The sequence below is a fragment of the Thermoflexus sp. genome (assembly GCF_034432235.1).
Taxonomy (GTDB): Bacteria; Chloroflexota; Anaerolineae; order Thermoflexales; family Thermoflexaceae; genus Thermoflexus.
Genome location: NZ_DAOUCJ010000037.1, coordinates 1 through 55746, shown reverse-complemented (window position 1 = coordinate 55746; position 55746 = coordinate 1). Strand labels below are relative to the sequence as shown.

54 protein-coding genes and 1 other RNA gene (1 of these 55 only partly in view) are annotated in these 55746 nt (G+C 65.6%); 35 read left to right on the top strand and 20 right to left on the bottom strand.

Annotated features, from left to right (window positions below):
• From gntE to VAE54_RS04725, 5 genes are all read left to right on the top strand, one after another.
• A protein-coding gene (gene gntE / locus VAE54_RS04745) for a guanitoxin biosynthesis PLP-dependent transaminase GntE (protein WP_322800788.1) crosses the window boundary here: on the top strand, positions 1 to 1008 show its 3' portion. The gene continues 342 nt to the left of window position 1, outside the view; only the last 1008 of its 1350 coding nucleotides appear in the window; the start codon falls outside the window, past its left edge; it ends in the stop codon at positions 1006 to 1008.
• Between the two features lie 105 nt (positions 1009 to 1113).
• Entirely contained in the window at positions 1114 to 2355 is a 1242-nt protein-coding gene (gene truD / locus VAE54_RS04740; RefSeq protein WP_322800787.1) for a tRNA pseudouridine(13) synthase TruD, read from the top strand.
• Positions 2356 to 2746: 391 nt separating this feature from the next.
• Positions 2747 to 3316 (top strand): ubiquinol-cytochrome c reductase iron-sulfur subunit, encoded by a 570-nt coding sequence (locus tag VAE54_RS04735; RefSeq protein WP_322800786.1) that lies wholly within the window; start codon positions 2747 to 2749, stop codon positions 3314 to 3316.
• 70 nt (positions 3317 to 3386) lie between these two features.
• Positions 3387 to 5078 (top strand): cytochrome b, encoded by a 1692-nt coding sequence (locus tag VAE54_RS04730; RefSeq protein ID WP_322800785.1) that lies wholly within the window; start codon positions 3387 to 3389, stop codon positions 5076 to 5078.
• A gap of 39 nt (positions 5079 to 5117) precedes the next feature.
• Complete coding sequence (locus VAE54_RS04725) at positions 5118 to 6002, top strand: cytochrome c (protein WP_322800784.1); 885 nt, start codon at positions 5118 to 5120, stop codon at positions 6000 to 6002.
• Positions 6003 to 6067: 65 nt separating this feature from the next.
• Here the strand turns inward: VAE54_RS04725 and VAE54_RS04720 are convergent, their stop codons facing one another.
• The 9 genes from VAE54_RS04720 to hisS all read right to left on the bottom strand — a co-directional run bounded on the left by VAE54_RS04720 (position 6068) and on the right by hisS (position 19032).
• On the bottom strand, positions 6068 to 6925 hold the full coding sequence (locus VAE54_RS04720) for a TIM barrel protein (RefSeq protein ID WP_322800783.1): 858 nt from the start codon (positions 6923 to 6925) through the stop codon (positions 6068 to 6070).
• 76 nt (positions 6926 to 7001) lie between these two features.
• Positions 7002 to 8834 carry a glucosyl-3-phosphoglycerate synthase gene (locus VAE54_RS04715; protein ID WP_322800782.1) on the bottom strand — a complete coding sequence of 611 codons (1833 nt, stop codon included), beginning with the start codon at positions 8832 to 8834 and terminating at the stop codon, positions 7002 to 7004.
• 331 nt (positions 8835 to 9165) lie between these two features.
• Entirely contained in the window at positions 9166 to 10329 is a 1164-nt protein-coding gene (locus tag VAE54_RS04710; RefSeq protein ID WP_322800781.1) for a S24 family peptidase, read from the bottom strand.
• A complete protein-coding gene (locus tag VAE54_RS04705) occupies positions 10280 to 11692 on the bottom strand; it encodes a hypothetical protein (protein ID WP_322800780.1) in 1413 nt (470 codons plus the stop codon). The genes VAE54_RS04710 and VAE54_RS04705 overlap by 50 nt, the downstream gene beginning before the upstream one ends.
• On the bottom strand, positions 11689 to 12882 hold the full coding sequence (locus VAE54_RS04700) for a hypothetical protein (RefSeq protein WP_322800779.1): 1194 nt from the start codon (positions 12880 to 12882) through the stop codon (positions 11689 to 11691). Before VAE54_RS04700 ends, VAE54_RS04705 begins: the two co-directional genes overlap by 4 nt.
• A gap of 120 nt (positions 12883 to 13002) precedes the next feature.
• Positions 13003 to 15705: a hypothetical protein gene (locus VAE54_RS04695; RefSeq protein WP_322800778.1), complete on the bottom strand. Its 2703-nt coding sequence runs from the start codon at positions 15703 to 15705 to the stop codon at positions 13003 to 13005.
• A gap of 17 nt (positions 15706 to 15722) precedes the next feature.
• Complete coding sequence (locus VAE54_RS04690) at positions 15723 to 16298, bottom strand: VTT domain-containing protein (RefSeq protein ID WP_322800777.1); 576 nt, start codon at positions 16296 to 16298, stop codon at positions 15723 to 15725.
• An 87-nt stretch (positions 16299 to 16385) separates the two neighbouring features.
• Positions 16386 to 17705 (bottom strand): nucleotide sugar dehydrogenase, encoded by a 1320-nt coding sequence (locus VAE54_RS04685; protein WP_322800776.1) that lies wholly within the window; start codon positions 17703 to 17705, stop codon positions 16386 to 16388.
• On the bottom strand, positions 17695 to 19032 hold the full coding sequence (gene hisS / locus VAE54_RS04680; RefSeq protein WP_322800775.1) for a histidine--tRNA ligase: 1338 nt from the start codon (positions 19030 to 19032) through the stop codon (positions 17695 to 17697). Before hisS ends, VAE54_RS04685 begins: the two co-directional genes overlap by 11 nt.
• Positions 19033 to 19400: 368 nt before the next feature.
• On the opposite strand from hisS, the gene VAE54_RS04675 reads away from it, so the two are divergent.
• The 9 genes from VAE54_RS04675 to VAE54_RS04635 all read left to right on the top strand — a co-directional run bounded on the left by VAE54_RS04675 (position 19401) and on the right by VAE54_RS04635 (position 28205).
• Positions 19401 to 19598 (top strand): MoaD/ThiS family protein, encoded by a 198-nt coding sequence (locus tag VAE54_RS04675; RefSeq protein ID WP_322800774.1) that lies wholly within the window; start codon positions 19401 to 19403, stop codon positions 19596 to 19598.
• A 63-nt stretch (positions 19599 to 19661) separates the two neighbouring features.
• Positions 19662 to 20246, top strand: a complete 585-nt coding sequence (locus VAE54_RS04670; protein WP_322800773.1) for a glycerol-3-phosphate acyltransferase — start codon at positions 19662 to 19664, stop codon at positions 20244 to 20246.
• Positions 20247 to 20260: 14 nt separating this feature from the next.
• A complete protein-coding gene (locus tag VAE54_RS04665) occupies positions 20261 to 20824 on the top strand; it encodes a DUF4126 domain-containing protein (protein ID WP_322800772.1) in 564 nt (187 codons plus the stop codon).
• Positions 20825 to 20853: 29 nt separating this feature from the next.
• Positions 20854 to 23511: a UPF0182 family protein gene (locus tag VAE54_RS04660; protein WP_322800771.1), complete on the top strand. Its 2658-nt coding sequence runs from the start codon at positions 20854 to 20856 to the stop codon at positions 23509 to 23511.
• Between the two features lie 41 nt (positions 23512 to 23552).
• Positions 23553 to 23959, top strand: an RNA gene (gene rnpB / locus VAE54_RS04655) — RNase P RNA component class A.
• 194 nt (positions 23960 to 24153) lie between these two features.
• Complete coding sequence (locus VAE54_RS04650) at positions 24154 to 24384, top strand: DUF433 domain-containing protein (RefSeq protein WP_322800770.1); 231 nt, start codon at positions 24154 to 24156, stop codon at positions 24382 to 24384.
• Entirely contained in the window at positions 24384 to 24761 is a 378-nt protein-coding gene (locus VAE54_RS04645; protein ID WP_322800769.1) for a DUF5615 family PIN-like protein, read from the top strand. Before VAE54_RS04650 ends, VAE54_RS04645 begins: the two co-directional genes overlap by 1 nt.
• 494 nt (positions 24762 to 25255) lie before the next feature.
• On the top strand, positions 25256 to 26281 hold the full coding sequence (gap, locus tag VAE54_RS04640; RefSeq protein WP_322800768.1) for a type I glyceraldehyde-3-phosphate dehydrogenase: 1026 nt from the start codon (positions 25256 to 25258) through the stop codon (positions 26279 to 26281).
• Between the two features lie 286 nt (positions 26282 to 26567).
• Positions 26568 to 28205 carry a long-chain fatty acid--CoA ligase gene (locus tag VAE54_RS04635; protein WP_322800767.1) on the top strand — a complete coding sequence of 546 codons (1638 nt, stop codon included), beginning with the start codon at positions 26568 to 26570 and terminating at the stop codon, positions 28203 to 28205.
• 263 nt (positions 28206 to 28468) lie between these two features.
• On the opposite strand, the gene VAE54_RS04630 is transcribed toward VAE54_RS04635, so the two are convergent.
• The 6 genes from VAE54_RS04630 to VAE54_RS04605 all read right to left on the bottom strand — a co-directional run bounded on the left by VAE54_RS04630 (position 28469) and on the right by VAE54_RS04605 (position 31993).
• Positions 28469 to 29119 carry a nitroreductase family protein gene (locus VAE54_RS04630; RefSeq protein WP_322800766.1) on the bottom strand — a complete coding sequence of 217 codons (651 nt, stop codon included), beginning with the start codon at positions 29117 to 29119 and terminating at the stop codon, positions 28469 to 28471.
• Positions 29107 to 29655 (bottom strand): cob(I)yrinic acid a,c-diamide adenosyltransferase, encoded by a 549-nt coding sequence (locus tag VAE54_RS04625; protein WP_322800765.1) that lies wholly within the window; start codon positions 29653 to 29655, stop codon positions 29107 to 29109. The genes VAE54_RS04630 and VAE54_RS04625 overlap by 13 nt, the downstream gene beginning before the upstream one ends.
• Before the next feature lie 12 nt (positions 29656 to 29667).
• Positions 29668 to 30120, bottom strand: coding sequence for a divergent PAP2 family protein (locus VAE54_RS04620; RefSeq protein ID WP_322800764.1), 453 nt, complete (start codon positions 30118 to 30120; stop codon positions 29668 to 29670).
• A 4-nt stretch (positions 30121 to 30124) separates the two neighbouring features.
• Positions 30125 to 30358, bottom strand: a complete 234-nt coding sequence (gene xseB, locus VAE54_RS04615) for an exodeoxyribonuclease VII small subunit (protein WP_322800763.1) — start codon at positions 30356 to 30358, stop codon at positions 30125 to 30127.
• A gap of 191 nt (positions 30359 to 30549) precedes the next feature.
• Positions 30550 to 31605, bottom strand: coding sequence for a tRNA (guanosine(46)-N7)-methyltransferase TrmB (gene trmB, locus VAE54_RS04610; protein WP_322800762.1), 1056 nt, complete (start codon positions 31603 to 31605; stop codon positions 30550 to 30552).
• A gap of 178 nt (positions 31606 to 31783) precedes the next feature.
• Positions 31784 to 31993, bottom strand: coding sequence for a type II toxin-antitoxin system HicB family antitoxin (locus VAE54_RS04605; protein WP_322800761.1), 210 nt, complete (start codon positions 31991 to 31993; stop codon positions 31784 to 31786).
• Positions 31994 to 32253: 260 nt separating this feature from the next.
• Between VAE54_RS04605 and VAE54_RS04600 the strand changes: the two genes are divergently transcribed.
• Positions 32254 to 32949, top strand: coding sequence for a hypothetical protein (locus tag VAE54_RS04600; protein ID WP_322800760.1), 696 nt, complete (start codon positions 32254 to 32256; stop codon positions 32947 to 32949).
• 52 nt (positions 32950 to 33001) lie between these two features.
• Here VAE54_RS04600 and VAE54_RS04595 read toward each other — a convergent pair whose 3' ends face one another.
• Positions 33002 to 34102 (bottom strand): ABC transporter ATP-binding protein, encoded by a 1101-nt coding sequence (locus tag VAE54_RS04595; RefSeq protein WP_322800759.1) that lies wholly within the window; start codon positions 34100 to 34102, stop codon positions 33002 to 33004.
• Between the two features lie 281 nt (positions 34103 to 34383).
• Here VAE54_RS04595 and pfkA point away from each other — a divergent pair, with 281 nt between their 5' ends.
• Positions 34384 to 35349 carry a 6-phosphofructokinase gene (gene pfkA / locus VAE54_RS04590; protein ID WP_322800758.1) on the top strand — a complete coding sequence of 322 codons (966 nt, stop codon included), beginning with the start codon at positions 34384 to 34386 and terminating at the stop codon, positions 35347 to 35349.
• Positions 35350 to 35478: 129 nt separating this feature from the next.
• Here pfkA and mog read toward each other — a convergent pair whose 3' ends face one another.
• The 4 genes from mog to folE form a co-directional block, all read right to left on the bottom strand.
• Complete coding sequence (gene mog / locus VAE54_RS04585; protein ID WP_322800757.1) at positions 35479 to 35991, bottom strand: molybdopterin adenylyltransferase; 513 nt, start codon at positions 35989 to 35991, stop codon at positions 35479 to 35481.
• Between the two features lie 122 nt (positions 35992 to 36113).
• Positions 36114 to 37064, bottom strand: coding sequence for a DHH family phosphoesterase (locus VAE54_RS04580; protein WP_322800756.1), 951 nt, complete (start codon positions 37062 to 37064; stop codon positions 36114 to 36116).
• On the bottom strand, positions 37054 to 37419 hold the full coding sequence (gene rbfA / locus VAE54_RS04575; protein ID WP_322800755.1) for a 30S ribosome-binding factor RbfA: 366 nt from the start codon (positions 37417 to 37419) through the stop codon (positions 37054 to 37056). Before rbfA ends, VAE54_RS04580 begins: the two co-directional genes overlap by 11 nt.
• 137 nt (positions 37420 to 37556) lie before the next feature.
• On the bottom strand, positions 37557 to 38180 hold the full coding sequence (folE, locus tag VAE54_RS04570) for a GTP cyclohydrolase I FolE (RefSeq protein ID WP_322800792.1): 624 nt from the start codon (positions 38178 to 38180) through the stop codon (positions 37557 to 37559).
• A 428-nt stretch (positions 38181 to 38608) separates the two neighbouring features.
• On the opposite strand from folE, the gene VAE54_RS04565 reads away from it, so the two are divergent.
• The 19 genes from VAE54_RS04565 to lon form a co-directional block, all read left to right on the top strand.
• Positions 38609 to 39028 carry a cytochrome c maturation protein CcmE gene (locus VAE54_RS04565; protein ID WP_322800754.1) on the top strand — a complete coding sequence of 140 codons (420 nt, stop codon included), beginning with the start codon at positions 38609 to 38611 and terminating at the stop codon, positions 39026 to 39028.
• A gap of 12 nt (positions 39029 to 39040) precedes the next feature.
• Positions 39041 to 39403 (top strand): nucleotidyltransferase domain-containing protein, encoded by a 363-nt coding sequence (locus tag VAE54_RS04560; RefSeq protein WP_322800753.1) that lies wholly within the window; start codon positions 39041 to 39043, stop codon positions 39401 to 39403.
• On the top strand, positions 39387 to 39773 hold the full coding sequence (locus VAE54_RS04555; RefSeq protein WP_322800752.1) for a HEPN domain-containing protein: 387 nt from the start codon (positions 39387 to 39389) through the stop codon (positions 39771 to 39773). The genes VAE54_RS04560 and VAE54_RS04555 overlap by 17 nt, the downstream gene beginning before the upstream one ends.
• Positions 39770 to 41776, top strand: a complete 2007-nt coding sequence (locus VAE54_RS04550) for a heme lyase CcmF/NrfE family subunit (RefSeq protein WP_322800751.1) — start codon at positions 39770 to 39772, stop codon at positions 41774 to 41776. The genes VAE54_RS04555 and VAE54_RS04550 overlap by 4 nt, the downstream gene beginning before the upstream one ends.
• Positions 41777 to 41789: 13 nt before the next feature.
• Positions 41790 to 42929, top strand: a complete 1140-nt coding sequence (locus VAE54_RS04545) for an AAA family ATPase (RefSeq protein ID WP_322800750.1) — start codon at positions 41790 to 41792, stop codon at positions 42927 to 42929.
• A 557-nt stretch (positions 42930 to 43486) separates the two neighbouring features.
• Positions 43487 to 43984: a cytochrome c-type biogenesis protein CcmH gene (locus VAE54_RS04540; RefSeq protein ID WP_322800749.1), complete on the top strand. Its 498-nt coding sequence runs from the start codon at positions 43487 to 43489 to the stop codon at positions 43982 to 43984.
• A gap of 11 nt (positions 43985 to 43995) precedes the next feature.
• Positions 43996 to 44553, top strand: a complete 558-nt coding sequence (locus VAE54_RS04535; protein ID WP_322800748.1) for a TlpA disulfide reductase family protein — start codon at positions 43996 to 43998, stop codon at positions 44551 to 44553.
• An 85-nt stretch (positions 44554 to 44638) separates the two neighbouring features.
• Positions 44639 to 44989, top strand: a complete 351-nt coding sequence (locus VAE54_RS04530; RefSeq protein WP_322800747.1) for a hypothetical protein — start codon at positions 44639 to 44641, stop codon at positions 44987 to 44989.
• Positions 44986 to 46716 carry a c-type cytochrome gene (locus tag VAE54_RS04525; RefSeq protein ID WP_322800746.1) on the top strand — a complete coding sequence of 577 codons (1731 nt, stop codon included), beginning with the start codon at positions 44986 to 44988 and terminating at the stop codon, positions 46714 to 46716. The genes VAE54_RS04530 and VAE54_RS04525 overlap by 4 nt, the downstream gene beginning before the upstream one ends.
• A 65-nt stretch (positions 46717 to 46781) precedes the next feature.
• On the top strand, positions 46782 to 48272 hold the full coding sequence (gene ccmA, locus VAE54_RS04520; protein WP_322800745.1) for a heme ABC exporter ATP-binding protein CcmA: 1491 nt from the start codon (positions 46782 to 46784) through the stop codon (positions 48270 to 48272).
• Positions 48273 to 48386: 114 nt separating this feature from the next.
• Positions 48387 to 49082, top strand: coding sequence for a cytochrome c biogenesis protein (locus VAE54_RS04515; protein WP_322800744.1), 696 nt, complete (start codon positions 48387 to 48389; stop codon positions 49080 to 49082).
• A 36-nt stretch (positions 49083 to 49118) separates the two neighbouring features.
• Positions 49119 to 49277, top strand: coding sequence for a CcmD family protein (locus VAE54_RS04510; RefSeq protein WP_322800743.1), 159 nt, complete (start codon positions 49119 to 49121; stop codon positions 49275 to 49277).
• Positions 49264 to 50073, top strand: a complete 810-nt coding sequence (locus tag VAE54_RS04505) for a cytochrome c biogenesis protein CcdA (protein WP_416223772.1) — start codon at positions 49264 to 49266, stop codon at positions 50071 to 50073. Before VAE54_RS04510 ends, VAE54_RS04505 begins: the two co-directional genes overlap by 14 nt.
• A complete protein-coding gene (locus tag VAE54_RS04495) occupies positions 50066 to 50602 on the top strand; it encodes a TlpA disulfide reductase family protein (RefSeq protein ID WP_322800742.1) in 537 nt (178 codons plus the stop codon). The genes VAE54_RS04505 and VAE54_RS04495 overlap by 8 nt, the downstream gene beginning before the upstream one ends.
• A gap of 126 nt (positions 50603 to 50728) precedes the next feature.
• A complete protein-coding gene (locus tag VAE54_RS04490) occupies positions 50729 to 51100 on the top strand; it encodes a hypothetical protein (protein ID WP_322800741.1) in 372 nt (123 codons plus the stop codon).
• A 30-nt stretch (positions 51101 to 51130) separates the two neighbouring features.
• Positions 51131 to 52117 (top strand): response regulator, encoded by a 987-nt coding sequence (locus VAE54_RS04485; protein ID WP_322800740.1) that lies wholly within the window; start codon positions 51131 to 51133, stop codon positions 52115 to 52117.
• Complete coding sequence (locus VAE54_RS04480) at positions 52114 to 53145, top strand: BMP family ABC transporter substrate-binding protein (RefSeq protein ID WP_322800739.1); 1032 nt, start codon at positions 52114 to 52116, stop codon at positions 53143 to 53145. The genes VAE54_RS04485 and VAE54_RS04480 overlap by 4 nt, the downstream gene beginning before the upstream one ends.
• Before the next feature lie 15 nt (positions 53146 to 53160).
• Positions 53161 to 53730, top strand: coding sequence for a Uma2 family endonuclease (locus tag VAE54_RS04475; RefSeq protein ID WP_322800738.1), 570 nt, complete (start codon positions 53161 to 53163; stop codon positions 53728 to 53730).
• A gap of 235 nt (positions 53731 to 53965) precedes the next feature.
• On the top strand, positions 53966 to 55746 hold a 1781-nt coding region (gene lon / locus VAE54_RS04470; RefSeq protein WP_322800737.1), incomplete at its 3' end, for an endopeptidase La.

The following is a 55746-nucleotide window of genomic DNA, read 5'->3' as shown; positions in this document are numbered from 1 at the left end:
GGGACGGAAGCCACCATGCACGCCCTGCGGATCGCCCGGGCTTACACGGGTCGGGAAAAGGTCATCAAGTTCGAGGGTCAGTATCACGGCCACCACGATTACCTGCTCTTCTCCACCGCCATGGCCCTCCGGCAGGCGATGGGCAGCCGTCGTCACCCCATTCCCGTAGTGGCCAGCTCCGGGATCCCGCGGGCGATCGCCGATCTGGTCATCACGCTCCCCTTCAACGATTTCGAGGCCGTCGAGCGGACGGTGAGGGCGAAGTGGGGAGATATCGCCGCGATCATCGTGGAGCCCATGCTGGGCAACAGCGCGGCGATCATGCCCCACCCGGAGTTTCTCCCCTTCCTGCGGCGCCTCTGCGATGAATACGGTATCGTCCTGATCTTCGATGAGGTCAAGACCGGTTTCCGCATCGCCCGGGGCGGGGCGCAGGAGTTCTTTGGCGTGCGGGCGGACCTGGTCACTTACGCCAAGGCGATGGGGAACGGCTTCCCCATCGCCGCCATCGGCGGCCGGCGGGAGATCATGATGACCATCGAGCCGGGTGCGGTCGCCCACGCCGGCACATATAACGGGAATGTCGTGGGCACCGCCGCCGCAGATGCGACCCTGGAGATCTTGGAGACGACGGATGCGCTGGAGCGGGCCGCCCAGGCGGGCAAGCGGCTGATGAAAGGGATCAGCGACATCCTCGCCGAAGCGGGCATCCCCCATGTGGTCTCCGGCCATCCGAACATGTTCAGCTTCCTGTTGAATTTCGAAGGGGCGCCGCGGGATCACCGGGATACCATGCGCAGCGATATCGAGCTGTATTCCGAGATCGGCCTGGCATGCTATGAGCGCGGCGTGATGTTTGAGGTGGATCCCCGGGAGCCGTGGTTCACATGCGCCGCACATACCCCGGAAGTGGTAGACGAGACGCTGAACCGCTTCGCCGACGCCGTGCGTGCGGTTCTCAAAGGCAAGCGCATCGGGCCGGTGGAGGTGACCTCGGTCGGAAAATAAAGCGGGGCTGCTCCATCGGGTCGCGGCCTGATTCCGTTGGGGCATTGCCTCACCCGGTAGCGGGCCGCTGGCTGCTTCCCGAATGCCGAGGGGGGCTCTCCCCCTGTGACCCAAAGGGTGGGGAGGAAGGAGCGGTTTGGGCCTCCCGGTGGCGCAAGCCCTTCGTCTGCGGAAACAGGCGTGCGCTGGAAAGTCCGCCCCGAAGATTTTCAGGTTGAAGAGCTTGTGGATCTCCCCCTTCGGCCTGGGGGTCCATATGTCCTGTATCGGGTGCGCAAGCAGGGGCGCACCACGCTGGAGGTCCAGGCGGAGCTGGCCGCGCGGTTGGGCGTCCCCCAGCGGGCGGTGATCTTTCCGGCTTTGAAGGATCGAGAGGCCGTCGCGGTTCAGATGGCCGCCGTGCGGGGCCGGGGGCCGGACCGGATTCAGGGCCATGGCTTCGAAGCCGTCCGTATTGGTGAGGCGGATCGCCCATTGCGTCCCTGGGATCTGCGGGGGAACCGGTTTGTGGTGCGGCTCCGGGAGCTGGACGATCTCGAGATCGAGCGGCTGCCGGCGGCGGTGGCCGCCCTGGCGATCCGTGGTTTTCCCAATTATTTCGATGATCAACGCTTCGGATCATGGAGCCCAGAGGCGGGCTTTATCGGCCGGCCGCTCCTCCTGGGCCAGGCGGAGGAGGTCCTCTGGATCTATCTGACCGTGCCGATGGCGGGCGATCCGCCAGGGGTGCGGGCTTTCAAAGCCGAAGCCCGGGCCTGGTGGGGGAACTGGGCGGCGATGCAGGAACGAGCGCCCCGCCCATCCAATTATCGAAGCGTGCTCACCTTTCTCAAGGATCATCCGACGGACTGGCGGAGAGCGGTGCGACGCATCCCCGCGCGCCTCCGGGCCTTATGGGTGGACGCCTATCGGGCCTGGATCTGGAACCGGGCCCTCCGATGGGCGTGGATATCGCTTCCCCACTTGGAGGTGGAGATCCGGGGAGAGCGATTCCCGGCGCCCCTGGAACCACCCCAGGATATGGAGATGATCTTGGAATTGCCCCATCGGCGGGCCCGGTATGAATCCCCATGGTCCGAGGCGATGGCCGCGGCCCTGGCGGAGGAAGGGCTAACCCTCTCCCATTTCCGGAAGGGGGCGCTGCTGGAGGACGCGCCCCCGCCGACCCGACGGCCTGCCTGGTGCCGGCCGCGGGTTCTCTATCTTCAGGATCTCCAACCGGACAGACGCGAAGCCACCCTGGTTTTTGAGTTGCCCCCTGGAAGTTACGGAACGCTGCTGTTGAAAGCGCTGGCAGCATGGGCCCAGAGCGCCGAAGACCGCATCCTTCGCCCCTCGGGTTCATAAAGGGAACCCCATGCGGGCCCTCCTCCGCGCCCCGTTGGGCCATGGGGTCCTCTGGATAGGATCCGAGGGAGGCCAGACCACGCCAGCGTGACCCCTCCCCCGTCCTAATTGGAGCTCAATTTCAGATTTTCATCGGGAGTGATTGACGCCCTTGCTGGCCTTATGTTATAGTTAACGCGAGTCGGTTGGAGGAGCATTCTGCGGGGGAATGGGGCGATTGGTGCTAACCTGTTCACCCTCAATTTGCCGATGCGGTCGTCGCTGGCTCCGCATGCGGCAAACAGGAGGGCCCTGCTGAATTTGGCGGTGGTCCGAGGAGGGCGCCATCTCGGATGGTCGAGCTCCGGGGCGATCCCGATCGATGAGCTGGAAAGATCAATGGGAGGGAGAGATGGCGGAGGCACAGGCGATTCCGACAGCGGCGGCGCCGGGCATCACCCGGCGGGAGTTTCTCACCTATGTCTGGGCGGCCTCCATGGCCCTCTTCATGGCGGAGCTGGGCGGTTTAAGCGTGCTCTTCGCCCTTCCCCGCTTCAAAGTGGGGGAGTTCGGCGGGATCTTTCCCTTCGGGCGGGCCGGGGATGTGCTGCCCAAGGTCGGCGAGGGCCCGGAGGAATTCCCGGAGGCCAAGATCTGGCTGGTCCATACGGAGAAAGGGATCCTGGCCATCTATAAAGTGTGCACCCATCTGGGTTGCCTCTACAAGTGGGTCCCCAGCAACTTCCGCTTCGAGTGCCCGTGCCACGGCTCCAAGTTCCAGCTGGACGGGACCTACATTGAGGGGCCGGCCCCACGGAACCTGGATCGCTTTGTGATTTACCTGAAGGATGCCAGCGGGCGCGTTGTGGCCCAAACGGATCCGGAGGGGAACCCGTTGCCGGTTCCCGATCCGAATCTGATCATCGAGGTGGATACTGGGCGGAAGATCCTGGGCAAGCCGGCGGAGAAGAAGCGGGCTTAAGGCCCTTTCTGGCCCCGATGGTTTTCTTTGCCCTTGAGGCGACCTTCCGGAGCGGCGAGGAGGAGATCCGATGGCGTTGCGGTGGCCCGAACCGATTCCCACCCTGCAGAAAGAGGTTCAGCAATACGGATGGCGCCGGGTGATCTTTATGCACCTGGACGAGCTGGTCACCCGGGTGACCGCGGGCATCCCGCTCACCGAGGTGCGCAACATCATCCGGGGCGAGCCCCCGCCCCGACCTAACCCGCGGGTGAAGCCCCATACGGAGGGCTTTATCCTCCATATCAAGCCTTCCTTCTACCACGAAGCGGTGACCCGGCTCTACCCTACCTTCCGGCTGGGGCTGCTGAGTTTTTACCTTTTCCTGATCGAGACCATCACCGGCATCTTCCTCATGATCTTCTACACGCCCTCGCCCCTGGTGGCCTATGAAAACATGCTCCGGATTCTGAACAATGTCCCTTTCGGCCAGCTGGTTCGGGATGTTCACCGGCTGGGGGCGGAGGCGATGGTGGTGGCGGTGATGCTGCACATGCTACGCACGTTTTTCACCGCCTCCTATAAGCGCCCCCGTCAGTTCACCTGGGCTACCGGGGTGATCCTGCTGGTTTTCACCCTCTTCCTCTCATTCAGCGGATACCTGCTGCCGTGGGATCAGCTGTCCTACTGGGCGGTGACCATTGGGACGAGCATGGCCGAAGCCACGCCGCCGCCGGCGCTGGGGCGGATCGTCAACCTGATCCTGCGCGGGGCACCCGACATCGGCGCAGCCGGTCTGTTGCGGTTCTATCTGCTCCATGTGATCTTCCTGCCCCTGTTGCTGTTCTTTGTCTTCTTTGTGCACTACTACAAGGTGGTGCGTCACGGCCTCTCGCTGCCGCCGGAGATGGAGGCGGTGGGCGATGACACGGCCCGTAAGGTCCCGCCGGAGAAGCGGGTGCCCTACATCCCGGACATCGCTATCCAGGAGGCGCTGTGGGGGATCGCCCTTATCGCCTTCCTGGTCATCGGAGCTGCCTTCTTCTATGACGCGCCGCTGGAGCAGCACGCCGATCCGCTGAACACGCCGCTGCACACCACGGCGCCCTGGTATTTCCTCTGGCTCCAGGGATTGCTGAAAGATCCCTTCCTGCTGGCGCTGGATCGCCTGGGTCTGCCCAGTCCACCTTCCACCATCTATAACAGCAAGACGTTCATGGGCGTGATCCTGCCCGGGCTGATCCTGCTTTTCCTGCTGATCATGCCCTATCTGGACTTCAACATCAGCCGGCGCTATTCCCATCGACGCAAGGCCCTGGTGGCGGGCCTGGTCGGGGTGGCCGCATGGACGCTGCTCACCTATATGGGCACGCCGGCCTTCGCGGTCACCTCCTCGGCTGATGTGGAGGTGCTCCAGGAGTTCATGCCTCTGAATCCGGACCCGCTTTACGGCGAGGGTCGAGTGCGCACCATCCCCTATGAGCAGTTGATTCCGGGAACCTATGACACCCGTAATCTCCAGCCGCCGGCAGATGCGCCCAAGCTGTCCCGGGTGCTGGAGGAGCTGAAACACCGCATCGAGACCGATCCGCACCTGCCTCAGGGCTATGCCGTCGTGCGCATCAGTGAGGCCCAGCCCGGGTTGAAGCGGTTCGAGATCGCGATCCGCTGGGCTCAGATGAAGAACGGCCAGCCCGTTCTGGATCCTGAGGGGAAACCCGTCATGGAAGAGTCCAAGCGGGCGATCTATCTCCATCGGGATGGCGGCTACGGTGGGGAGTGAGCCAGGGTAGAGCACAGCCGACCTAAGCGGAGGGGATCGATGTTCGATTTAGCGACTCGGCGGATCATCGGCGCGACGATCCTGACGCTGGCTACGGTGATCACCATTGGCATGGTCTGGCTCACTGAGGAGCAGCGCATGGCCCGTTTCGAGGCCATGCATAAGGCGAAGGCGATCGAAAACGGGGCGCTGCTTTATGAGCAGTATTGCAGCACCTGTCACGGCCCAAATGGAGAGGGGGTCCCGGGGAAAGGGCCCGATCTGAACCCCGGCGTGTTCCAGCACTATGAAGCGCTCAAACAGAACCAGAACTATGCCAACTCCCTGCGTAACTTCATCAAGCTAACCATCGCGGCCGGTCGTCCGATCCGCAGCACCTATCGAGCGAATGAGGTCTACGCGGATCCGATGCCCACCTGGTCCCAGGATTTCGGCGGACCCCTGCGGCCGGATCAGATCGACAGCCTGGTGGAGTTTATCCTGAACTGGCAGACGGCTGGGCCGGCGCCGACTCCCACACCTGCCTTCGAAGCGGTGGGGACAGATCTCACGAAACCGCTGCCGCCAGGAGATCCCAAGCGGGGCGAGGCCCTGTGGAATCAGGAGGTCAAGCAGGCCAGCGGCGCAGCCGCTTCCTGTAAGGCGTGCCACAGCCTGAAGCCGGGCGAGGTCCTGGTCGGCCCCTCCTTAGCTGGGATCGCCACCTGGGCTGCGGAGCGGATCCGGGCGCCGGATTACAGGGGCCAGGCGAAGACGCCCGAGGAATATATCCGCGAGTCCATCCAGCAGCCGAACGCCTATATCGTGGAGCCTGATAAATACGCTGCCGCCCCCGGCGTCTCCAAGATGCCGGCCACCCTGGGCAATCAGATGTCCGCTCAGGATCTGGCGGATCTGATCGCGTTCCTGATGACGCTCAAATAACTGCGGGTCGCCCGGCACTCGTTTTACAGAGCGAGGGGGGCGGTAAAGCCGCCCCCCTCATTTTTTTATCCCTTTCCGGCGAGAAGCCGCCGATATGTCTCCTGCAACAACAATGCATCCTCCTCCAGGTTCGGGCTCTCGCAGAGGACCCGCCCCCGGGCACCCGTATCGATCAGCGCCTGCAACAATTCCTCATAGCGGAGATCGGCCTCTTGAAGGTTCAGGTGGTGACGCTCCCCTTTCCGGGTGTAGGCGATGCCGGAGACGTGGATGTGGAGCTCCTGGAGGCCCCGTGGGCCCAATCCGGCTGCCACCCGGCGCAGCGCATCCATAAATTCCTCATAGGAATTGAAGGATCCATCCCCCGCCCGCGCATGCAGGTGAGCGAAATCGATGCAGGGGAGCACCCCCGGGATATCCCGGGAGAGCTGGATCACTTCATCCAAGGTGCCGAAGAGGGCGGATTTCCCCATGGTCTCAGGACGCAGGATGACCTCGACTCCCTCTTCACGGAGCTCCTCCACGATCTCCTGCAGGCGCCGGCGCACCGTCTCATAGGCCCGCTCCGGCCGTGCGCCCTGATACGCGCCGGGATGGAACACGATGTCCCGGGCGCCGGCCTGATAGCCTGCCCGGGCCGTGGCCATCAGGCGCTCCCGACTCGCTCGATAGCCGGCCCGGTCCTGGGCATTGAGGTTGATGAAATACGGAGCGTGGACGCTGAGGGCGATCCCCAGGGCCTCCGCTGTCTCCCGGATCTGACGGCAGGTTGCCTCCGAGACCCGCACGCTGCGCACCCAGGCCAGCTCCAGAGCCTCCAGACCCAGCTCGTGGATGCGCTGAATTCCCCCCACGGTGCCTCCCGGCCGTGGTGGGGTCGAAAGAGGGCTGCCCACGGTCCCAAACCGCAACGCGTTTTCCATATGTCGGTCCTCTCCTGAGCAGTGGGTTTTCGCCCGGCGGTGAAGCCGCGGGGAGAATGCGCCGATCGGGCAGGGCTCAAGGGGACACGATCGCCCGCTCCGCCTTTCGGAATTTCTCTCGATAGGCCGGGATGGTGATCATCGGCGGTCGCTCGACGTCCCCGATTTCCTCCACCTCCAGATAGTATCGGCCCGGCTCGTGGCGGATCAGCTTCATGGAGCGGTTGACCTCCTCCAGCAGCTGGATCTTGTGCCGATCTTCCAGGCGGCGGATCACCACCTGGATGATGGCGAAGGACATCTTGGACAGGGCCTCCAGGTCCTGATTGCGATGGATCCGCTCCTGGAGATCCACCTGGGCGATGGACCAGAGGCCGAAGCGCTCCAGGATGTCGATGAGCAGGCCGATCTCCACGCCATAGCCGGTGAAAAACGGCACCTGCTCCAGCACTTCCCGCCGGCCGGCGTATTCTCCGGAGAGAGGCTGGATCAGGCCGGAAAGCTCGGGGAAGAACAGGTTGATCAGGGGCCGCGCCACCAGTTCCGTCACCCGCCCTCCGCCTCCGGCCTGCAGCTTCTCACCGATCCGGATGGGCCGCCGATAGAAGCCCTTCACCAGGCCGATGCGGGGCGAGCGCAGGAGCGGGCCGATCAATCCATAGATGAAGCGGGGATGGTAATGGGTGATGTCGGTGTCCGTCCAGACGATGATGTCCCCCTTTAAGAGATACAAGCTTTTCCACAAAGCCTCCCCCTTCCCGCGGTAGGACCCTACCTCGGGGAGGACTTCGGGATGGATGTAGACCGGGAATCCCATCGCCCGGGCGATCTCCCGGGTCCGATCGGTCGAGGCGCTATCGATCACCACGATTTCATCCAGGAGGGGGTAGCGCTCCATCATGGTCTCCCGGGCGATGGCGAGGATCGAACCGATGGTCGCTTCCTCGTTGAGGGTGGGCAGTCCTAAGCTGATGGTCACCCCCTGGGTCCGTTTCAGGGCCACCAGCTCATGGAGGTCGCTGAACTCCTCCGCATCGAAGGTGTTCTCTGCGAACCACTTGTCGACCAGAACGGAGATGGGAAGCTGGGCCGGCGCCCCCCGGGGACGGGGTTGCCCGGGGAGGAAGGCTCGAGCGGATTTCACCAGGATCAGCGGCTTCGATGCCGCCTCCGCCAGGACCCGGGCCAGAGGGCCCAGGGGCTGGGGTCCGTTGCCCCCTGGCCGGGTGGAGGCGCCCATCACGATCCCATCGTGGTGCGGAAGCGCCTCTAAGACGGCCTGGGCGACCTCACTGTGGGCCACCATCTGGCGGGTGATGCGGGGGAATTGCCGGGCGAGCGGGCGGAACGCCGCGGCGATCCGTCGGGCCTCCGAGGCCGCGTGGAGCAGGGTGACCTGGCCATCCCACGCTTCGGCCAGGGTGAGGGCCACTTCCAGCGCCAGCTGGGTGTAGGGGCCGCCCCGCACCGGCAGCAGGATCCGCCGCCAGGGGGCGTCGATCGAGCCCCGGGCCAGCAGAAGGTCGCATGGCGCTTCCTGAAGCACCCGGGAGAGAGGGACGCCCAGCATCCATCCCTCTGGATTTCCATCCCATGGAAGGAGCATGAGGGAAACGCGGTTCGATTGCAGGAAGTGCAACACCTCCTCCCATGGGGTGTGGGAGACGCGGATGCGCGGGCGGACGCGAAGGGGGAGTTCCGGATGGGCCGTCGCGAGGGCCATCAGGCGCTGGCGGAGCCCTCGCGCCGCCGCTGCGCCGTGGCTGAGGGAAATACCCGGGGGAAGGGAGACCAGGCCCAGCAGCGTGATCTCTCCATTGCCCTGAGGAAGCAACGCCCGGGCCAGCGGAAGCAACGTCGCGGCGGCCTCCACCTCTTCCACCGGGATCAGAATCGAATCGAAGGGCATCTCATTCCCTCATTCTGAGCAGATCCAAAGACCATCTGACCGGCGCTTCGATCTTTCTCGACTCCAGGAGTCACGCGGTTGGGCTCCAGCTGGGGCTTTTGCGGAAGGGATCATCATGGAACTGGAGCCCAACGGCGTACGTCCTGTTGCGATTCCGGACGATGCGCGGGGGATCTCCTCTCCAGTGGAGGGAAGGCGGCATGGTTATCTTAGCATATATGTGCAGCAAATTCCACGGGTTTAGAAAAAGGGGGGAGATCCTCTTTCTCACGGCCCCTCGGGCCGTGGGAGCCATGTTTCTCCTTCAGGCTTTCGAAGCACGGCGTCCCTGTCACGAGGTGACCGGCTTCAGGATCGCGAGGACCGGATGCAGCTCGTGGAGGCCGGGCTCCAGGGGGATCTCTTCGAAAGCAGGGTTTTCCGGGCATAACAACCACTGATCGTTCCGACGGGTTAAGCGCTTGATCAAAAAGGCCTGGTGCGTCTCGCTCTGATACCGCTCCACGAGCACCGCCAGCACCAGCCGCCCGACCAGCGAAACCCAGAACGAGGGATCCCGTGCTTCCATGCCCGAAACGCGTCGTGCCATGATCAGGTCTCCCGATTCGATCCCGGCCTCCCGCATGCTATCGCCTTCCACGCGGAGCACCAAGATCTGATCCGGACGAGCGCGGACGATGGGCTCCATGTCCTTTTCCACATAGAGTTGATGAATTCGACCGTCCACCTCCAGCGTTTCGATCAGCACATCGGCTTCGTCCGACTGACGTGCGGTTGTCTGCGAGTCCAGGAACTGCAGATCGCCAGCCCGGGGATGGGTGTCGGGCAGCAGGGTGAACGAGGCCAAGAAAAGCTTCGCCGGGCGGAGCGGCCCCGCGAGGGCCGGGATCCTTTCTTCCGGGGAGATGGATGGAGGGAGCTCGGATGCAGACCACCGCATCCCCGGAGCCCCTGCCGTCTCTTCAGGGGGGACGCGAGGGGAATCCTCCAGGATCTCCTGGATGAGCTGTCGGGCCTGCCGGATCGCATCGTGCAGTTCCGCATGGGGCCTCCCCTGGAGCGTGGCCGCGCGGCTCAGATCCTCCAGGATGCCCTCTGCGCGCCGGGCCATTTCCAGGGCCCATGCCGGATCGTGAGGCCGAAGCCATCGGGCCCCGAGCAAGGCCGTTAGGGCCTCGGGGAGCGCCAGGCCGTGAAGGCGAAGGGCGCGGCAGTATGCGCTGAGCTGCCGCTGGGCCGCACGCGGAGAAAACCACGGCTCCTCCCGATCCAGTGCCATCTGGACCATCTGAGCTCCCAGGCGGCATCGGAAAGCCTCCCCCGGCCGGACGGCGTCCTCCGCAGGGATGGAGATCAACAGCTGACATAGGCGGCGGAGCTCCCCTCGATCCGGTGAGGTCTCGCTCAGTAGATCACTTAAGCGTTGCAGACCCGGATGAGCGTTCTCATTCAAGGCCCGGATCAGTCGGGAAAGGGGGAGGAGATCCCCGGACATCGCTTCCTCCTTCGGGAGAGGGGCGCTGCATCATACGCCGGAGATGATGGACCAGCTCGAGCAAATCCGTGGGCGTCAGCAATTCGGAATCGGGATGCGACCAGTGCCGCATCAGCTCCACCAGGCGCAGCAGCAGCCGTTGCAGCCCCCGCTGGGGGTCCTCCAGGGGCCGCTCCTGCTGGACCACTGTGACAATCGCCTCGAGGAGCTCGCGCTGCCCCATGGCGCGGGCCAGCTCCCGCTGGCGCACCTGTTCTCGCATCGCGCGGGACTGCAGATGCACTGCCCATCCCCTCCATGGCACCCGCCAGTGCTCCATCCAGGCCTCCCGGATCATCGGTTCCACCTCGGGCCAGGGGACGGGCGGGTCGAAGGCGAAATGCAGGATCTCGACTTCCCAGTTATGGTCGCGGATCCATTGTTCGAGTTCCGCTCGGATCTCCTGGCGGATTTCTTCCCAGCGTGCCGGGATCGGGGCATCTTCGGGCGGGCGTTCGGGGATCCCCCAGAGCTCGGGGGTTTGCATATCCGGGGAGGGCTCCCCAAGGACACGCGGCCCAGGGGAAGGGGAAGCATGCAGGGCCGCCAGGTAAGGGGACCACAGTTCATCGAACCAGAGCTTTCCCAGACGGCGGGCCAGCAGGGCGCGGGCCTCGTCGGCCAGCTCCCCCGCCCAATCGATACCGTAGCCTTTCTCCCGGGATCCCATATCGAGCTGATAGGCCATGCGGATCAAGCGGGCCTCATTCCCCGGCTCGTTCGGTTGCCAGCGCAACCGGCAGCTCAAATACAGCGTGCTCCGAACCGGCAGGCCATCGCGGGTCCAGGCGTTCACCTGCCGCCGGCGGGATTGAGGTCGGAGATCCAGGACCAGGGCAGGGCGTTCGAAGCGGCGGAGGAGCCGTCGGCCGGGACCGAGGAGGCGGGCAAAGCCGCCGCCCCGTTCCAGCAGAACCAGGTTGCTCTCATGCACCATCAGTGTCCCCGGTCCGCCCACGCGAATCAGGACCGAACCCCGGGTGGCGGGCGTCAGATCCCCGTTTCGCACCTCGCCGATTGGGAGTTCCGATTCCGAAAGGAACAGCGAACGGAGAATCCATTCGACGGCCTGGCCCCGGGCGATCCGATACAGACGCTCCATGAAAGCGGCAGCCTGGATCGTGAAGAAGGTGAACAGCGCTGCTTCCACGAGCAGCCCCAGGAATAACCCCGGAATGAGCTCGCGAATCGACGGGGAGGCGCGCCATGCCACAAAGAACGCCGACGGCAGAAGGCAGCAGAAGGTGCTGATCGTCAGGAGCAGCACGGCTCGTATCGGCGAGCCAATCATCCTCTGGGCCTCGGATCGCGCGTAGCCTTTCATGGGGCACCCGATTCCTTGCCACGCAGATAATCCCACAGCTGCCTTAATTCCTCCGGAAGCGCCAAGCCGCTCTGTCGAACGGTGGCGTCCAGGGTCTCCAGGAAGTGCAGGAGGATCACGTCAGGCGGGACCTCCGGATACGCGGCGAGCACCTCGTTGATCGCCTGCAGCATCTCCATCTGGGAGGCATGGCGAGCGCGGGCGTATTCCATTAGCATCTCTGATTCCGCCAGGCCGATCCACCGGGCCAGGCGGGCGGCCCACTGGCTGCGCCAGACCTCCACCCGCTGACGGAGCGCCTCCTCCGGCACCTTTTTCAGAGTGACCCGCAGACGATTCAGTCGAATGCCCATTCGGATCAGATCCCGATGAAGGGTCGCCCGTATCCTCTCCGCCAGTCGGGCCAATGGCGTGGCAGGCGGCTTTCCCCCATAACCCTGCTGATCAAAGAGGAAGAGCTGATCAAAGAGCCAGTTCCCCATCCGAATCGCCAGCTCTCGGCGCGCCATTTCATGGGGAAGCTCAAACCACTGGAGGACACGATCCTCATCGACACGAGCGGCTTGCCATGCCTGGGTGATGACCCACCGGATCGAATCTGGAGGATCGAAATATGGGGAGCGTCGGGATAATTCATGGGGGATTCTCTGAGCCAGGAAGGAGACAGCGGTGCGAAGCTCCAGATCGAGGAGGATCCCATCCTGCGTGCGGATCTGAAGAGGGGAGGCGTCGGCTCGAGGAAACACCTGAGGGCGAAGGTCCACGAAGGCGGTTACCTGTTCCCTTTCGCTGATCCAGACCAGGCCAGGCCCCGCGATCCGGGTCAGCCGCCCCTCGCATTCGATCGCCAGGGCGCTCCGGGCATCCAGGAGCCAGAGCCCGGGCCCAGCTCGGGGTTCGGAAGGATTCCGCGGCTGGCCGGCATCCACAGCGCCCAGGGCTTGTAATCTCCCGAAGAGAAAATACGTGAACGCTCGGCGCAGATCATCCTGTTCGCCTTCGGTGGCGGGGGCCAGGAGGGGATAGAAAAGCTGAAACAGGAGGAAACCATACAGCGCCATCAGCGCCAGCCAGAACCCGATGATCGGAACGGACGCCTTCAGAAGCCATTTCCATCCCAGCAGGCCCAGCGCGAAGGCGGCGATCAGCACGAGCCATGACCCGGTCCGCCATCTTCTCATAGATCGCATCGGCCCAACCCCCTGCTCCCGGGAACCCGCTCTCGAGCCACACTTTTGTTATCATCTTCTATTGTAGCGCAGCGAACGATCGGCTCCGACGGGGCGGGTGTGTGCCGGATCGCTTCCCGTTCAGGGGATCGCCGTGGGCTCCCGGGCCTCCCTCTCGGGCGGCTTTCTGCCCCCCGCCCGATGCCATCCCCAGGTTCCCACCCCGGTCAGCAGGCTGATGGCGGTCACTGCGACCCCCAGCGGCCATGATCCCGGTTGGTATTCCCAGCGGATCCGATGAACGCCCGCCGGGACCTGGATCGCCTGGAACAACCCGTTGGCCGGGTGGATGGGAGCCGGCTGCCCATCGACCCATGCCCGCCATCCCCCATCTCGGGATTCCAGCAGCACCAGCCATCCCGCTTCCTCCAAACGGACCTCCGCTTCGCGGATCTCCGGCGTGAAGCGGATCCATCGCACCTCTACCCTGCATAGGCGGGGTGCCCCATCCTCTCGACCCGCTTCCCCTTCGATCACCACCATCCGGGATGGATCGAAGGCAGGATCGGTCATGCGAGCCATGGCCTCCGCTTCGCTCTGGGCGAACGCGGCGGCGCACACGCCGTAAAGGCGAGGCGGGCTTTTCCGGAACTCGTAGATCTTAACATCCCCGGCATAGCGCAGCGCGAAGGATCCGCCCGGGCTCAGGACCAGCGCCTGAAACGCGCCAGTCCGCCCATCCACCAGGGCGCCGCCTTCCACCTGCCATCCGCCCTGCGCGCAGCTTCCGGGATCCGGATGCAGGATCAGATGGCGGATCCGGCGAGGCGCCGCCCAGCGGACGACAGCGGGTCGTCCGGCTTCCCCCATTTCCACCGGAAGCGATAGGATATCCCCTTCGATCGTCTGGAGCTCCGCGGTCCCCAGGGGGGTTCGAGGCGGGAACGGCGAGGAGATCCGTATGCGCAGCTCGGTGGCCTCCAATGGAGGGAAGGGTCCCGCCTCGATGGGCTCCGGCGAGCAGGCATCCGCCACGACGCCGCGATCGTAAAACACGCCCTCGATCCACTCATCGCGCAGGCGATCCATGACGATCCAGCGGATCCCCAGGATCTGCAGCCAGCGGGGATCTGGAAGGGCGGGCAACGTCTCCCATAGCCGCCCGTCCATCAACAGGCGGTCTGAGGGGACGAAACGGCGGACCAGCCCGATGTAGCGCCGTAACGGGAGCACCCCGCCATCGTAGCCATCCACCGTCGGCAGGCCATAGGCCATCGGGAGGTTGGCGACCAGGGCTTCTTTGTATTTTGTGGCGATCAGGAACTCCTCAAAGCCCTCGGACGAGAGCCGGCCCTGGAAGATGCTCCGCCATTCCCTGAGATCCCCTGGATCAAAACGCAGATCCACCACGCTCAGGATCCGCCCGGCCCATGGCCCTTCCTGGGTCAGGAGATCCCGTAACACCACCGCCGGGAGGCGGGGATCGCGCCATGCCTCGGGGGCGGTCAGGCGGTTCAGGGGAAGTCCCCACGCCGCCCCGATGAGCTCGGCGGCCCAGAGCCCGAGCCAGAATCCCCGGGGAAGCCGCTTCGCCAGGAGGAGCCCGGCCGGAAGAAGGCCCAATCCGAGCGCCATCCGGGAAGGATCCACTGGCCCCAGGGGGCCAGTCATTCCGGGCGGGCGGATGGGCGCGGCCGCGAGGGCGAGGCCCATCAGCGCAAGGACCCCCAGAGCCCAGAGGGCGAGCCGTCGGCGAGGGAGCTCCGCGAACCCCCGATCGAAGCCAGCGCCGATCCCCAGGGCGGCCCCGAAGGCCCAGAGAGCCAGCCACCGGGCCGGGACCCGAAAGGCGCGCAGGGGAGGGAGGAGCCCGGTGAGGAGCACGTAAAGCGGGTTGTAAGCGCCCAGGGCGAAGAGCAACCCCACCCCGGCCACCATCCCCCAGCGTCCCCAGCCCGGCCGGCCGATCCCTGCGATCAGGGCCAGCAGCCCCAGGGTGCCCACATAGGCGGTGAACTCCGTGAAGGCAGGGGCCTCCCGTCCGGGGAGCAACGAGCGGCCGAGGAGCGCGGGCGAGAGGGAGAACGAGAGGGCCTCATTCATGGGAAGGCCGCCTGCCCGGATGGAGGCCTGGGCGAGCTGGAGGCTGGGGAGCCACTGGATCGCGCTCAGGCCCACCGCGAGCGCTCCGCCCAGCACCCCGGTTCTCCACGCCCGGATCCATCCTGACAGAGCGGAGCGCTCTCCCCGGGAGGGCGCGAAGAAGATCAGGAGGGCCGCCCAGGAGAGCATGACCGTCTGGGCGTGGCCGCAGAGGATCTGCATCGCTCCCGCCAGCCCCACGCCGGCCGGCCAGCCCGCCGCCCACGCCCATGCCATCCACGGCAGCCAGGCCAGGGCCTGGAACTGATTGATGTGCTCCGCCTGGGCCAGGAAGTATCCCCCCAGGGCGTAGGCCACTGCAGCCGCAACGGCCCCGGCGGTCCGGTGGCTCAACCTCCGGGCCAGCCCGAACATGCCCCAGGCGGCCCAGAGGGCGTGGAAAAGGATAGAGATCTTCCAGGCGAGGGGAACTGGAAGCCATGAGAGGGCTCGATTGAGGGGATAGAAGAAGCCGACCTGCGGATTGGCCAGGAACGGAACGCCAGCGAAGAGATCCGGGTTCCACAGGGGGAGGCGACCCTCGCGGGTTGCCCGGGCGGCCGCTTCCCAGTAAGGGTAGAAATACAGGGCCACGTCCCCCCGCATCAGGATCCCGGGGGTGAAGATCAGGGGGACCAGGGCCAGCAAGACGAAGACAGCGGGCAGCCCCCAGACCATCTGACCGGAGACCCTCCGGTTCATCCGGGATCCTCGATGGATCATTCGCCGAACCACCGCTGCAGCAGCTCGATCCCGTAGAAGCCTGCCCAGGCGGCGATCAGGTTCTTGAGGATCTTCCCGGCTGCGCAGGGGAGGAAAAAGAAAAGCAACGGCATCCGGGTGGAGCCGGCCACGATTCCGGCGACGTCGAAAAGGGGGTTCGGCACGAGGGCGAGGATGAAGATCATCGCGGGGCCATAGCGGCGCATCCAGCGGGCGATCTGCTCATAATGAGGCAGCTCCTCCGCGAGGGTCTGGCCGCTGTAGCCGGCGAGGTAGCCGCTGAGCTCTCCCACGGCCTGGCCCAGCCCGGCCACCACGCCCACGATCCACGGGTTGAACATCCCGCCGGCCAGGGTGGTCACCGCCAGGCCGGGCAACGGAAGGATCAGCGTGGCGTTGGTCAACGCGCTGATCAGAAAGATCGCCGGGTAGCCGAAGCGCGCCCACTCCTGAAAACGATCCCGGTAGCGCAGGGTGAACCAGACCGCGCCGATCAGGATGATCACCACGGCGATGCGCGCGGCCCATAAACGGCCCCTGGAAACCGTTGTGGTTGTGCGAGGTGCCTCCACGGATCTTTGCTCCTCCATGGTAACGATCGATCGGTCGTTAGGAGCTGGAGAGGACGACGGCGAGCCGGGGGAATGCCGGCCGGCGTTTCATTCGGGCATCGGGGCGCCCAGGCGGACGATCCGGGCGGAGCGGTGGGGGATCCCCACCGTGGCGTTACAGGTATCCACCACCAGCCGCGCCGTCCGCAGCACCCGCTCGTAATCCACAACCCGATGGCCGGTCACGATAACCACCACATCGGCCCATCGGAGTTGCCCTTCCTCGAGGGGCACAGACGTCATCTCCCGCTCCTCCCGCCAGAACACATTCCCTCCTACCCGGAACCGGGGCACATATGGATCGTGATAGGCGACTTCCGCCCCCCGCGCCAGCAACAGCTCCATGATCCGCTCCGCCGGGCTGTTGCGCGCATCGTCCACCTCCCGCTTGAAAGCCACCCCCAGCACCAGCACCCGCGCCCCCCGCAACCCTCGCCCCCCGTACCGGTCCAGCGCCTCCTCCACCTTACGCACCACGTGGAAGGGCATCGCCTGGTTCACTTCCGCTGCCAGCTCAATGAACTTCGTGTAGAAGTCATACTCCCGCGCCTTCCACGACAGATAATAGGGATCCACAGGGATACAGTGCCCCCCCACCCCCGGCCCCGGGTAGAAGGCCATAAAGCCGAAGGGCTTCGTCTTCGCCGCCTCGATCACCTCCCAGATGTCGATCCCCATCCGCTCACACAGCAGCGCCAGCTCGTTGACCAGGGCGATGTTCACGCTCCGGAAGATGTTTTCCAGCAGCTTGCTCATCTCGGCCACCCGCGGTGATGACACCGGGTGAACCGGCGCCCCCAGCCGCCTGAGCAGCGCCGCCGCCCGCGCGGTGCTCCGGGGCGTTACGCCCCCCACCACCTTTGGCGTGTTCCGCACCGTCCACTCCCGGTTCCCCGGATCGATGCGCTCCGGAGAGAAGGCCAGATCGAAATCCTCCCCTGCCCGCAGCCCGCTTCGCTCCAGGATGGGCCGCACCACCTCCTCCGTGGTCCCTGGATACGTCGTGCTCTGGAGGATCACCAGCTGTCCCCGCCGCAGATAGGGCACGATCCCTTCCGCCGCTGCCCTTACGTAGGAAAGATCCGGCGCCCGCATCGCGTCATAGGGCGTGGGCACGCAGATGAACATCGCCTCCACGGATCGGAGCGCGCCGTAATCTATGGACGCCTGGAACCGTCCCGCCTTCCGAACCGCGCAGAGCGCCTCCGAAGGGACATCCCGGATCGGGCTGTGCCCGGCCATCAAGAGGGCCACCTTCTCCGCGTCCACATCCACCCCTACCACCTCGCAGCCGACCTCGGCGAAGGCCACCGCCAGCGGCAGCCCCACATACCCCAACCCGATCACCCCGATCCGATCATCCGCCATGGCCACCTCCTTCCAGGGCCCCTCGGATCCATCGCGCTGCCTCCTTGGGGGGCAGGGTTCGCTGCTCCCCGCTCCGCATGTCTCGAACGGTGACCACGCCCTGGGCCTCCTCGTCCGGCCCGAGGATGGCGACGAAGGGGATGCCTTTCTGGTGGGCGTAGCGCAGCTGGGCCTCCAGACGGCGGGGTTCGAAATAGAACATCGTGTGAAGCCCTGCCTGCCGGAAGATCCGGGCGAGGGCGATGGAAGCGCCCATGCGGGGCTCATCGAACACGGTCACCAGCACCTGGATCGGCGTGCGGGGCAAATCCGGCGGGGCCATCCCCAGCTCCTGGATCACATCGATAATCCGCTCGATCCCGAAGCTGGTCCCGGTCATGGGGACGCTCTGTTTGGCGAACAGGCCGACCAGGCCATCGTAACGGCCGCCGCCGGTGATGGAGCCGATCTTCGGCTCGGTGACCACGGTCTCGAAGATGGGGCCGGTGTAATATTCCAGGCCCCGCACCATGGTGAAGGAGATCCGGTAGCGCTCCGGGGCCACGCCCATCTCGTTCAGGAACTGCAACAGCGTCTGGAGCTCCTGGATGCCCTCCAGGCCCTCCGGGATCTCCGCCGCCTGCATCCGACGGGCCAGCTCCTCCAGCAGGTCGGCGTTCTCCCCCTCGATGCGCAGCAGCTCCAGCATCCGATCGATAACCTCCTCCGGGATCCCATAGCGGCACATCTCCTCCCGGACGCCCTCCAGGCCGAGGCGATCGAACTTATCGATAGCCCGATACAGGCTTCCCAGCAACGGTTCCGGGACCCCGGAGTAGCGGCCGAGGCCGGCGAGCAGCTTCCGGTCATTGAGCAGGATCACGAAATTCCGGAACCCCAAACGGGTGAGGGCCTCGTCGATCAGAGCGATGATCTCCGCGTCGGCGGCCATCGAGGATGTGCCCACGATATCGGCGTCGCACTGATAGAACTCGCGGTAACGCCCCTTCTGCGGCCGCTCCGCCCGCCAGACCGGGGCGATCTGATACCGCTTGAAGGGACGGGGGAGATTCGGATACATGGCCACCACCCGGGCGAGGGGGACGGAGAGATCATAGCGCAGGCTGAGCTCCTCCTTTCCCTCCCGGTGGCGGGCGTCATAGATCAGCTTCTCGGCGTCCGGCCCGTATTTGCCCATCAGGGTCTCCCGCAGCTCCAGCGCCGGCGTCTGGAGCGGTTCGAAGCCATAGGCTTCGAAAATCTCCTCAAAGGTGCGGATCACATACCGGCGCAACATCATCTGCTCGGGAAGGATATCCCGCATCCCGCGGGGCAAACGTGGCTCCATCGTCCACCTCTCCACCGGGATTCCCGAACCGGTCATCTTCCCTATCATAACTCAGGTCGCCATCGAGCGATGATCCCGCTGCGTGTCTGTGATGAAATTCCAGTGCTGAAGGAATATGGAGGGTCTCCGGGCTATAATGAACATCGGGATCGAACGAAGCGCCCTCCGTGCGCCGATGGAAATCAGCCCCGCTGGGCGCCGCGCGCCGGGCGTTGGCCCCTCACGCCGATGGAAATCGGCCTCCATGGGCGCTGCGCGCCCGGCGTCGGCCTTCGCCGACGCCAAAACCTTTCGGCCGGCGCAGGCCGGCCGATGGCCGGAGGCCCATGGAGGTCGAATTCATCCGACGCCTTTAGAAAGGAGGTTGAATGGTTCGCCTGATCTATCGCAACCAGGTCTTTGAGGTGCCGGCCGGCCTGACGGTCCGGGAGGCCATGAAACAGGTAGGCCTGAACCCGGAGATCACGCTGGCCGTGCGGGAGGGGAAACTGCTCCATGAAAACACCGTCCTGCAGGATGGCGATGAAATCAAGCTGATCGCGGTGATCTCCGGGGGCGGGGTCTGAGCGAGCCCTCATCCGCCTGGAAGGGCCCCGCTCCATCCCGTTCGCGCTCCTCGGGAGGGCATCATGCTCGCGGTCTTATTCACCGCTTATTGGCTGGGATCGATTCCGACCGCCTATCTGGTGGCCCGGCAGGTGGCCGGTCTGGATATCCGGACGGTGGGGGATGGGAACCCCGGGGCGCGCAACGTGTGGCTGCATCTGGGCTGGCGCTGGGGGGTGATCGTGGCGGTCCTGGATATGCTTAAGGGTTACGCCGCGGTGCGCTGGGCCCAGGCGTTGGGTTTCGCGGAGCCCTATGCGTTCCTGGCCGGCATGGCGGCTGTGCTGGGCCATGACACTTCCCCTTTCCTCCGTTTCCGCGGCGGCCAGGGGATGGCCACCACCCTCGGGGTGCTGCTCGCCCTGATGCCCTGGGAGACCCTGCTTGCCATCGCGGTGTTCCTGTTGGCCTATCGTCTGACCCATCGCTGGGATGAAAGCCTTTTTGTGGGGATGATCTGGCTGCCGCTATTGCCGCTGCTCCTGGGGCGCGATCTCCGCTATGTCCTTTACCCGGTCGCTCTGTTGCCCACCGTTGGCGTCAAGAAGATGATCGATCAGGCGCGGCGCTCCGGGGGCGTTCGACGGATCCTCCACCTGCGCCGCTGAACGGGGGACCATCTATGGAAGCGGCCTATGCCCTCCTGTCGGCCTTCGGGCTGGCGGCTGCCGCTGGCCTCAATGCCTATATCCCGTTGCTGGTCGTGGCGCTGCTGGCCCGTTTCACCGACTGGATTCAACTCGCGCCCCCTTACGATGCATTGACCCATCCGGCGATCCTCGGCCTGCTGGCCGTCCTGGCCCTCGTCGAGTTCCTGGCGGATAAGATCCCGACGGTGGACGCCGCCAACGATGTTCTGCAAACCTTTGTCCGTCCGGCGGCAGGGGCCATCCTGTTCGGCGCGCAGACGGGGGCGATCCGCGAGCTCCATCCCATCCTGGCGCTGGCCTGTGGCCTGCTGATCGCGGGAAGCGTTCATGGAGGAAAAGCCATGCTGCGCCGGGTGGTGCAGGCGGCCGCCCCGCCCCTGGCCCCGCTCACCACCCCGCTCCTCAGCCTCGGGGAGGACCTGGCCGCGCTGGCCCTCAGCCTGATCGCTATCCTGGCGGCGTGGCTGATCCTTTTCGGGTTCATCCTGGTTGCCGTGATCGGGCTTCGGCGCGCCCGGCGGAGCGCGCTCCGCTGAGGGCATCCAACATTCCCCAGGAGGTTTCGATGAGCTGGCGGAGGAGGGACCGTTTTGAAGGCGGACGGCTGGAGATCGACTGGGGGCGGCTTCCGTATGAGCGATGGATCAGGTGGGGCCTCGGGCTCTTCGGTCTGGGGGTTCTCCTGGTGTTCCTCCCCGGGCGCCTGCTGAGCCTGTGGGTGGCGTGGGAGTGGTTCCGGGATCTGGGCTATGAGTCCGTCCTCTGGACCCAATGGCAGACTCGAGCGGTGCTGTTCCTCGTCGGATGGGCTGGGGCGGCCCTCGTTCTGGGGTTCAACGCCTTCCTAACTGCCCGCGCGGCCGGTCGCTCCCCCCGCCTCTGGCTGGGGCTGGCCCTGGGGGCCGGCTTTCTCTTCGGCCTTGCCTTTCAGGGGCAGTGGGAAAGCGCTCTGCTGGCCCTGAACGCAGAGCCTTTCGGCGTTCGCGATCCCATCTTCGGCCTGGATGTCGGCTGGTATGTGTTCCGGTGGCCTTTCTGGACTTTTCTCCAGGAAACCGCTCAGTGGGGCCTGGTTCCCCTTTCCGCCCTCTTCCCCCTGTTTCTCCCGGTCTCCCGGCGCTGGCGGTGGGCCCATCTTTCGGTCCTGGCGGCCATGTTCTTCCTGCTGATGGCTGTGGGCTACCGCTTCGATGCCTACCGGCTGCTTTACGCGGAGCGCGCCATCGCCTTCGGGGCGGGCTACGCGGACATCCACGCCCGCCTGCCGGTCCTCAACCTGCTGAGCGTTTTGATGGTTCTCCTCGCCCTCGGGATGCTGCTGAACCTCAGGTGGCGCCGGCCCCTTCTCCTGGCCGCGGGGTTGGGGGGATGGCTCGCCCTGGCCCTCCTGGGCCTTGAGGCGTATCCGGGCCTGATCCAGAGCCTGGTGGTGCGCCCCAACGAGCTGGCCCGGGAGAGCCCCTATATCGCCCACAGCATCGCCTTCACCCGGCGCGCCTACGGCCTGGATCGCTTCGAGGAGCGGGTCTTCTCTCCCCGCGAGGCTCCCACCCCCGCGGAGATCCAGGCCAACGCAGAGATCCTGGAGGGGATCCGCCTGTGGGATTACCGCCCGCTGTTGCAGACCCTTCAGCAGCTGCAGAGCATCCGGCCGTATTATGTATTCACCGACGTGGATGTGGATCGCTATCGCATCGACGGCGCTTACCGCCAAGTCATGCTGAGCGTGCGGGAACTGGATCTGGGGGCGCTACCTCCCCCGGCCCGCACCTGGGTGAACCGGCACCTGGTCTTCACCCACGGCTATGGAGCGGTGGTCGTGCCGGTGCGGGCCTTCACCCCCGAAGGCCTCCCGGAGTTCCTGCTGAAGGACATCCCGCCAGTGGGAGCCATCCCCCTGACTCGCCCCCAGATCTACTTTGGGGAACGGACCGTCGACTTCGCTTTGGTGAACACGGCGGTGCCGGAGTTCGACTACCCGCGGGGGGAGGAGAACGTCATCACGACCTATCAGGGCCGCACCGGGGTGCGCCTGGGCGGATTGGCACGGCGGGCCCTCTTCGCCCTCTACTTCGGGGATGCCAACCTGGTGCTGAGCGGGGCCCTCACTCCAGAGAGCCGCATCCTGTTCTGGCGGGATATCCGGACCCGTCTGCAGAAACTGGCGCCCTTCCTGCGCTTCGATCCGGACCCCTACGCGGTGATCCTGGATGGAAGGATCGTGTGGGTAGCGGATGCTTACACGTGGACGGACCGCTATCCTTACAGCCAGCCCCATGAGAGTCTGAACTACATCCGGAACAGCGTGAAGGCGGTGGTGGACGCCTACGACGGGACGGTGACCTTCTATGTGGTGGAGGATGAGCCGCTGATCCGGGCCTGGCGGCGGATCTTCCCGGCTCTCTGGCGGGACTTCTCGGAGATGCCCGAAGCATTGAAAGCGCATCTGCGATACCCGGAAGGCCTGTTCCGGATCCAGGCGGAGATCTTCCGGACCTATCACGTGCAGGATCCCCGCACTTTCTACAACAAGGAAGACGTGTGGGCGATCCCGACGGAGATCTTCGGCGCTGAGCCTCAACCCATGGAGCCTTACTATGTGCTCACGCGGCTGGATCAGGGCGGGCCGGTGGAGTTCGTCCTCATCCTTCCTTTCACCCCATCCGGGCGGCAGAACATGATCGCGTGGATGGCGGCCCGTTCGGATCCTGAGCGGTATGGAGCGGTGATTCTTTACCGTCTGACCAAGGAGCGCCTCATCTTCGGCCCGCAGCAGATCGAAGCGCGGATCGATCAGGAGCCTACGATCTCGGCACAGCTCACCCTGTGGAGCCAGCGGGGCAGTCGGGTGATCCGGGGGAACCTCCTGGTGATCCCCATTGGGGAGGCCTTTTTGTATGTGGAGCCGCTATATCTGCTGGCGGAGCAGGGTCAAATTCCCGAGCTGAAGCAGGTGATCGTGGCCACCGAGCAACGGGTGGCGATGGCCCCCACCCTGGAGCAGGCCCTGGCCCAGGCCATCGGCGGGGCGACGATGGCCAGTCCCTCAGGCCCGGGCCCTTCTCCTGGTGCGGATATCACGGCCCTTATCCGGCAGGCTTATGCCCACTACCAGCGCGCTCAGGAGGCGATCCGCCGGGGCGACTGGGCGGCCTACGGGGCGGAGATCGAGGCCCTGGGGAGGATCCTGGAGGCCCTTCAGCAGGCCGCCAGCGGGCCATAGGGCGACAGCCGGGAATCCTGGTAAAATAGAGATGGGCCGCGCCAGAAGGCCGGGCGGTCGCGGGTCGGGGAAACCCGGCCTGAGGAAAGTCCGGGCTCCAGCGGGGCAGGGTGCCGGGTAACACCCGGACGGGGCGACCCGTGGACAGGGCCACAGAAAACAGACCGCCGATCCGCCCGGGGGTTTTCCCCGGGGCCATGGAGGCAAGGGTGAAAAGGTGGGGTAAGAGCCCACCGGCCGGGCGGCAACGTTCCGGCGCATGGCAACCCCCACCTGGAGCAAGGCCAAGCAGCGGGCGCGGCGCCCTTGGGGGCGCCGGGGCTGCCCCGCGCCCAATGCCCGCGGGTAGGCCGCTTGAGGCGGCGGGCAACCGCCGTCCCAGAGAGATGACCGCCACCCCGCGGATCCTCGCGGGGGACAGAACCCGGCTTACAGGCCCTCTGGCGCGGCCCGGATTGCTTTCGGAAGGGATTTTCCCTCCGGGGAGTGGGGGGACGCTCAGATCGCCGGGGGCGATCCATGCAGCTCCGGAGGATACGGTGTGATGCGGTTGGCCTCAAGCTTTTCTTCCCCCTCCTCGTTGCCCTTTGGGCGATGAGGAGGGGCAAAGACTTTCATTTCAGGCCCAAAGGAGGCCGGAAGATGGCGGTGGAGATCGCCCCGCGCATCACCGTAGATCCCAGGGTGCGGTTCGGAAAGCCGGTCATCAAAGGCACGCGCGTTCCGGTCGATCTGATCGTGGGCAAGCTGGCTGGAGGGATGTCGGTCGAAGAGGTCGCGCGCGAATACGAAATCACTGAGGAAGATGTGCGCGCTGCCCTCCAGTATGCTGCCGATATCCTGTCCGCCGAAGAAGTGCGGATCAGCTCCTGATGGGGCGCTTCCTTGTCGATGAGGATATGCCGCGCTCCACATCCGTTGTCCTGCGGGAAGCTGGACACGAGGTGGAAGATGTGCGCGATGCAGGATTAAGGGGATGCACCGATGAAGAGGTCATCGCCTATGCCCGGGCTCGGGGTGCTGTCCTAATCACCGCAGATAAAGGATTTGCAAACATCCTTCGGTTTCCCCTTGGGACCCATGCAGGCATTCTTGTTCTGCGCATGCCCAATGAACTCTCCGTCCCTGAGCTTAACCGACGTCTACTTCAGGCCTTGATGCGTATGGAAGGCGAGGATCTGCGCGGACTCCTGATCATCGTGGAGCCCCATCGCATTCGCATCAGACGTCCGGCTTCCGATCGCTGGTAAGCTGGTCTTCAGTGAGCGGATCCTCGCGGGGGACAGAACCCGGCTTACAGGCCCTCTGGCGCGGCCCTTATAGGGCTCTTTACATGGATTTCCGGTCCTCTCGCCTCTCCAGCGATGGGCCCGCCGTCCCCAAGCCCTCACGGGATGTTTGCTCCCAGCGCGCTTCTCCCCATGAGCCCCCTCGAGCACAATTTGTGAAAATATCCCTATATGGGCGACAAGAGATGCTTTAGAGTGGCAGGAGATGGCGTCTTCGCCGCTGAAGCCCAAAGGGTGGCGGTGGCTGGCCTTCGAGGACCGGGGCTTCCGGGTTTCTGCCGGTCTTCTCTTGGGCGATATGAGGGAGGGGCCATCGCGCCTTCTGGATGGGAGCGGAAGGGCGGGACATCGAAAGAGCCCATAACCGGGTGTGAGGAAAGCGGGAACGCCGGATCAAACTGGGGTATACTTCTCAGAAAAGCGCAACCCCTCAAATCGCTCAGGAGGGAAGTCCGATGGCTGTGAAAGTGGGCATCAACGGGTTCGGTCGGATCGGGCGCCAGGTCTTCCGCGCCATCCGCGAGAAATATCGCGACCGTCTCGAGGTGGTCGCTGTAAACGATATCACCGACGCCCCCACCCTGGCGCACCTGCTGAAGTATGACTCCAACTACGGGCGCTATCCAGAGCCCGTCGCCGCCCGGGATTCCTATCTCATCGTCGGGGAGGACGAGATCCGCGTCTTCGCTGAAAAGGATCCCGCCAACCTCCCCTGGAAGGACCTGGGGGTGCAGATCGTCATCGAGTCCACGGGCCTGTTCACCGACGGCCGCAAGGCCGCCGTGCACCGCACCTCCGGCGGTGCCCAGAAAGTGATCATCACGGCCCCTGCCTCCCCTTCGGACAGCGTGGACCTCACGGTGGTGATGGGGGTGAATGATCACCGCTATGATCCGGCACAGCACCACATCGTCTCCAATGCCTCCTGCACCACCAACTGCCTGGCGCCGGTGGTGAAGGTCCTCCACGATGCCTTCGGGGTAAAGCGAGGATTGATGGTCACCGTCCACGCTTACACCAACGACCAGCGCATCCTGGATCTGCCCCATAAGGACCTGCGGCGGGCGCGGGCGGCGGCCCTCAACATCATCCCCACCACCACCGGCGCGGCCCGGGCCATCGGCCTGGTGATCCCCGAGCTCAAGGGGAAGCTCGACGGATACGCCCTGCGCGTCCCCATCTCCACCGTCTCCGTGATCGATCTCACGGCGGAGGTGAGCCGGCCGGTGACCCGGGAGGAGGTGAACGCGGCCTTCCGCGCGGCCGCCGAGGGCGCCCTCCGAGGGATCCTGGATTACACCGAGGAGCCCCTGGTTTCCATCGACTTCAAGGGCGATCCGCACTCGGCGATCGTGGATGGGCTCTCCACCATGGTCATCGACGGCAATTTCGTGAAGGTGGTGGCCTGGTATGACAATGAGTGGGGCTACTCTGTGCGGGTGGCCGATCTCGCCGCGAAGATGGCGGAGTCCCTCTCCTGAGATCCCGCTGGCGGGGATGGGAGAGCCCTCCCATCCCCGCTCTTTTTCCCGGCACGGAATCACGAGGGGCAGCTCTCGAAGCGCGACGCTCTCTTCAGATCCCGGATCCCCCACGCCCGTTCCGGTTGCCCTCGATGTTTTATAATCCGATATAGAAAGCCATCCCGACCAGGGGCCCAGACCCCTCTGGCGGTTGAATCCCATAACAGAAGATCCCGCCGCCCCTTCGGGAGATGGCGCAACGTTGGTGAGCTTGCTGGTGCATCCTCTTTAAGAGGAGGGAGCCATGGAAGGTCTGATGATGGACTGGCCGCTCACCCTGCATCATTTCCTGGATCGCGCCGCCCGCCTCTTCCCCCGCAAGGAGATCGCCACGCGCACCGCTGCCGGCATGCACCGCTACACCTACGCCGACTTCCACCAGCGGGTCCACCGCCTGGCCCACGCCCTGAACCGGCTGGGGATCGGGCGGGGAGATCGCGTGGCCACGTTCGCCTGGAACACCTACCGCCACCTGGAGATCTACTTCGCCGCCCCCTGTATGGGCGCCGTCCTTCACACCCTCAATATCCGCCTCGCCCCCGATCAGTTGATCTACATCATCAACCACGCCGAAGACCGCGTGATTTTCGTCGATGCCTCCCTCGTTCCGCTCCTGGAGCGCATCCGCGATCGGATCCCTACGGTGAAGGCCTTCGTGATCATGAGCGACACCGGCCCGATCCAGACGACCCTGAGCCCGGCCCTGGACTATGAGGCGTTGATCGCTGAATCCCCGGAGGCGCCTTATCCCTGGCCGCGCCTGGACGAGAACGCGGCTGCCGGCATGTGCTATACCTCGGGGACCACGGGGAACCCCAAGGGCGTGGTCTACAGCCACCGGGCCATCTTCCTGCACTCCATGGCCCTCTGTCTGGCGGACACCTTTGGGATCTGTGAGCGGGATGTGCTGATGCCCGTGGTGCCCATGTTCCACGCCAACGCCTGGGGGATGCCCTTCGCCGGGGTGATGGTGGGCGCCAAGCTGGTCTTCCCTGGGCCCCATCTGCAGCCGCGGGATATCGCGGAGCTGATCCAGAACGAGCGGGTGACGGTGACCGCCGGCGTGCCGACGGTCTGGATCGGGTTATACGCGCTGCTGGAGCGGGAGCGCTATGACCTCTCCAGCCTGCGGGTGATGCCGGTGGGCGGATCAGCGATGCCACGGGCTTTGATCGAGGCCTTCGAGAAGCGCTTCGGCATCCGCATCGCCCACGCCTGGGGCATGACAGAGATGACCCCGCTGGGCACCGTGGCCAATCTCAAAAGCTACATGGAAAGCTGGCCTGACGAGGAACGCTTCGCCGTCCGCGCCAAGCAGGGACTGCCGGTGGTCGGGGTGGAGATCCGGGCGGTGGATGAGCAGGGCCGGGAGGTGCCATGGGACGGCCGGACCATGGGCGAGCTCCAGGTCCGCGGCCCGTGGGTGATCCGGGCTTACTACAATGACCCACGCACCGCGGAGGCCTTCCAGGATGGATGGTTCCGCACCGGGGATGTGGTGACCATCGACCCCGAGGGCTACATCCAGATCGTGGATCGGACGAAGGATCTGATCAAGAGCGGCGGGGAGTGGATCTCCTCGGTGGATCTGGAGAACGCCCTGATGGCCCACCCCAAGGTCCTGGAGGCGGCCGTCATCGCCGTGCCCCACCCGAAATGGCAGGAGCGCCCCCTGGCCGTGGTGGTCCCCCGTCCGGAATTCAAGGAGGACCTCACCAAAGAGGAGCTCATGGAGTTCCTGCGGCCGCGGTTCGCTAAGTGGTGGCTGCCGGATGATATCGTGTTCGTGGAGGCGATCCCCAAGACCAGCGTGGGGAAGTTCGATAAGAAGGTGCTGCGGGAGCAGTTCAAGGACTACCGGTTGCCGGAGGTGCCTGCTTAATCCTACAGCCGCACCTGGCCTTCCAGTGGGGCCACAACCACACCTGGAGGCGTAGGGCAACGGCATGCCGTTGCCCTACGGGGAACGGGGAGGCTCCGCTCAACGATTTGCGGTTGTCGTATTAAGGTTACAATCGCAGCTCCCCACGCAGGTCCTGGGAGCGGATCAAGAAGCAGCGATCTCCTTATGTTGTTGCGGGCGGGCGCGCTTCGGCGCCCGCCCGCAACCCGAATGAAAAAGCCCCCGGCGTAACCTCCGGGGTGTTACGCGGGAGCCTCGATCCATCGGGTGAACGCTTCGATCGGCCGTCGGGGTTTCTCTCGTGGCGGCCCCGCCGGGAAGCCGATCAGGATCATCCCCTGGGGCTCCCAATCCGCGGGGAGCCCCAGCGTCTCCTGCACGATCTCCGGGCAGAACAGTGGGGCGCAGATCCAGCAGGCCCCCAGGCCCAGGGCGTGGGCCATCAGCAGGATGTTCTGCCCGGCCATGGCCACGCTCTGTACCGCCATGGTCCGTTCCGCCGTTTGGCGCCGCGCATCGGGGTAGCGGTCCATCTCCTGCATCGAGAGGCAGACCACGATCGCCAGCGGGGCGGAGACGATCCGCTCATAAGAGCGGGCGACATCCTCCGCGATCCGTTCCTCGGGGACCCCATCCTGACGCAGATCCGCTGTGAGGCGCTCGCCCATCGCCCGGGCCAGCTGGGCTTTCATATGGGCGTCTTCCACCATCACAAACCGCCATGGCTGACGGTTATGAGCGGAAGGCGCCCAGCGGGCGGCCTCCAGCAGGACCATCGCCCAGGCCCGCGGGATGGGATCCCGACGGTAGCGCCGGACGGAACGTCGGGAGCGGATCTGTTCCAACAACATTTGGGCCGCGGAAGGGAGCCCTTCCCGCATTACGGATTCCATGGAAGATCCTCAACGCCGTGGATGGCGTTGGCCCATCGGGCCAGCATGAACAGGAGATCCGACAGGCGGTTGAGATACGCCAGGATCCAGGGGGGCACCGGCTCCTGCCGGTGAAGTGTGACCACCGCCCGCTCGGCCCGCCGGCAGACGGTGCGAGCGACGTGCAGTCCGGCGCTCAAAGGGTGCCCCCCGGGGAGGATGAAGACGCGGGTCGGCCCGGTCACGGCCTCGCACTCATCGATCCACGCTTCGATCTCGGAGATCCGCCCTTCCGGGGGAGGCGGCAGGGCAGGGGCTCGATCCGCAACCGCCGGATCCAGCGCCAGATAACTCCCGATGACGAAGAGGTCCCGCTGGATCTCCCGCAGCCGCTCCGCCCATGGGGTCGGCATCCCCATTGCGCTCAGGTAGCCCAGCCAGGCGTTCAATTCATCCACCGTGCCATAGGCGGCCACCCGGGGATGATCCTTGGGGACCCGCGTCGGGCCCATCAGCTGCGTGGTGCCATCATCACCGGTCCGGGTGTAGATCTTCACGTTCTCCCCCTGTTAGGGCGCAAGCTGCCACCAGAGCCATGCGATCCCAACCCCCAGTAACGCGCCCACGAACACCTCCATCGGCGTGTGGCCGATGAGCTCCTTCAGACGCTGTTCGCTGAGGGGGCGGCCTGCGAACACTTCCTCCAGGATCTGGTTGAGGAGGCGGGCCTGGATGCTGGCCGCGCGACGGACTCCCGCGGCGTCATACATCACGATCAGGGCGACGATGGCGCTGATGGCGAAAGCCGTCGAGGTCAGGCCCTCCCGCAATCCCACCGCGGTCGCCATCGCCGAGACCAGGGCGGCGTGGGAGCTGGGCATGCCCCCAGCGCTGACCCACAGCCCCAGATCCAGCCGCCGCCGTCGGGCCCACTCCACCGGAACCTTGGAGGCCTGAGCCACCATCCAGGCCAGAAAGGCCGGCATCAGGATCGGGTTCTGGAAGATATCGCCGATGGTCATTCCCTCACCCCTCAAACGGGGTCAGGCGGATGGAACCGGATTCATCGCGCTCGAGCAGCTGAACCCGCAGCTGTGCTTCCTGCAATAATTGCTGGCAGCGATCCGCAAGGGCTCGCCCCCGCTCGTAGAGGGCCATCGCCTCCTCCAGAGGAAGCCCGCCGCTCTCCAGGGCGCGCACGATCTGTTCCAGCTCGGACAGCGCCTCTTCGAAGGTGAGCTCGTGGATCGGTTTGTTCATCGGGATCCCCCGTGAAAGGAGATGGGTTCATGTCCATGAAGTCCGACCGATCGAGCTTCCGGCTACGCACGGGTCTCCTCCTGGCCGGGTCAGCCGCCCGAAGGAGCCCCACTGGGCCCCCAGAGCTCCCGGGGAACGCTGGGGACGGCGTGCCTCTCCCGAAGGCCGCTGGCCTATCCCCGCGGCGGTTCTCAGATGGTGGAGGAAAGGATCTGGAGCCCGGGCGTGGCCTCTTCGATGGCGCGGGCGACCGCCTGCACGCCCATCTTCAGGGCCATCGTGGGCCGCAGCCCCCCGATCTCCGCCGGCTGCAGGATCCAGGCGCCTGACCCGTGGGGCTGAAAGCGCAGGGCCACCGTCTCCACCCATGAGCCCTCCGCGATCAGCAGTTCGATCAACAGCCCGTCTCCGTCCACCGGGCGATAGAGCCCTTTCACCCGCCAGATCGTTTCCCCGTCCTGCCAGAGCCGCCCGCGCAGCGTCTCCACGATGCGGGCGAGCTCCGGTGTGCCTTTCCAGATCCGATGGGGCATGGCGTCCTCCGGACGCATCATGCGGGGGAGCGGAGGCGCTGGGGCCGGTCCGCTCCGCCGCCAGATAAAATAAAAACACGTCCGGCCGGCGGCAAGCGCCTTTCGCTCATAGCGGGTCGGCTCCCGATGCGGCAGCGCATGAACCCATGGCGTCTCGAAGGCGCTCTCGAGCCCGGGCGTTCCCTTCAGGGCCTCCGCGATCCAGATCGCGTAATCCGCGTCGTCGGTTGCGATCAGGAGCGTCCCCTCCGGCTGCAGGCGATGGGCGGCCAGCTGCAGGAAGGCCGGCGTCAGCAGCCGTCGGTGGTGATGCCGGGCCTTCGGCCATGGATCCGGGAAATTGATATAAACCCCGGCGATGGATTCCGGCGGGAAAAGGAGGGCGAGGGCGGCGAAGGCATCCCCCAGCACCAGGCGGACGTTCTCCACTCCTTCCCGGCGCAGCCGCCTGAGCGCCCATCGGGTTGGCTCCAGGGCCCGCTCCACCCCCACACAGTTGGCCTCCGGCATCCGACGGGCCAGCGCGATCAGGAAAGCGCCATCGCCGAACCCGAGCTCCACGTGGAGCGGCCCGCTCCGGCCGAAACAGGCGGCCCAGTCTGTGGGCCACGGAAGATATCGCAATTCCAGAAGCCAGCGGGGATCTCCCAGCTGGAACCGTGCGGGAGGGCCTGGAAGAGCGACGGCCCCTGTGGCCTCACGAGGATCCACCATCGTTGCGCGCTCCCCGGGCCGAAAGGATGAGAGCAAGCCGCCCGAAGCGGGGCGGAGTGGATACTGGCTCCAGGGGAATTAAATTATAAGATAACGGGCGCAGCGGGAGGAGGGGAGGAAACATTGAGCTGGAGGATGGAGCGGATGATCTGCTCATAGGACAGGCTGGGCACCTTGCTCACAACTCCAGCTCCCGCACCAGTGTCGTCTCCGTCAGCAGCGGGATGAGCTCATCCTCCACCGGCTCCAGATACAGCTCGATCGCCTCCTGAATGTTCTTCAGCGCCTCCTCGATGGTCTCCCCTTCACTGATGCAACCGGGCAACGAGGGAACATAAGCGGTATAACCGCCTTCCTCGCTGGGCTCCAGCATCACCTTGAATCGCATGATCGCCTCCCGAATGTCTCTCTGAAAATCCCCCCAAGTTTATTCCTTGGAGAATTATACTCCCCTCTCTCAGTTCTGTGGCTCTGGATATCCTCCATGCCCCATAGCGTTGTCCTCCCCGGGCGCGCCGCTCCTGGCCGCTGAGGGAGGTCGTCTCCCCGGGCTTCATCCCGGGATGGGGGGTGCGAGCTGGGCTCCGGCTGGATAGAATGAAGGCTGGAAGCCTGGAGGGAAGCCCGTCGGGCATCGGGAGCGAGGGCATGGGGAGACCGCGAGCGGTGAAGACACCTTTTCGGAATCCGCGAGGTGAGGCGTTCCCGGAGGGAGGCGGGCCGGAGATCGCCATGGCGCGCATGGGCCTGCGATGGGTCCTGTTGCTCCCGCTGATCGCTGCCTGTCGCCCCGCTGAGAGCGCGCGCTATACGATGGACTTCGCGAACGGCGCGCCCGGGTGGTCGCTTCCAGCGGAGACCCGCTTCACCGCCCGCACCGAGAACGGCCATCTGATCCTGAGCCTGAAACCCCCTCGCACGGTCGGCTGGGTTCTCTCCCCTTTTTCGTTCCGGGATGGACAGGTGGAGGTCGAGGGCGCTCTGCTGGAGGGGCCGTCCTCTACGGACTATGGGCTGATCCTCCAGGCTGGGGAAGGGCGTTTCTACCGCTTCGCCGTCAGCGCGGACGGCTACTACGGGGTCTTTCTCTACGAACAGGGGAGCTGGCGGATCCTGGTGGATTGGGCCGTGCATGCCGCCATCCGGACCGGGCGGACCACCAATCACCTGCGGGTCCGTTGTGCAGGCGCGGAGATGATCTTCTGGGTCAATGGCGTGGAAGTGGCCCGGATCCAGCGCGGAGCGAACGAGGGCGGAGGGCGAGCGGGGGTGAGCATTGGGACCATGGCCCGGGGCGATGCCCGGGTGGCCTTCGATCGGTTTGCCGCGGTGCGGGATCGCTGATTTTGGAGGGGGCGGGCGCCGGCCGGAGCGCCCGCCCCACACCGGGATCGGCTCAGCGGATCGCCCGCTCCGTTTCCGCGTCGAAGAGGTGCATGCGATCCATATCGAAGAGCACACGGATGGTGTTCCCCACCAGCGCCCGGGTCCGCGGATCCACTCGCGCGACGAAGGTCTGACGATCCGCCACCAGATGGAGGTGAACCTCGCTGCCTATCAGCTCCCGCACATCGACCCGTGCCTGCACCCCGGCGGGGTGTTTAATGGGCGGGGCGAATTCGGGGTCATAGATGTGTTCGGGCCGCAGGCCGAAGATCACCCGTCGCCCCGCATACGGGCGATACACAGCGACTCGATCGGGGGGAACCGGCACGCGGAAGGAGCCAGTGTCCACCCAGAGGGCATCCCCCTCTGGCACCAGGTGGGCTTCGAAGAAATTCATCGGTGGTGAGCCGATGAACCCCGCCACGAAGAGGTTGTCGGGCCGCTCGTAGAGGTTCTGGGGCGTATCGACCTGCTGGAGCACCCCATCCTTCATCACGGCGATGCGGGTGCCCATGGTCATCGCCTCGACTTGGTCGTGGGTCACGTAGACGAAGGTCGTCCCCAGCCGCTGATGCAGCTTGATCAGCTCTGCCCGCGTCTGCACCCGCAGCTTCGCATCCAGGTTGGAGAGCGGCTCATCGAACAGGAAGACGGCCGGATCGCGCACGATGGCCCGGGCCACGGCCACCCGCTGGCGCTGGCCGCCTGATAGCTGCCGCGGCTTGCGGTCCAGTAGATGCTCGATCTCCAGCATCCGGGCGGCCTCCCGCACCCGGCGCTCGATTTCCGCTTTGGGGACCTTGCGCATGCGCAGGCCGAAGGCGATGTTGTCGTAGACGTTCATGTGGGGGTAGAGGGCGTAGGATTGAAAGACCATCGCGATATTGCGGTCCTTGGGGGGGATCTCCGTCACATCCCGGTCCCCGATGTAGATCCGCCCCCGGGTGACCTCCTCCAGGCCTGCGAGGAGGCGCAGGGTGGTGGTCTTGCCGCATCCTGAGGGGCCAACCAGCACCAGGAACTCCCCATCCGGGATATACAGGGTGAGGTCCTTCACGGCCACGACATTTCCGAACTGCTTGGTGACGTTCTCAAACGCGACGCTCGCCATGGGCCTTACCCCCTGATAGAAGTCCACCTGCCCGGGATCCGCTTGCCTCGATGCCAGCGGTGAAGAATCAGACCTTAATCATCTTGTTGTTATTGTAATCGGATCGGTCTGCTCAGGCAATGGGCTGTTCTGCAGGACAGCCGCGGGGAAGCCCTCGGCGTAATTCCTTCAGGAACTCCGCTTCCTCGGTTGTTGCCTATCCGTCCCGGGAATCAATAAAATGAATATAATGCGTATCTTTGAGAGAATCCTTGCTTGCTGCATCGACGGAGGTGGGCGGAATGCGTTGCATCGGGGTGATGACGAGCGGAGGGGATGCGCCGGGCATGAACGCTTGCATCCGGGCGGTGGTGCGCACCGCGGCCTACCATGGCGTGAAGGTGCTAGGGATCCGGCGTGGCTTCCAGGGCCTGATCGAAGGGGAGATCGTGGAGCTCCGCCCACGGGATGTGGGGGGCATCATCCAGCGGGGCGGGACCATCCTGCAGACCGCCCGCTCGAAGGAGTTCATGACGGAAGAAGGACAGCGCAAGGCGCTGCGTCGCCTGAATCAATACGGAATTGAAGGCCTGGTGGTGATCGGGGGCGATGGCTCGATGCGAGGGGCCCTGGCCCTTCACCAGCGCGGCTTCGCCGTGGTAGGGGTCCCCGCCAGCATCGATAACGACATCTGGGGCACCCATATGAGCATCGGGGTCGACACTGCCCTGAACACCATCATTGACGCCATCGATCGGCTGCGGGATACGGCCTCCTCGATCGGACGGGCTTTTCTCGTGGAAACCATGGGCCGGGATTGTGGATATCTGGCCCTGATTGCGGGGGTGATCGGCGGGGCAGAGATGGTGCTGATCCCGGAACGGGAGACCAGCCTGGAGGAGGTCGCCCGGGCGGTGATGGATGCCTATGAGCGGGGGAAGACCCATGCCCTGATCGTGATCGCCGAAGGGGCGCCTTACCGGACGACGGAGGTCGCCAAGTTCCTGGAGAGCCATCCGATCGGCTTCGATGTGCGCATCACGATCCTGGGCCATATCCAGCGGGGAGGAAGCCCGACGGCCTTCGATCGCTTGCTGGCCACCCGCATGGGGGTGAAGGCCGTGGAAGCCCTGCTGGCCGGAGAGCGCGGGGTGATGACCGCCCTACAGGGGCGGGAGATCGTGACCATCCCCCTGGAGGAGGTGGTGGAGCGCCGGCGGGAGGCCAATCTCAATTATTACGATATGGTGCTGATGCTGGCCCGTTGAGGCCCAACCAGCGGTCCCTTTGGGGAGTGGTTGGGATGCTTTCGTCAGGGATAAGGGGAATGGCCCTGGCCCTCATGAACGCTGCAGGGGAAAACGCATCCTCACCGGGTGGATGACGGCCCGCCGGACTCAGGCGCGAAAGGAATGTTCTGCCGCCGGGCCTGTCTCCCCCCGCAGGATGGCGATGGCATGGGGCAGCACCTTCCCCAGGATCTCCATCGCCTCCCGCACCGCGCGGGGGCTGCCCGGCAGATTGATGATCAGGGTCCGCCCACGAACTCCCGCAACGCCCCGGGAGAGCATGGCGAAAGGGGTCTGCTGGAGGCTGTAGAAGCGCAGCGCCTCGGCGATCCCGGGAGCCTCTCGCTCCAGAAGGGGCCGCGTCGCCTCCGGCGTGAGATCCCGAGGGCTCAGCCCGGTGCCTCCCGTCGTCAGGATCAGATCCAGACCCTCCTCATCACACCACGACCGCAGGATCCGCTGGATCGCCTCCATGTCATCGGGGATCACCGCGTATTGGGCGACGGTCCAGCCCATCTGTTCCGCGATTCGCTCCCGGAGGAGCGCCCCGCTTTCATCCGGGTAAATCCCCCGGGCGGCCCGATCGCTGATGGTGAGGATGCCGACCCGAACGGTCTCCATCCCCGAGGCTCCCCGTTGGCGTTCCATGGCGTAAAGGATAAGCGAGGGCAGGGCGTCGACCGATGCCTTGCCGTTCCATCCCGGCGTGAAAGGCGAGCTCAGGGCTCCCCGTGGGTTTCCCCCTAACGATCCCGTGCGGCTGCCTTCAGCGCCTTCAAGATCGGGGGAATCGCTTCCTCCAGAGGTCCAGGGAGCAGGCAACCGGCCGCGGGGGGATGCCCCCCTCCGCCGAAGGCCAGGGCTACCCGGGCCACATCGTAGCCGGGCCGGGCCCGCATGCTGACCTCCACTTTCCCATCGTCCCGTTCGGTGAACACCGCGGCGATCCGCGCCTCCTCCGCTCCGATGAGAAAACTGGAGAGGCTGAGATCGTTCGCGTGGTTCAGCCCGGAGGCCGCCCGCATCTCCCGGGTGATCACCGTCCAGATCACTCCGTCTTCCATCCGAACCTCTGCCAGCGCCTGCCCGAAGAGGCGGAGGGCGGCCAGGGGGCGGCGGTTGAAAAGGGCATCCACCAGGGCGGGAAGGGAGGCCCCTGCTTCCATCAAGCGGGTCACTTCATGCATAACCCGGGCGTTGACGTTGGCCGTGCGCAGGCCCATGGTATCCCCCACGATCCCTGCCAGCAGGATGGAGGCCAGCTCCGCGTCCATCGTGACCCCCAGGTCCTCGGCGAGCCAGAGCACCATTTCCGATGTCGCCACCGCGGAGGGATCGACCCAGTTGATGGTTCCGAAATGGGTGTTGGTGATGTGGTGATCGATGTTCAGCAGGGGGATACCCTGAAGCTCGGCGAAGGCTTTGCCGAGACGCCCTGGGTCGCTCGCATCCAGGCTGACCAGGAGATCGAAGGCGCCATGGGCGACCCGGGCGATTTCCTCTGCGTGGGGGAGCGCTTTCAGACGAGCAGGAAGATCATCATCGCAAAAGGCCTCCGCCGTTTTCCCCAAACGCCGGAGGATCTGCACCAGGCCGATCGCGCTGCTGATGGCGTCGGCGTCGGGCGAAACATGGGTCGCCACCGCCACCCGCTGCGCTTCTTTCAGGATACGCTGAGCCTGCTCACGACTCATCCAGCGGCTGCTCCTTTTCATGGAGCTTGGACAGCAATCGCTCGATCCGGTCCGCCCGATCGAAGGTATCATCCCATTTAAAGACAAGATCCGGGATGCGGCGCAGGATCACCCGCCCGGCCAGCTCGTGCTTTAGATAACCTTTGGCATGCTCCAGCCCCGCCAGCACCTCCTCCCGCCGCGCGGGATCCGTGGGCCACGCCGTTACATAAACCTTCGCGATGGTGAGATCCGGCGCCGGCTCCACCGCGGTCACCGTCACCCCGCTGACCCGCGGATCCTTCAATTCGGCGATGAGGGCGCTCAATTCTTCGCGGAGCAATTCCCCGATGCGTCGCTGACGACGTGCTCCCATGGCGGACCTCCAGGGCGTTCCATCCTAACACGGGGAAGCGATTCCGTCAATATTCGGACAACCATCTAACCCCCCTTCCCCATGCCCCGAAACGGTGGGGGTGAGCCTGCCTTTCCGGATTCCAGACCGGCGGGGGTTTATATGATTTTCTCCGGTGGCCTCCGGAGGTGGGCCAGCAGCTCGCTCCGGTGTCGGGGATCGGTGCGGAAGACCCCTGTGAGCGCCTGGGTGACCATGCGGGCATGGGATTTGCGAACCCCGCGCATCATCGCGCACAGGTGCGCCGCCTCCACCACGACAGCCACCCCCTGGGGATGCAGCACCGCCTCCAGGAAATCCGCGATCTGCCGGGTCATCCGCTCCTGAACCTGGAGGCGGCGGGCGAAGAGCTCCACCACCCGCGGGATCTTGGAGAGGCCGATGATGCGGCCGTTGGGAATATAAGCCACATGGACCCGTCCGTAAAACGGCAGGAGGTGATGCTCGCACATGCTATAAAACTCGATATCCCGCACCAGGACCAGGTCGTTGTCTTCGACCTCAAAGATCGCCCCGTTGATCAGAGCCACCGGATCCATCCAGTAACCGGCCAGCACTTCCTGAAGCATCTCCGCCACCCGCGCGGGGGTGCGTCGCAGGCCCTCCCGCTCGGGGTCCTCCCCCAGGGCCATCAGCAGCTCCCGGATCACCCGGGCCAGCTGGATGGGATCTGGAGGCGGAGCGATCGGTTCCGCTTTCGCGATCCATCCCTGAGGCTCCATCCGCACCTTCCCTCCCGCGTCGAAGATGATCGGACCTGACATGCCCAATTAGGGAAGATCGAGCGGCCTCTCCCCGAATCTCATCATGACAGGGACGGCCGCTGAAGACGGCCGGCCCGCCCTCAAAACCCCCGAAAAGAGCTCGTTGGGCGATTTCCCTGATGTTAATCCGTTTCCTTCCATCTTTTCAACTGCGGGCAAGAGGCGGGCGTCCCAAGCGATCGTCATCCCATGACCAGCAGAAAGGGCCCGCCCGCTTGTGGGCAGGGGGCTCGGGATCTGGGGAACTCCGGAGCCCGGGCCCTTCGACCCATTGTGTTCCCCCGATGATTTCGGACGGACATGTCCGGCAAACCGGGATGGGGACTGGAGGGGACCTGCCTCCTGTGTTAGACTCTGAACAGAACGCTCCGATGAGGAGGATTTCGATGCGCGCCCGGTTCTGGGTCGGGGGAGGGTTGCTGGTCATCGCCCTGGGATTGCTGATCGTCAACGGGCTCCGGAGCGCCTCCCAGTATTACCTGACGGTTTCGGAGCTGAAAGCCCGGGCGGAGAGCCTCCAGGGCCGCCCGATCCGCCTTTCGGGGATCGTGGACGGCGGGACCATCCGCTACGATCCGGAGACCCTCCATATCGAGTTCGGTCTCGTGGATCGGGTGGCGGATATCGGGAAGGCCCCGCCGCTCAAGGTGGTCTATAAAGGCGTGAAGCCGGACCTTCTGCAGAACGAGGCGCAGGCCATTGTGGAGGGCACCCTGGGGCCGGATGGGGTGTTCTATGCCCGGAATCTCCTCCTCAAATGCCCCACCCGATATGAGGAGGAGGCGGCAGCTGGAGGCTCGCGGTAGAGGAATCTGGAGATGCCCGCTCGGGTGCCTTCATCGGAGGAGAGGGTTCGGGAGAGGCGGGCGGCTCTGGAGGCCGAGCTGACCCGATTTCTGGAGTTCCTGCGCGCGAATTATGCCCCGCAGCGGGTGATCTTGTTCGGCTCCCTGGCCCAGGGGGAATTGCGCCCGGACTCCGATCTGGATCTGATTGTGGTGATGCCCTCCTCTCGCCCTTTCCTCGATCGCATCGGCGAGCTGCTGGAGCGATTTCGTCCCCGTGTGGGGATGGATCTTCTGGTTTACACGCCGGAGGAGTTCGAGGAGATCCGAACCCGCCCCTTCTTTCAGGAGGAAGTGCTCGCCAGGGGGGTGGTGATCTATGAATCCCCATCTTGAGCGCTGGCTTCGTTTCGCTCGCGAGGATCTGCGTATGGCGGAACTCGCTTTCGACGATGGAATTTATAACCAAACATGCTTCCATGCCCATCAAGCGATTGAGAAGGCCTTGAAAGGGCTCCTGGAAGCCCAGGGCAAGGCGCCGCCACGAACCCACAAGCTGGTGGATTTAGTGCGGCAGATCCCGCAGGGGAAGTGGGGCGACCTGGAGAGCCAGCTGTTCAGGATGGATCGTTTTTACATCCCGACTCGCTATCCGGACGCTCTCCCAGGGATGTTGCCGGAAGGATGGCCCGGGGAAAAGGACGCCCGGGAGGCATTAGAGCTGGCGCGGGAAGTGCTCCGTCGCATTATGGAGGAAAGCCGATGAGTCTTCTTGGGGAAGGGTTGCTGGATCTGGCCTGGGGTCTGGGCCTGATCGGGACGCTGGCGGCGTTTTATGGGGGATGGCGGCGGGAGGCCCGATGGGTGGAGGTGGCCCGGCGCATCGGACAGGTGATGGCGCCGTTGCTCACCCTCATGGTGCTGGCCCTGGAGATCGCCCTCCTCACCGATGACTTCCGTCTGGTCTATGTGACCCAGGTCTCCCGTCAGACCCAGCCGCTCTTCCTGAAGATCACCGCCCTGTGGGGCGGCCAGAACGGCTCCCTGCTCTTCTGGTCCTGGCTGATGAGCCTCTTCCTCTTCGCCGCCATGGCCCGCGCCGATCGCTTCCCCCCCGATATGCTCCCCTATATGACCGGGATCCTGTTGCTCACCCAGACGTTTTTCCTCCTCCTGAATCGTTTCTTCGCCAATCCCTTCGAGATGTTCCCCGTGCCGCCGGCGGATGGGCGGGGGCTGAATCCCCTGCTTCGCCACCCGGGGATGATCGCCCATCCCCCCTTGCTCTATCTGGGGTTTGTGGGTTTCACAGTCCCTTATGCGATCGTGATGGCGGCTCTGATGGCCGGCCGGCGGGATGAGAGCTGGCTGCGCCTCCTGCGGCGGTGGACCCTGGTGGCGTGGCTGTTCCTGAGCCTGGGCCTCCTGGTGGGGGCTCGCTGGGCTTATGATGTGCTGGGCTGGGGCGGTTACTGGGGATGGGATCCGGTGGAGAACGCGGCCCTGCTCCCCTGGCTGACGGGCACGGCCTTTCTGCATTCCGTGATGGTTCAGGAGCGCCGGGGCATGTTGAAGGTGTGGACCTCGTTGCTGATCATCCTCACCTATGCCCTGGTGATCCTGGGGACGTTCATCACGCGCACCGGGGTGATCGCCTCGGTGCACGCCTTCGCCCGTTCTGCGATCGGAGTGCCCTTCCTGATCTACGTCGGGATGGTGCTGGTGGGCTCCCTGACGCTGCTGGCCGCGCGCTGGGATCTATTGCGGGCGGAGAACCGGGTGGAATCCTGGCTGTCGCGGGAGACCTTCTTCCTGCTCAACAACTGGCTCTTTCTGGGGATCGCCTTCGCCGTCTTCTGGGGCACGTTCTATCCGATGTTCTCCGAGCTGTTGTTCAATGAGAAGCTGACCGTTGGTCCCCCTTACTACAATCGGGTCACCGGCCCCCTGTTCGGGGCCCTCTACCTGCTGATGGGCGTGATCCCCTTCATCCGCTGGCGGCGGACCCCGGGGGCGTCGCTGCGCCTTTCGGTGGGCTCCTCGCTGCTCATGGCCCTGGGCGTGGTCGTCCTCGCCGCCATCGCGGGGATCCGACCGCCCTGGGCGCTCCTCGGATTCGGCCTGTGCGCCTTCGCCGGGTGGGGGACCTTGCTGGATTCCGCGCTGAGCGTGGGGGCACGGCGGCGGGCGACGGGCGAGCCGTGGCTGGTGGCGCTGGTCCGTCTGGTGGCGCGCAACCCGCGGCGGTATGGCGGGTATCTGGTTCATCTCGGCGTGGTCCTGATCGGCATCGGGGTGATCGGCTCCCAGTTCGATCAGCAGGAAACCCAGCGGACCATGGGGCTGGGCGATTCCCTGGCCTTCGGCGGCTATCGGCTGGTCTACCATGGGATCCGACAATACACGCCGGCGACCGAGCCGGATGTGGTGGTCACCGAGGCCTGGGTTCGGGTGTATGACCGCTCCGGCCGTCTGCTAACGGATTTATATCCCTATGTGCTGCAATACGACACAGGGGAAAGCCTGACGCCGCCGGCCCTGCGGGCGACGTTGAAGGAGGATCTCTACCTGCTGCTGAGCGGGTGGATGGAGGGCGGCAACCGGGCGACGTTCAAGGTGTTCATCAATCCGCTGGTCTCATGGATCTGGATCGGGGGGATCGTGCTGATCCTGGGAACGCTGGTGGCCGTGTGGCCCCGGCCCGCCCTGGCTCCAGCTCTGGGCGAGATCCGCCCGCCGCTGCAAAAGAAGCCGGCCCCGATCTCATAACGATGGAGGAGCCATGCTGAGGCGGGTGCGCCTTCAGGGATACCGCTGCTTTCGGGATGTGGATGTCGAGTTGAAGCCGTTACAGGTCCTGGTGGGCCCCAACGGGAGCGGCAAGAGCGCCTTCCTGGACGCCATCCGGTTTGTGCGCGACATCGTGCGGCATCATCTCCGGAGCGCCATGCAGATGCGCGTCTGGAAGCCTGAGGAGCTGTTCTGGAAAGGTCAAGCCAGTGAGATCGACATCCGGCTGACCTGGGGGAATGATTCCAGCGAGGCGATGGGGAGCCTGCCCGGGGAAGTGGTCTACGAGATCGCTCTGCAGCAAGAAGAGGGAACAGTGGGTATTGTCCGGGAGCGCCTTTCCTGGGCTGGCCGGACGATCTATCTCCGAGCAGGCTCTGAGGTTCGCTTTGAGGAGCAGCCCGGGATGTCCTGGCGCGTGGAGCGCGATCAGGCTGCGCTCCGGGCGCTTTTCGAATTCACCCCAGAGCCATTGAAGGAGATCGCCGAAGGCTTGCGAGGGTGGTGGTTGAAAGCATGGCCGGAGCTCCTGCATCCCGAACCCCGGGCCATCCGAAGGGGTATTCGCCGATGGGAGGAACCCCGGCATCCGCGCTTCTATCCCAACGCGCGCGATCTTCCCCTGCTGATCCAGCGAATGAAGGAGGTCCATCCGGAAGCCTATCCATACTGGCTGGATGAGATCCGTTCGCTGATCGGCCGGCATGTGGAGCTCCAGCCCCACCATGATGAAGTCGCCGGCATCTTCCGCCTCGCCATGAAGTGGAATGGGCTTTGGCTCTCTCCCCCCGGGATCTCCGAAGGCTGGCTCCGGTTTATCGCCCTCAGCCTCCACGCTTATGACCCGGAGAATGAGGGGCGTGTGTTCTTTATCGAGGAAATCGAGAACGGTCTCTCTCCGGATTCCATCGATGCCCTCTTCGGGATCATGGTGGAAACCCCGGCGGTTCAATGGCTGGTCACTTCCCAACATCCCTTGCTCGTCCGATTGGCAGGCCCCGAACGGCTGCTGATCTTCTCGAAGGAAGAAGAGGAAGCTCGGATTCTCCCGGGCAACCAGCACCCTCTGTTGAGGGATCTGGAACCGGGGGAGGATCTCGCTGCCCTGTTTCTCGCCCACATTCTCTCCTGAACGCATTCTTATGGATCTCGTCATCCTGGCGGCAGATCGTAACATCCAGAGCGCGCTCCAGAGTCTGTTCGCTCGATTTCCGTTGCGGGATCGAGCAGGAAAAGGGATTGACATCCGTTATGTGAGCGGCCGTGATGATCTGTTTACATTCCGTCATGCGGCTGGCTTATTAAGGCCCTACTCGAGAAAGGCACAGTATGCCCTTGCAGTTCTCGACTTCCGGTGGTCCCATTCCTTTGAGACGAGCGATCAGATCCGCGATCGGTTACGAGACCAACTGGAAAAAACGGATGGCCTGGATGTTGCGAGGTGATCGTCATCGATCCCATGCTGGAAATCTGGGCGTGGGCGGATTTGCGGGCCCTGGCTCGGGCGATTTGTGAGCACGCTCCCAACCATGAGGGGCGTGTCTATGAGGGGTTGAGACGCAGAGCTTCTAAGGGCAAGCCGGACGATCCGAAGAAAGCTCTGGGAGGCCTTGGAGTTCCGGGTTTCAAGCGGGGTAATGCATTTTACCAAAGACTGGCCCATCACGTTTCCCTGGAGGCGATCGTTCGATGCGGGGATCCCGTCTTCTCGCGTTTGCGCTCCGCCCTGTCCTCTTGGTTTGGGCCCTGGCCGCCCTTTCCGTAACCCGGCCCGCCGGGGCTCAGACCCCGACCCCTCCCGTGTCCGATGACCAGGTCAACCGGGTGGCGAAAAATCTCTATTGCCCGGTATGTGAGAATGTGCCCCTGGACGTCTGCGACACGCCGGCATGCATCCAGTGGAAAGAGGAGATCCGGACGATGCTGGCGGAGGGGCGGAGCGAAAACGAGATCATCGAGTTCTTCGCCACCCGTTATGGGATGCGGGTTCTGGCTGTCCCTCCTCCCCATGGGATCGGGCTGGGGGTCTGGCTGATCCCGGCGATCGGCCTTCCGGCGGCCGGGCTCTGGCTGGCCCTCCGCCTCGCCCGCTGGCGCCGGCCCGCCCCGACGCCCGAGCCCCCGCCGGAGCCCTCGCTCGATGAACGCGCCCGGATGCTGGACCGCTGGATCCGGGAGCACTGGTAGGGAGGAGCGCCATGCCACGCTGGGGACGGTGGGGCTGGTGGATCGGCCTAACTGCGGTGGGGGTCTTCCTGGCCCTGCTGGGCTGGGCCTTCCTCGAGCGGGGGCGGACGGCTCCCACCCAGGGCCCCGCTCCGGATTTCACCCTTCCCCTCTATGAGGGCTATGACGGCGGGCTCGGGATCCGGGAGTTCCGGCTTCGGGATTGGCGGGGACATGTCGTGGTGATCAACTTCTGGGCCTCCTGGTGTAAGCCATGCGAAGAGGAGGCGCCCTTGCTGGAATCCCTGTGGCGGAAATACCGGGATCGGGGGGTGATCTTCGTGGGGGTGGATTATCTGGATACCCCATCGGCGGCGATGCGCTATCTGCAGCGGTTTCAGATCTCCTATCCCAACGGCCTGGACGCAGGCACCCGGATCGCCCGCCTGTATCGCATCACGGGGGTCCCCGAAACCTTCGTGGTGGACCCCCAGGGGCAGGTGGTGTTCTACAAGGCGGCGCCGATCCAGCCCGGCGAGCTGGAGGGGGTGATCGATCGGCTGCTCGGTTCGGATGAAACCGGATTCTGATCGGGGAGGGGCCTTTTACCCCTTCAGGGATCCGGGCCACCTGTATCCTGAGGCCATTACCGGACCAAGCACGATGATGAACGAGATGATCGCAGCCCTTCTGGTGCTGTTTGGGGTTACGGTGCTGGTGCTCGCATACGTCCTGCGGCCGCTCCGGGAGGATCGATCCCGTGGGGAAGGGCCCGCCCGGCCGGCCCTCCAGGCTCAGTATGAGCGGGTGCTGGGCATGTTGCGGGATCTGGAGACCGACTGGCGCACCGGGAAGATCCCGGATGAGGACTACCATGAGCTGCGCCGGCGCTACCTGGAGGAGGGCGCCGCGTTATTGCGGGCGCTTCAGGAAGAGAACGAAGCGATTGATGGGAAGGCCCGGGTCGAGGCGGTCGAGGCGGCGGTCCAGGCCCGCCGGGCGCAACTCCGGAGGAAGGGCTCATGACCCGGAATCGATCCGCGGGACTGGTGCTCGGGCTGGCCCTGGGGTTTCTGGCCGGATGCTCCCTGACCCTGGCGGCTCCCCCTCCGGCGGGCGAGATCCCCTTTCGGACCCAGCCCTGGCCCACGCCCACGCCGTCGCTTCCCCCGGTCGGCCTCTCCCTGCAAACCGGCCGCTCGCTCTTCCAAGAGCACTGCGCGAGCTGCCACGGCTTGAGGGGGCGAGGGGATGGACCGCAGGCCGCCGCCCTCCGGGCTCGGACCCCGGACGCGCGTCTGGATCTGACCGAGAGCCTGGCCCGGCGCGCCGCCTCCCTTCGGGATTGGTTCCAGGTGGTCACCCGGGGCCGGGTGGAGCGGGGGATGCCCCCATGGTCGACGACGCTCAGCGACAGCGAGCGATGGGCCGTGGTGCTGTATGCCTGGTCCCTCGCGGTGCCGCCGGAGCTTATGGCGGAAGCGGAAAGCCGGTACCGGGAAGCCTGCGCGGCCTGCCATGGGGAGGACGGCCGGAAGGGGCCCGTTCCCCTCGCGGATCCCGAGCGGATGCTGGAGCGCGTGCCGTCCGCCTGGGTGGAAGCCCTGCAGCCGGGGCGCATCCCTGCCCATGCCGGGCTGCCGGAGCTCTCGACGGACCTCCAGCAGGCTCTGATCGCTTACCTGCCGCAGCTGGCCTTCTCGATTGCGGACGGAGGGGCTCTTCAACTGCCCCGTCCGGTGGCCATAGGCTCGGTGAGCGGCCAGGTCCTCCATGGGACCACGGAGGCGCCGGCCTCGGGCGTGACGGTGACCCTCTATGTCCTGCTGGAGTCCTCGCCCGTTTTCTCCCGCACGGTCTCGACCCGGGCCGATGGGACCTTCCGGTTCGACGCCGTGCCGGTTTATCCGGAGGCGGCGTATCTTCCGGTGGCGGAGTGGCAGGAGGTGGCCTATCCCGCCCCCCATCCGCTGACGCTGACCGTGGGCCAGGAGGTCACCGTCACCCTCATGGTCTTCGATCGAGGGACGGATCCCGGCGGGATCCACATCGATCAGGTCCACTGGATCCTGCAGCCGCTGGCCGATCGCCTCTTCGTCACCGAGGTGTGGGTGTTTTCGAACCGGGGAACGACCACCTATGGCGGGGCCGGGAGCCCAGGGATGATCTTCTTTCTGCCGCCGGGCGCCTCCAATCTCCGGATCTCCGAAGGGACGCTGGGGGGTCGGTATCGTCAGGAGGAAGATCGGTTGATCGATACGGCGCCGATCCCGCCGGGGGCGGGGTATCAGACGGCGTTTGGATACGAGCTGCCGCTGGCCCGGGCGCGGACGCTTCCGCTGCGCTCGGCCTATCCGGTGGATCGCTGGAACCTGCTGATCGCGGGGGGAGCGCTGCAGGCCTCCGGCGCTGGGTTGCGGGATCTCGGGATGCGCACCCTGGGGAACACGACGTATCATCTTTATGAAGTGGATCCGCCGGCCCCAGGCCAAACCCGAACCGTTGCCCTGCGGCCGCGCGCGCCTGTTCCCCCATGGCTGATCCCGCTCCTTCTCGCTCTAAGCGCGGGGGCCGTTCTGGGCTTCTTCCGCCTCTGGCGGGGGCGGGAGGTGGATCTGATCGACGAGATCGCCCGGCTGGATGAAGCCTACGCGGCCGGGGAAGTCGATGAAGCAACCTACCGGCGGCGACGGGCCGCTCTCATGACCCGGGCGATCCGTCGCGGGCAGGCCGGAGATTCTTCGTTCGGGTAACGGTCTGGGCCGCGCCGGGAAGCTTCTCGCTGGATACGCGTTGCGCTATAGCGGACAGGTCGCCGATGCTCCAGCTGGAACGGATTTCAAAAGCGTTCGGCCCGCGCTGGGTGCTGCGGGAGATCTCTCTCGCGGTGCATCCGGGAGAGATCGTGGCCCTGATGGGGCCGAACGGAGCCGGCAAGAGCACCATGCTTCGGGTGGCGGCGACGCTCCTCCGCCCCACATCCGGACGGGTCCGGATCGGGGATTCCAGCTGGCCGCCGGATGGGGCCGGGGTTCGGGCTCAGGTGACCCTGCTGGGCCATCAGCCCTGGCTGTATCCGGATCTCAGCGCGGAGGAGAACCTCCGTTTCTATCAGCGCCTCTATGGCTGGCCGGAGGAGCCGGAGGCGATCGAAGCGGCGCTGAGGCGGATGGGCCTGGCGGACCGCGCGCGGGATCCGGTGCGGAGGTTCTCGCGGGGGATGTTGCAGCGGCTGGCGCTGGCCCGCGCCTTCCTTTCGCCAGCTCCTGTGTTGCTCCTGGACGAGCCGTTCACAGGTCTGGATGTGGTCGGGCTGGAGGAAGCCCGTGAGGTCATCGGCGAGCTGGCGGCCCGGGGGCGCGCGGTGGTGGTCGCGCTCCACGATCCCGCCATCGCCGATTTCGCCCACCGGGTGGTGGTCCTGGTGGGCGGCCGCCTGATTGCGGAAGGCGCCCCCATGGCTTTCCGGGAGAAGGCCCTTCAGGAGCTCTATCAGGCGGAGATGGCTCCCCGGCGTCGTCTCGCCGCCGGAGGGCCTGCCCATCGATCCGAAGCAGGAAGCTCCTCCCTCCGCCTGGAGCGCTCCACCGGGGTCTATCCGGCTCCGGCGGAGAGCCGATCTCCTCATGGTGCCCGGGGGAAGGGGCGTGAGCTTCGTGCGCTCCAGGCGTTGCTTGAGAAGGACCTGCGGATCGAGGGACGGGGGCGGGAAACGCTGACCCCGCTTTTGACCCTGGCCGGTTTAAGCCTCTTCCTGTTCGGAACGGCGTTCGAGCTGCGCCCGGACCTCGCCCGTTCTTTCGTCCCGGTCTTCTTCTGGATGCTTCTGCTCTTCGCCAGCAGCCTGGGCGTGGGGCGGATGATGGCGGCGGAGATGGATCGAGGAACATGGGAGGGGCTTCTGATGGTGCCAGGGGACCGGAGCCTCCTGTTCGCAGGCAAGGCGATGGTCCATGGGCTGCTGCTGGGGCTGGTGATCCTGCTCTCCCTGGCCGCCGCGGGCGTCTTCTTCAACCTCTCCCTGTGGGACCCCGGCATCCTCCTGCTCCTGGCCCTGGGGGCCATCGGGCTCTCGGGAGTGACCACGTTGCTGGCGGCGATGGCGATGGCCACCCGGGCTCGCGAACTGCTCCTGCCGATCCTGCTGTTCCCGGTGGCGGCCCCCCTGGTCATCGCCGGCATCCAGGGGACCCGAGCGATCCTGGAGGCGGATCCAGGGTGGTCGATGTGGCTGCAGATCCTCGTTGCCTATGATCTTCTTCTCTTCGCCGTGACGGGGATGGTGTTCGAGGAGGTGGTCAGCACATAGCGCCGGGTGTGGGGTGCTTAATACTCCAGCCGCCCCTGGGCTTCAAGGCGTAAGGCAACTGCTTGCAGTTGCCCTACGCAGGCCCTTTCTCTTCCCCGGATCAAGGAGGCTTTTATGCGGGCGTGGGAACGGATCTGGCTTGGGGCGACCATCGCCCTGATGGTCCTGGCGACCCTCGCGGTCTTCCTTTATGCGCCCCGCGAGGCGAAAATGGGGGATGTGCAGCGGATCTTTTACTTCCATATCAGCACCGCGTGGTCGGGCTTTCTGGCCTTCGCCGTGGCTCTTGTCAGCGCGATCGCTTACCTGCGGACGCGGTCGGCCCGCTGGGATCAGCTCAGCCATGCCGCAGTGGAGGTCGGGCTGGTGCTGCTCACCATGGCGATCGTCACGGGCTCCCTCTGGGCCCGCCCCGTGTGGAACACGTGGTGGACATGGGATCCGCGATTGACCACCACGACGATCACCTGGGTGGTGTATCTGGCTTATCTGCTCCTACGGAACGCGGTGGAGAACCCGGAGACCCGGGCCCGCTTCGCGGCGGTTTACGCCATCGTGGCCTTCGTGACCGTGCCCCTCACGTATCTTTCGGCCCGCCTGCTACGCACGATCCATCCCATCGTGCTCGGCCCCAGCGTCTCCTCGGAGGCTCAGGGGCAGTTCGGCCTGACGCCCCGCATGGTGCACACCATGGTGCTCAGCCTGATCGCCTGGACGTTGCTGTTCAGTGTTCTCCTCGGGATGCGCTATCGGGTCCAGCGGGCCCAGGAGGCCCTGGAGGCGATCGAAGCGGCGACGGAGGCATCCTGAGGTTGCAGCCCTATCCTGTTCCTGGAGCCCACTTCCATGGGATATCTGGTCGCAGCGTATCTGGTCTTCTGGGGGGTTACGTTCTTTTATGTGCTTTACCTGGTGCGCCGGCAACGGGCGCTGGAAGAGCGAATCGCCCGCCTCCGCACGCAGCTTAACCCGGAGCATGGGGAGGAAAGCGATGCCCTCCGGTGAAGAGGGGATCCTGGCTCTCCGCTGGCGCACGTTCTCCCACGCCCTGGCCTTCGTGCTGGGATTCTCCTTCGTTTTTGTCTTCGCCTGGGGCGGGGCGGCCACCCTCCTCGGCCGGCTCTTCTTCGAGGGGCGGGACTTCCTGGCCGCCCTCGGGGGAAGCGTGGTGGTCCTGATGGGCCTGGGGATGCTGGGGGTCCGGATCCCTCTGCTCTACCCCTTGATGATGTCCGAGTGGCGCCCGCATCTTCCGGAGGCCCGGTCGTTCAGCTACCTGACCTCGGGGCTGATGGGGGTCTTTTTCGCCGCGGGGTGGACCCCGTGTGTAGGCCCCACGCTGGGGGCGATCCTCACCCTGACGTTCCAGCAGGAGACGGCGGGCCAGGCGCTGGGGCTGCTGGCCGCTTACGCCGCCGGCCTGGGCCTTCCCTTCCTGGCCATGGGGCTGCTGCTGGACCGCGCCCTCGCCGGCGTGCGGCGGATGCGGCGATATCTGCCGGCCTTCCACATGGCGAGCGGCGTGCTGCTCCTTCTCATCGGCGGGATGGTGCTGCTGGATGTGCTGTCCCGTTCCCTTTCGACCATGACGCTGCCCCTCTGGGTTCCCACGTTCACCAATCTGCGCATCTGGACGTCCCAGCTGGGCCTGTTCCTCGATGTGGGGCCGGGCGCCGGATTGGGCTATCCGGTCGCCTTCCTGGCCGGCCTGCTCTCTTTCTTCTCGCCATGTGTCTTCCCCCTGGTCCCCGCCTATCTGGGCTATCTCAGCGGCCGGAGCCTGGGAGGGATCCATGGGTAAGCGGGCGATCGCGCTCCTGATGCTGCTCACGATGGCCTGTCAGCGCCTCCCCGGTGGGAATCCGGTGCCCCCCGTTTCCACCCCGGCCTCCATGGGCCTGACCACCGGGATCCCGGCACCGGATTTCGAACTGGAGCGCCTGGATAGGGGAACCGTGCGACTGAGGGATCTGCGGGGAAAGGTCGTGCTGTTGAACTTCTGGGCGACATGGTGTGGGCCGTGCCGCGAGGAGATGCCGTTGCTCGCTCAGATCTATCGGGATTACCATGACCAGGGCCTGGAGATCCTGGGGGTGAACCTCACTTCCCAGGACGATTTCTCGGAAGTGCGGAAGTTCGTGGAGGAATTCGATCTGCCCTTTCCCATCCTGCTGGATCACAACGGTCGGGCGGAGCGCGCCTATCGCATCTTCGGGGTTCCCACCACGGTTTTCATCACCCGGGAGGGGATCATCCACCGGGTGGCGGTGGGCATCCTGAAGGGCCGCGAGGATGTGGAGAAAACCATCCGGCCCCTGCTGGGTCGCTAACGGTAGCGGATCGTTCCCCATCCCCCGTCACGGGTTTCCTTACGGGGGCTCTGGGGGCCGGGTCTCTGGGGGAAAGCGTGGCTGCACAGGATCGCACTCCATACCGGTTCGCCACAGGACATCCCGATGGGGACACTGATCACCTTGCACGATGGGCTCAGCCGGACGATCCTGTTCTTCACCCTGATCTGCGCGCTGTGGGGGTTCTGGCGCTACCTGCGGGGAGAGGGGGTTCGCGGGGATTTCTGGGGGGCGTTGTGGATCCTGGAGGGGGTGATCCTCCTCCAGGGGCTCCTGGGCCTGGCGATGGTCCTGATGCGGCTCTGGCCTGCCCGCGGCGGCCTGCACGTTTTGTATGGGATCGTCCTGGCGCTGGCCCTTCCCCTGGTTTACGTTTACACCCGCGGCCGCGATGGGCGCCAGGAGCAGTTGCTTTACAGCATTGCCCTGGTCATCATGATCGGGCTAACCCTTCGAGCGATCACAACCGGCGGCTGATGGTTCGCTGATCCCCTTCGCAGGTCGAAGATGGCGAAGGCGCCATGTGTGCTGATCATCGATGATTCCATCGATGTGCTGCAGACCCTGAGCGACATCCTCGGGGTGGCCGGTTATGCCGTGCGCACCGCGCCCAGCGCCGAGCGGGCGCTCCAGATCCTGGAGGGCGCGGCCGTTGACCTGGTGATCACCGATCTGCGGATGGGCGGGATGGGGGGGATGGCCCTCATCCGCCGCCTGCGGGAATCCTGGCCCGACCTCCCGGTGGTCGCCCTCAGCGGCTTCGCGGACGCCGCGACCGTGGCCCAGGCCTTCCGGGAAGGGGCGGTGGATTTCATCGCTAAACCGTTTACCGCCAGCGAGGTCCTGGAGACGGTAGCGCGGGCCTTAGCCCGCCGACCGGCCGGCCCCCCCTCGGCTCCCGCTCCCCCGGCGCCTGTCGCTTCTCAGAGCCTGGCCCCGGATCAGCGCGCGCAGGCGGAAGAGATCCTGCGGGCCTTGCAGAGCCGGCTGGGGGCGGAGCTGACGCTGCTAACGGGATCCCAGGGCGAGGTGCTGGCCGCCCAGGGATGGGTATCCGAGCCGGCGGCGCAGGCCGTGGCCCGGGCGATCGCCCAGATCGGGGCGCTCCTGGAAACCCTGGCCTCGGCGCTTGGGGAGCCGGCGTTCGCGGCCCAGATGTGGGAAGGGACGCAACGCGTCCTTTATGGGCTGCGTCTGGAGCCCGGGCGCTTTCTGGTGGCCGTGGTCCCTCGCACCGTGAAGCCCGGGCTGGCCTGGCTGGAGCTCCGGGACGCCCTCGCCCGGCTGCGGATGCTGGAGGCGGCGCCTTCCCCGGCCGAGGCCGCCCCTCCCGAGCAGACCGCCCCCGCGGGGTCTTCCCCTGAAGCCATCCATTTCCTCGAGGAGGGGGAAGCGCTCCCCGCGCCTTTCGAGGGGGAGCTGCTCAGCTACGAGGAGGCTCGGGCCCGGGGCCTGATCCCGGATCTGGAAGAAGGGGAAGAGCGCGCGGGATGAAAGGGTGGTTCCGGATCGGCCTCGCGGGGATCCTCCTGACCGCGGGCTGTGCGGGGAAAGCGGCGCGCCAGCCCTCACTGACCTCGGTGGTTCTCCTCATCCAGGGGGTGGAAGGCGATCGAGGCCCCTTCGATTTCGCCGCGGCGGGCGTCGCCGCCTTCCAGCGGAGCGAGGGCGTGCGCGTTCCGCTGCTGGCGCTCGGAGGGGATCCCATCGCCTGGGAACGGATGATCCGGGAGGCCGTTCGGGAGCCTGATCACCGGCTTTTCATCATCGGGATGGAAGGCCCCGCTCGCCTCGGCCTGGAGCAGGCGCGGATCTTCCCCGGCAAGCGCTTTGTCCTGCTCGGCCTGGAGGATCCGGGGGAGATCCCGCCGAATGTGCTGGTTCTTTCGTTTGATGCATGGGAAGCCGGCTGGCTGGCCGGGTATATCGCCGGCCAGCTCGTCGGGCAGGAAGGGTCCGATCGAAGGCCTGGGCGTCGGATTGGGGCGCTGGCCGGCCCGGGGGCCTCGGTGGCCCTGGAGGGATATCGGTGCGGGGCCTGGGCGGCGGGCCTGGAGGAGATCCTGCTCGAAGAAGTGGAGACGACTTCGGATCCGGTCGCGGGTTTCGAGGCGGCGCTGCGGCTGTATGAGCGGGGCGCCGGGATCGTCTTCGGGCTGGCCGGGGGGAGCAGCGCCGGCCTTTTCGAGGCCGCGGCGGCCACGCGGCGCTACGCCATCGGGTTCGGGGAAGACTGGGGGGCGCGCTACGAGGCCATGCGCTCCCCGGCCTTCGAGGCGCTCCTGGGCTCGGTCACCCCGGCGATCGACGAGGCGGTGCGGCGGATCCTGCGTCAGAGCCGGCGGGGGGAGGTGCCTTTCGGGATGCGGTGGACGCTGAAGCTGGAGGAAGGGGGCTTCGTCTGGCGGGGAACGCCGACCTTCTTCCGGATCGCGCCCTCCTGGCTCCAGCGGCAGATCCGGGAGCGCGCGGTGCATCCCCACCCGTGCCCGGAGGGGTTCGGGGAATCACTTGGAGAATGAGGCCGGAGGTGGGAGATGGCTCGGGCGGTCGCGGAGCATGTCCGTTTTGAGAGCTATGAAGCCTTCCGCCGGTGGGCGGAGGATCAGCCGGGCTACTGGATCCTGGTGCGGGGGGTTCCCATGCCGAGCCCATCGCCATCGCGCAAACATCAGGAGGTTTCGTTGCGTTTCGAGCTGCTGCTCGTGGAAGCGGTCCGTCGACCGGGCCTGGGGTGGGTCTACGACGCGCCGCTGGATGTGAAGCTGATGGAGGACACGGTGTATCAGCCGGACCTGCTGGTGGTGCTGCGGGAGCATGCGGATCGGCTGCGGGAGACCCATATCGAGGGGGCGCCGGACCTGGTGGTGGAGGTGGTTTCGCCGTCGACGGCCCATCTGGATCTTCTGGAGAAGCGCTACGATTACGGGCGGGCGGGGGTGCGGGAATACTGGGTGGTGGATCCGGAGACGCGGACGGTTGAGGTCTATGGGCTGGAAGGGGATCGGCTCGTGCTCATCGAGGGGGCGCGGGGGGAAGGCCGGGTGCGCAGCCGGCTGATCCCCGGCCTGGAAGTGGACGTCGCCGCGCTCTTCCAGGATCTGTAAGGGCGTCGAAGGAATTCGACCTTTAGAGGCCTCCGGCCATCGGCCGGCCTCCGCCGGCCAAAAGCCTTTCGCGTCGGCGAAGGCCGACGTTCGGCGCGCAGCGCCCTAAGAGGCCGATTTCCATCGGCGGAAAAACCGGGACTTCCCTCACCGGGCGCCTGTGATAGAATCCCGATACCCTCGAAAGCGAGCGACGAAAGGCGAAGGGGACAGTTCGCGGGTAAAGGAGCGCATGATGGCCCTGGAGTCGGTTCTGGGACAGGAAGCGCTGGACCAGCGGGCCGAGGGGGAGGAGCTGGTGGAAGCGGCCGTCCTCCCGTTGCGGGACGTGGTGGTCTTCCCCCGGATGGTGACCCCCATCCTGGTGGGCCGCGACAAATCCCTGCGGGCGGTGGAGGCCGCCGTCCAGCGGGAGGAGCCGCTGGTGACCCTGACCCAGCGGGAGGAGCGCATTGAGGATCCCACCCCGGAGGACCTCTATACCGTCGGGACGCTGGTCTCGGTGGCCCGGGTCCTGCGCATGCCCGATGGCACCACCAGCGTCCTGGTTCAGGGCCAGCAGCGGGCCCAGGTCGTGGAGTTCCTCCAGCAGGAGCCCTACCTGCGGGCCTGGGTTCGCCTCATCTTCGAACGGACGGACCGGCCGCCGGCCACCGAGGCGCTGATGCGGGCGGTCCTCTCCCAGTTCGAGCGGGTGGTGCAGCTGGACCGGGCGGTCCCGGAAGACGCGTATGTCTTCGCCATGAACATCGACGAGCCGGGCTGGCTGGCGGATCTGATCGCCAGCACCCTGAACCTGAAGACAGCCGAGCGGCAGGAGCTCCTGGAGATCTTCGAGCCCTCCGCCCGGTTGTTGCGCCTCTCCATCCTGCTCGCCCGGCTCCTGGACGTGCTGGAGCTGGAGAGCAAGATCCAGGCGCAGGTGCAGCAGGAGGTCGACCGCACCCAGCGGGAGTTCTATCTGCGGGAGCAGATGAAGGCCATCCAGCATGAGCTGGGGGAGGCCGACGTCTACACCCAGGAGATTCAGGAGCTGCGGGAGCGGATCGAGGCCAAGAACCTTCCGGAGGAGGTGCGGGCCCGGGCGGAGAAGGAGCTCAACCGCCTCGCCCAGATGCCGCCTCTCTCCCCGGAGGTCAGCATCATCCGCACCTACATCGACTGGATCTTGGAGCTCCCGTGGACCGAAGAGACGGAAGACAACCTGGATATCGCCCACGCGGCGGAGGTGCTGGAGCGGCATCACTACGGGCTGAAGAAAGCCAAGGAGCGGATCCTGGAGTTCCTGGCGGTGCGCAAGCTGGCCGGGGAGCGCAGCCGCAGCCCCATCCTGTGCTTTGTGGGCCCCCCGGGCACCGGCAAGACCTCCCTGGGGAAAGCCATCGCCGAGGCCCTGGGCCGGCGGTTCGTCCGCGTCTCCCTGGGGGGCATCCACGACGAGGCGGAGATCCGGGGCCATCGCCGGACCTACATCGGCGCCCTGCCGGGTCGGATCCTGCAGGGGATGGCCCGGGCGGGGACCATCAATCCGGTTTTCATGCTGGATGAAATCGACAAGATCGGCGTGGACTTCCGGGGGGATCCGGCGGCGGCCCTGCTGGAGGTGCTGGATCCCGAGCAGAACCATGCCTTCTCGGATCACTACCTGGAGATCCCGTATAACCTGTCGAAGGTCCTGTTCATCACCACGGCCAACATCCTGGACACGGTGCCCCCGGCGCTGCGGGACCGGCTGGAGGTCATCGAGTTCCCGGGCTACACCGAGGGGGAGAAGGTGCAGATCGCCCGGCGGTTCCTGATCCCCCGGCAGATGGAGGAGAACGGGCTGGCAGGGATCCCCCTGAAGATCACCGATGGGGCCCTGCGGCGGATCATCCGGGAATACACCTCGGAGGCGGGGGTGCGGAACCTGGAGCGGGAGATCGCGGCCATCTGCCGCAAGACCGCGCGGCTGGTGGCGGAGGGGAAGCCGTATCGGCGGGTGATCACCCCGGCGTCCCTGGAGCGCTATCTGGG

Excerpts from the sequence above, each read along its gene's own strand:
- rbfA (WP_322800755.1), bottom strand. The coding sequence starts at position 37,419 with ATGGGAGCACGTCGTCAGCGACGCATCGGGGAATTGCTCCGCGAAGAA.
- VAE54_RS04560 (WP_322800753.1), top strand. The coding sequence starts at position 39,041 with ATGCCCGCTCGGGTGCCTTCATCGGAGGAGAGGGTTCGGGAGAGGCGG.
- VAE54_RS04720 (WP_322800783.1), bottom strand. The coding sequence starts at position 6,925 with ATGGAAAACGCGTTGCGGTTTGGGACCGTGGGCAGCCCTCTTTCGACC.
- VAE54_RS04645 (WP_322800769.1), top strand. The coding sequence starts at position 24,384 with ATGGGGCGCTTCCTTGTCGATGAGGATATGCCGCGCTCCACATCCGTT.
- VAE54_RS04675 (WP_322800774.1), top strand. The coding sequence starts at position 19,401 with ATGGTTCGCCTGATCTATCGCAACCAGGTCTTTGAGGTGCCGGCCGGC.
- VAE54_RS04540 (WP_322800749.1), top strand. The coding sequence starts at position 43,487 with ATGCGGGGATCCCGTCTTCTCGCGTTTGCGCTCCGCCCTGTCCTCTTG.
- VAE54_RS04650 (WP_322800770.1), top strand. The coding sequence starts at position 24,154 with ATGGCGGTGGAGATCGCCCCGCGCATCACCGTAGATCCCAGGGTGCGG.
- VAE54_RS04530 (WP_322800747.1), top strand. The coding sequence starts at position 44,639 with ATGATCGCAGCCCTTCTGGTGCTGTTTGGGGTTACGGTGCTGGTGCTC.
- VAE54_RS04600 (WP_322800760.1), top strand. The coding sequence starts at position 32,254 with ATGGGGAGACCGCGAGCGGTGAAGACACCTTTTCGGAATCCGCGAGGT.
- VAE54_RS04660 (WP_322800771.1), top strand. The coding sequence starts at position 20,854 with ATGAGCTGGCGGAGGAGGGACCGTTTTGAAGGCGGACGGCTGGAGATC.
- VAE54_RS04480 (WP_322800739.1), top strand. The coding sequence starts at position 52,114 with ATGAAAGGGTGGTTCCGGATCGGCCTCGCGGGGATCCTCCTGACCGCG.
- VAE54_RS04525 (WP_322800746.1), top strand. The coding sequence starts at position 44,986 with ATGACCCGGAATCGATCCGCGGGACTGGTGCTCGGGCTGGCCCTGGGG.
- gap (WP_322800768.1), top strand. The coding sequence starts at position 25,256 with ATGGCTGTGAAAGTGGGCATCAACGGGTTCGGTCGGATCGGGCGCCAG.
- VAE54_RS04495 (WP_322800742.1), top strand. The coding sequence starts at position 50,066 with ATGGGTAAGCGGGCGATCGCGCTCCTGATGCTGCTCACGATGGCCTGT.
- VAE54_RS04695 (WP_322800778.1), bottom strand. The coding sequence starts at position 15,705 with ATGAACCGGAGGGTCTCCGGTCAGATGGTCTGGGGGCTGCCCGCTGTC.
- VAE54_RS04515 (WP_322800744.1), top strand. The coding sequence starts at position 48,387 with ATGCGGGCGTGGGAACGGATCTGGCTTGGGGCGACCATCGCCCTGATG.
- hisS (WP_322800775.1), bottom strand. The coding sequence starts at position 19,032 with ATGGAGCCACGTTTGCCCCGCGGGATGCGGGATATCCTTCCCGAGCAG.
- VAE54_RS04485 (WP_322800740.1), top strand. The coding sequence starts at position 51,131 with ATGGCGAAGGCGCCATGTGTGCTGATCATCGATGATTCCATCGATGTG.
- VAE54_RS04735 (WP_322800786.1), top strand. The coding sequence starts at position 2,747 with ATGGCGGAGGCACAGGCGATTCCGACAGCGGCGGCGCCGGGCATCACC.
- pfkA (WP_322800758.1), top strand. The coding sequence starts at position 34,384 with ATGCGTTGCATCGGGGTGATGACGAGCGGAGGGGATGCGCCGGGCATG.
- VAE54_RS04730 (WP_322800785.1), top strand. The coding sequence starts at position 3,387 with ATGGCGTTGCGGTGGCCCGAACCGATTCCCACCCTGCAGAAAGAGGTT.
- VAE54_RS04595 (WP_322800759.1), bottom strand. The coding sequence starts at position 34,102 with ATGGCGAGCGTCGCGTTTGAGAACGTCACCAAGCAGTTCGGAAATGTC.
- folE (WP_322800792.1), bottom strand. The coding sequence starts at position 38,180 with ATGGAGCCTCAGGGATGGATCGCGAAAGCGGAACCGATCGCTCCGCCT.
- VAE54_RS04700 (WP_322800779.1), bottom strand. The coding sequence starts at position 12,882 with ATGCGATCTATGAGAAGATGGCGGACCGGGTCATGGCTCGTGCTGATC.
- VAE54_RS04565 (WP_322800754.1), top strand. The coding sequence starts at position 38,609 with ATGCGCGCCCGGTTCTGGGTCGGGGGAGGGTTGCTGGTCATCGCCCTG.
- VAE54_RS04715 (WP_322800782.1), bottom strand. The coding sequence starts at position 8,834 with ATGCCCTTCGATTCGATTCTGATCCCGGTGGAAGAGGTGGAGGCCGCC.
- VAE54_RS04635 (WP_322800767.1), top strand. The coding sequence starts at position 26,568 with ATGGAAGGTCTGATGATGGACTGGCCGCTCACCCTGCATCATTTCCTG.
- VAE54_RS04510 (WP_322800743.1), top strand. The coding sequence starts at position 49,119 with ATGGGATATCTGGTCGCAGCGTATCTGGTCTTCTGGGGGGTTACGTTC.
- VAE54_RS04490 (WP_322800741.1), top strand. The coding sequence starts at position 50,729 with ATGGGGACACTGATCACCTTGCACGATGGGCTCAGCCGGACGATCCTG.
- VAE54_RS04670 (WP_322800773.1), top strand. The coding sequence starts at position 19,662 with ATGCTCGCGGTCTTATTCACCGCTTATTGGCTGGGATCGATTCCGACC.
- VAE54_RS04555 (WP_322800752.1), top strand. The coding sequence starts at position 39,387 with ATGAATCCCCATCTTGAGCGCTGGCTTCGTTTCGCTCGCGAGGATCTG.
- VAE54_RS04685 (WP_322800776.1), bottom strand. The coding sequence starts at position 17,705 with ATGGCGGATGATCGGATCGGGGTGATCGGGTTGGGGTATGTGGGGCTG.
- VAE54_RS04580 (WP_322800756.1), bottom strand. The coding sequence starts at position 37,064 with ATGAGTCGTGAGCAGGCTCAGCGTATCCTGAAAGAAGCGCAGCGGGTG.
- VAE54_RS04550 (WP_322800751.1), top strand. The coding sequence starts at position 39,770 with ATGAGTCTTCTTGGGGAAGGGTTGCTGGATCTGGCCTGGGGTCTGGGC.
- VAE54_RS04725 (WP_322800784.1), top strand. The coding sequence starts at position 5,118 with ATGTTCGATTTAGCGACTCGGCGGATCATCGGCGCGACGATCCTGACG.
- VAE54_RS04630 (WP_322800766.1), bottom strand. The coding sequence starts at position 29,119 with ATGGAATCCGTAATGCGGGAAGGGCTCCCTTCCGCGGCCCAAATGTTG.
- trmB (WP_322800762.1), bottom strand. The coding sequence starts at position 31,605 with ATGGTGGATCCTCGTGAGGCCACAGGGGCCGTCGCTCTTCCAGGCCCT.
- VAE54_RS04710 (WP_322800781.1), bottom strand. The coding sequence starts at position 10,329 with ATGTCCGGGGATCTCCTCCCCCTTTCCCGACTGATCCGGGCCTTGAAT.
- VAE54_RS04705 (WP_322800780.1), bottom strand. The coding sequence starts at position 11,692 with ATGAAAGGCTACGCGCGATCCGAGGCCCAGAGGATGATTGGCTCGCCG.
- VAE54_RS04505 (WP_416223772.1), top strand. The coding sequence starts at position 49,264 with ATGCCCTCCGGTGAAGAGGGGATCCTGGCTCTCCGCTGGCGCACGTTC.
- VAE54_RS04605 (WP_322800761.1), bottom strand. The coding sequence starts at position 31,993 with ATGCGATTCAAGGTGATGCTGGAGCCCAGCGAGGAAGGCGGTTATACC.
- VAE54_RS04620 (WP_322800764.1), bottom strand. The coding sequence starts at position 30,120 with ATGACCATCGGCGATATCTTCCAGAACCCGATCCTGATGCCGGCCTTT.
- VAE54_RS04535 (WP_322800748.1), top strand. The coding sequence starts at position 43,996 with ATGCCACGCTGGGGACGGTGGGGCTGGTGGATCGGCCTAACTGCGGTG.
- VAE54_RS04545 (WP_322800750.1), top strand. The coding sequence starts at position 41,790 with ATGCTGAGGCGGGTGCGCCTTCAGGGATACCGCTGCTTTCGGGATGTG.
- VAE54_RS04475 (WP_322800738.1), top strand. The coding sequence starts at position 53,161 with ATGGCTCGGGCGGTCGCGGAGCATGTCCGTTTTGAGAGCTATGAAGCC.
- ccmA (WP_322800745.1), top strand. The coding sequence starts at position 46,782 with ATGCTCCAGCTGGAACGGATTTCAAAAGCGTTCGGCCCGCGCTGGGTG.
- VAE54_RS04665 (WP_322800772.1), top strand. The coding sequence starts at position 20,261 with ATGGAAGCGGCCTATGCCCTCCTGTCGGCCTTCGGGCTGGCGGCTGCC.
- xseB (WP_322800763.1), bottom strand. The coding sequence starts at position 30,358 with ATGAACAAACCGATCCACGAGCTCACCTTCGAAGAGGCGCTGTCCGAG.
- mog (WP_322800757.1), bottom strand. The coding sequence starts at position 35,991 with ATGGAGACCGTTCGGGTCGGCATCCTCACCATCAGCGATCGGGCCGCC.